The sequence below is a fragment of the Nesterenkonia suensis genome (assembly GCF_054782935.1).
This window is the reverse complement of record NZ_BAAGRN010000008.1, coordinates 1-40,848: the sequence shown is the minus strand read 5'-3', so window position 1 is coordinate 40,848 and position 40,848 is coordinate 1. Positions and strand designations below refer to the sequence as shown.

The window sequence follows — 40,848 nt, the reverse complement described above, 5'->3', positions numbered from 1 at the left end:
CTGACCCCCCCCACCCTGAATCCCTCACACTGCACCCCCAACACTGAATCTTCAGCACTGAATCTTCAGCACTGTCACGAAGCGAGGCGTTCCACTCCATGGCACTGTCCGGTCTGCGCACGGCACTGGCGGCACACTCCTCCTACGGGAGGGTCGCCGCGGCGGCCTCGCATCCGGCCGGGGAACGCACCGCGGAGCTGCAGATCGCCGCGACCTCGGGGCTGCGCCCGGCCTTGGTGGCCGAGATCGCCGAGACGCTGCGCGGCCCCGAGGCGGCAGGGGTGCTGCTGGCCGTCACCGCCACCGACCGGGAGGCCGACGATCTGGCCACCTCGTTGCGCAGCTATGCGCCCGGCATCGCGGTGGACCACTTCCCGTCCTGGGAGACCCTGCCGCATGAGCGGCTCTCCCCTCGCTCGGACACTGTGGGCCGTCGGTTGGGCGTGCTGCGCCGGCTCGCCCATCCGGAGGAGGCCGGCAGGCTCGACGTCGTCGTCGCGCCGGTCCGTGCGGTGGTCCAGCCGCTGGTGCCCGGGCTGGGCGACCTCGCCCCAGTCCGCCTGGAGACCGGCCATGAACGGGACTTCGACGAGGTCGTCTCCGCCCTGGCCGCCGCCGCCTACTCCCGGGTCGACATGGTCACCCGGCGCGGAGAGTTCGCCGTGCGTGGGGGGATCCTGGACGTCTTCCCGCCCACCGAGCCCCATCCGGTCCGGGTGGAGTTCTTCGGCGACGAGGTCGAGCAGATGCGGCACTTCTCGGTGGCCGACCAGCGCTCCCTCGACGAGGAGGAGCACCCCACGGTGCTCGACGCCGCCCCCTGCCGTGAGCTGCTCATCACCGAGGCGGTGCAGGCCCGGGCCAAGGAGCTGCTGCCGCAGATGCCGCACGCTCAGGATCTGCTGACCAAGATCGCCGACGGCATCGCCGCCGAGGGCATGGAGTCCCTGGCCCCGGTGCTGGTGGAGAAGATGGTCCCGTTGGTCAGCCAGCTGCCCTCCGGCTCCCTGACCATGGTGATCGAGCCGGAGCGCACCCGGGGCCGGGCCCAGGACCTCGCGGCCACCAACGAGGAGTTCCTCGCTGCGGCCTGGGCCGCCGCCCCCGACGGCGCGGCCGCACCGTTGGACATCACCGCCGCCGAGCAGGAGGGGCTGGCCGCCGGGTCCTTCGCCACTCTCGCCGAGACGCGTGAGGCCTCCCTGGAGCAGGGGGCCGGGTGGTGGTCCATCACCTCGCTGGGGCTGGATGAGGAGCTCGAGCAGGACGCCGACATCGTCTCCTTGGACTCCCGGGAACCCATCGGCTACCGGGGCAGCGTGGACGAGGTCATGCAGTTCCTCGCCGAACGCGCCCGGGACCGCTGGTCGGTGGTGGTCACCACCGCCGGGCACGGATCCGCCCAGCGTGTGACCGAGCTGCTCGCCGAGCACCAGGTGCCCGCCGAGCTCGTGGAGACCCTCGACGGTGCCCCTGCGGCGGGGCGGATCACGGTCACCACTGCGGAGGTCTCGCAGGGCTTCGCGGTCGATGCGCTGCAGCTGGCCCTGCTGACCGAATCGGAGATGCTGGGCCGTTCGATGCGCTCCGGCACCTCCGGGGGACGCCGCATGCCGGCGCGACGGCGCCGCAACGCGGTCGACCCTTTGGCGCTGAAGAAGGGTGACTTCGTCGTCCACGAGCAGCACGGCATCGGCCGGTTCGTGGAGCTGGTGCAGCGCCCTGTCGGCTCGCCGCAGGCGGTGAGGGCCGGCACTGCGGGCGTGCGTGAGTACCTGGTCCTGGAGTACGCCCCCTCCAAGCGCGGAGGCCCGAAGGATCGCCTCATGGTCCCCACGGACCAGCTGGACCAGGTGTCCCAGTATGTGGGAGGGGACGCCCCGAGCCTGTCGAAGATGGGCGGGAGCGACTGGGCGCAGACCAAGAAGAAGGCCAAGCGCGCGGTGAAGGAGATCGCCGGCGAGCTGATCCGCCTCTATGCGGCCCGGATGGCCTCCCGCGGCCATGCCTTCGCTCCGGACACTCCGTGGCAGGCCGAACTCGAAGATGCCTTCCCCCATCCCGAAACCCCTGACCAGCTGACCACTATGGAGGAGGTCAAGCGGGACATGGAGCGGGAAGTGCCCATGGACCGGCTGATCTCCGGCGACGTCGGCTACGGCAAGACGGAGATCGCGATCCGTGCCGCCTTCAAAGCGGTCCAGGACGGCAAGCAGGTCAGTGTGCTGGTGCCCACCACGCTGCTGGCCTCCCAGCACCTGGAGACCTTCACCGAACGATTCGCCGGCTTCCCGGTCACTGTGCGGGCGCTGTCGCGCTTCCAGACGGCCAAGGAGTCTCGAGAGGTGATCTCCGGGCTGGCCGAGGGCAGCATCGACGTCGTCATCGGCACCCACCGGCTGCTCTCCAAGGAGGTCCAGTTCAACGACCTCGGCCTGGTGATCATCGACGAGGAACAGCGTTTCGGCGTCGAGCACAAGGAGGCACTGAAGAAGCTGCGCACCAATGTGGACGTGCTGGCCATGTCTGCGACCCCGATCCCGCGCACCCTGGAGATGTCCATGGCCGGCATCCGCGAGACCTCCACCCTGGCCACCCCGCCGGAGGAGCGGCACCCGGTGCTCACCTATGTGGGACCTTTCACGGATAAGCAGGTCTCGGCGGCCGTCCGCCGTGAGCTCATGCGGGAGGGGCAGGTGTTCGTCGTGCACAACCGGGTCTCCTCGATCGAGGCGACCGCGGCGAAGATCCGCGAGCTGGTCCCTGAAGCACGGGTCGAGGTCGCCCACGGGCAGATGAGCGAGTCCCGGCTGGAGCAGATCATCCAGGACTTCTGGGAGAAGCGCTTCGACGTGCTGGTCTCCACCACGATCATCGAGACCGGCCTGGACATCTCCAACGCCAACACGCTGATCGTGGACCGCGCCTCCACCTACGGGCTCTCGCAGCTGCACCAGCTGCGCGGCCGGGTGGGCCGTTCCCGGGAGCGCGCCTACGCCTACTTCCTCTACCCGGCGGAGAAGCCGCTGGGAGAGGTGGCCCTGGAACGCCTGAAGGCGGTGGCGGCGAACAATGAGCTCGGCGCCGGCCTGCAGCTGGCCATGAAGGATCTGGAGATCCGCGGGGCGGGCAACCTGCTCGGCGGTGAGCAGTCCGGGCACATCGCCGGTGTCGGCTTCGACCTCTACCTGCGCCTGGTGGGGGAGGCCGTGGCGGACTACCGCGGCGACACCGAGGAGAAGATCACCGAGGTGAAGATCGAGCTGCCCATCAATGCGCACCTTCCCGCCGAGTACGTGCCGGGGGAGAGGCTGCGCCTGGAGGGCTACCGGAAGATGGCGGCCGCCGACACCGAGGAGAGGATCGACGAGGTCGTCACCGAGTGGCAGGACCGCTACGGGGAGCTGCCCGAGGCGGTGCAGAACCTGGTGGAGGTGGCCCGGCTGCGCAACCGGGCGCGTGCTGTGGGGATCTCGGACATCGGGGTGCAGGGGAAGTTCATCCGCTTCGCCCCGGTCGAAGAGCTGCCGGAGTCTCGGCAGATGCGCCTGGAGCGGATGTACCCGGGCTCGCAGATCAAGTCCTCGATGAGCGCGGTGCTGATCCCCCGGCCGGCGACCTCCCGGATCGGCGGGCAGGACCTCACCGACGGGCCGCTGCTGGAGTGGCTGGGGCAGGTGTTCGAGGCGATCTTCGCGCCGGCAGCCCTGTCAGGTACGGGGACAGCGGCGTCCGGTTGACCAGCACGCCCAGCGCCCAGCACAGCAGCAGCGCCAGCAACGTGCGGGTGATGGGCTCTTCGATGCCCAGCCAGCGCAGCGCCAGGTAGAGCACCAGGGCGTGGGCGAATACCACCAGAGTTCCGGTGCGCACCAGCTCGGAGAGCACGGTCACCGCAATGGCGGAACGGCGCAGCACCGCATCGATGCGGGTGGCGAAGAGCAGCACCATCCCGCAGCAGAGGAGGATCGCCACCGCCGGGGAGAGCAGGTAGGTGCCGAAGCCCGACCACTTCATGTTCATCGTCTCGGCACCGAGGGCGACGCTGCCGAAGCCGATCACCAGACAGGCCAGTCCGACCGGCACGGGCCGGGGGATCCTCCAGAAGTGGCGGCGGAACCAGTACCCGGCGAGCATGTAGGTCACGCAGGCCGGCACCAGGCCGATGCCGAGCAGAGTGTAGGCCATGCGGGACTCGGGGATCTCGGCCAGGGTCAGCCCCACCAGTGCGACGACGACGCCCACCCACCAGGGCAGCGACACCAGTAGGCGCAGCAGCAGGGCGGCGAAGAACATCACGGAGATGAACCAGAACGCCAGAAACGGCATGTCGGTGGAGGCGCCGCCGGCCAGGGCACCGGAGATCACATAGTCGCCGAAGGGCCATGGGCTGTGCTCCATGGCCCAGACGGCGCCCAGCAGGATCAGGAACCAGCTGACGTAGGGGGTGGCTAGGGTCTTCCAGCGCACCGCGAACTCTCCGCCGAAGGTCCGGGAGGTGGAGAAGAAGAATCCGGCGAGGAAGAAGAACAGCGGCATCCGCCAGATCTGCAGATACTCCTCGCCGGGCATGCCCGGGTAGGCGTGTCCGATGACCACCGCGGCCACCGAGATCACCCGCAGCAGGTCCACCCCGATGTTGCGCCCGGGGGCGAGGTCGGGGCCTGCGGGGCGCGTGCGCGGCGTGTGCGGTGTCGTCAGGGTCTCAGCGGGCTTCCCGTGCGGGGAGGTGCTCAGTGGGCCTTCGGCTCGTGGGCCGGCGCCTGGGACTCGGCTGCGCGGGAGGCCATGGCGTCCAGCGGCTCGCCGTGCTCACCGTGGAGATCCTGGTGCTCCAACGAGTCCGAGCGTCCTACGACTTCCTTGGCCACGAAGAAGGCCAGGGTCCACAGCGCCATGAAGGCCATGCCCGGGAGCCACACGTTCTCCAGGGACCAGAACGCGATGGCCGCGACGGATCCGAGGAGCAGGACGAACACGAAGATGAACGCGATGAGGTTGCCGACGAGGTTGCCCTGGCCGGAGAAGGCCTTGACCTGGCCGTTGCTGATCATGTGGTGGTTCCCCCTGAGGAAGTGTGCTCGGGCGCGGTGCTCAGCAGCTGAGTCAGTAGCTGTCTGCGGCGCCTGCCGCGGATGTCGTCTCGTCTGCTTCCACGATACCAAGAGAGGAGCTCGCACCGACGCGTGTTGCCCCTGCTGACACCATCGCGACGGCGTCGGCATAGCTGCGGACCCCGCCGGAGGCCTTGATGCCCAGTCGGCCTCCCACGAGCCGGTGCATCAGGGCGATGTCCTCCACTGTGGCGCCCCCGCCGGCGAAACCGGTGGAGGTCTTCACGAAGTCGGCCCCGGCCGCCTCGGCGGCCCGGCAGACCAGCTCCTTGGCGTCCTGGCTGAGCAGCGCGGTCTCCAGGATGACCTTCAGGATCGCGCCGCCGGCATGGGCGGCCTCGGCGAGGGCGAAGATCTGGGCCTGGACGGACTCCGCCTCACCGGCGTTGGCGGCGGCGATGTCGACGACCATGTCGATCTCCTCGGCGCCGGCGGCGACCGCCTCCCGGGTCTCGGCCACCTTGGAGGCGGTGGTGGTCGCACCCAGCGGGAAGCCGACCACCGTGCAGGTCCTCACCGGGGTGCCCGCCAGTTCGGCGGCCACGAGCGGGACCCATCGAGGGTTCACGCAGACGGCGGCGAACCCCTGCTCGCGGGCTTCGGCGACCACACGGCGCACTGCGGCCTCGTCCGTGTCCGGCTTCAGGACGGTGTGGTCGATCAGGCCGGCCATGTCACGGGGGGAGGGGACGGGGGCGCCCTCGGGCGTGGTGCTCATGGATCTCTCCTGCGCAGGTGTTGCTGAGGTGGTGAGGCGCTCATCGGCCACGGGTCAGCCGAGGAGCCGCTCCATGCTCTCATGGAGCTCGGTCAGGCGCGCGGCGGCACGCTGTCGGGCCTGACCGAGGGCCTCGGCGGAGGCGTCGACTCCCGGAGTGTCGGCCACGGCCTCCAGATAGCACTTGACCTTGGGCTCGGTGCCGGAGGGTCGGACGATGACCCGGTCACCCTGCTCGGTGAGGTAGATCAGCGCATCAGTGGTGGTGGCCTCGTTCAGCTCGGCACCCGGCAGCGCGTCCTGGGTCAGGTCCAGAGCCTCGACGACGGCGGAGCCGGCGATCTCGGCCGGGGGCTGGGCGCGCAGACCCGAGGTGACCTGCCCGAGCTGGCTGAGGTCGTCGACCCGGATGGTCACCTGGCCGGTGACGAAGATCCCGGCCTCCGCGGCGATCTCGTCGAGCGCGTCGATCGCGCTCTTCCCGGCGGCCTTCAGGTCGGCGACGAGCTCGGCGAAGATCAGCGCGGCCGAGACTCCGTCCTTGTCCTTGACGTGGGTCGGATCGACGTTGAAGCCGATGGCCTCCTCATACCCGAAGCTCATCCCTTCCACCCGGGCGAGCCACTTGAAGCCGGTCAGCGTGGCCGCGTGGCCGACTCCGCGGACCTCGCAGAGCCGCTCCAGCAGCCGGGAGGAGACGATCGAGTTCGCCATCACCGGCGGCACGCCTTCCGTGGTCCCGCGCAGCGGACCACGGCGTAGCACGTGCGCGCCGAGCAGGGCGCCCATCTCATCGCCGGAGAGCTGCCGCCACTGGCCGGTGGCGGGGTCGACGACGGCGGCGGAGAGCCGATCGGCATCCGGGTCGTTGGCGAGCACCAGGTCGGCGTCGTGGTCTGCGGCGGCCTGCAGCGCCAGGTCCAGGGCTCCGGGCTCCTCCGGGTTCGGGAAGTCTGCGGTCGGGAAGTCCGGATCCGGAGCGAACTGCTCGGCCACCGGCACCACGCGGGCGAAGCCGCCCTTGCCGAGCAGCTCGGTGGCCATCTCACCGCCCACGCCGTGCATGGCCGTGTAGACCACGGTGAGGTCCCGGTGGGGGAACTCTGCCGGATCCAGCAGCTCCAGAGCCTCCTCCCGGTAGGCGGCCCGGGCGTCGTCGCCGATGGGCTGAGTTTCAGCGGGCATCTGCGGCGCGGCCGAGGGGCGGACCTCCTCAGCCGAGGCGAAGTCCTCGGTGGCGGCCTCCTGGATGGTCGCGGCGATCTGTTGGTCCACCGGCGCGGTGATCTGGGCGCCGGCGCCGAGGCCGTTCGGCTCCAGCAGCCGGGAGAGGGCTCCGCCGAGATAGACCTTGTAGCCGTTGTCCCGCGGCGGGTTGTGGCTGGCGGTGACCATCACGCCCACCGAGGCGTCGCGTACCAGCACCTGCCGTGCCAGCAGGGGAGTGGGACCCGGGCGGTCGAAGGCGTGGACCTCCCATCCGGCGGAGGAGAAGATCTGCGCAGTCTCGGCGGCGAACTCGTCGGACTGGTGCCGGGCGTCATAGCCGATGACGATGCGTCGGGCGTCGCCGGCGTCGCCGTCGAGCGCGGCCAGCTTCTCCTCGGCGTAGCGCAGCAGTCCGGCGGCGGTCTGCCGGACCACCAGTCGATTCATCCGCAGCGGGCCAGGGCCCAGCTCGGCACGCAGACCTGCGGTGCCGAACGCCAGCCGGCCCGTGAAGAGCCGCCCGAGCAGCCCAGCGGCCTCGGGGTCCTCTGCGGTACGGGAGAGGAGGGACTCCAGCTCCCCGCGGGTGGCGGGATCCGGGTCCCGCTGGATCCATCGACGGACAGTGCTCAGCAGCTCGTCCTGGACGGTGACGTCTGTGTTCTCCGACACGCGTCTCAACTCCTCGGTCGCGGGCTCGTACGGTCTGGCTGACTGTGGGTCAGGCAGTGGGTCAAGCCTAGCCCGGTGCGGGCCCGGGCGGGAGGGGCACCGTCGGCTCAGCCCTCCAGGGAGCCGGCGATGATCCGCGCCAGCAGCGAGGCGATGCGTGGGGCGGCCTCGCGTCCGGCGTCGAGGACCTCCTGGTGGCTCAGCGGCTCGGCGGAGATCCCGGCCGCCAGGTTGGTGACCAGGGAGATCCCGAAGACCTCCATGCCGGCGGCTCGCGCGGCGATCGACTCCAGCGCGGTGGACATGCCGACCAGGTCGGCACCGATGATGCCGACGTGACGGACCTCCGCAGGGGTCTCATAGTGCGGGCCGGGAAGCTGAGCATAGACGCCCTCCGGCAGCTGGGGGTCGATCTCCTGGGCGATGCGGCGGATGCGCGGGGAGTACAGGTCGGTCATGTCCACGAAGTGCGCACCGCGCAGCGGGGAGGTGCCGGTGAGGTTGATGTGGTCCTTGATCAGCACCGGGGTGCCCGGTGCCCAGCCCGGGTCGAGCCCGCCGCAGCCGTTGGTCAGCACCATGGTCTTCGCCCCGGCCGCGGCGGCCGTGCGCACCCCATGGGCGACGGCGTCGACGCCGCGGCCTTCGTAGTAGTGGGTCCGGGCTCCCACCACCAGGATGGTGCGGCCGTTCTCGGTGCGGATCGCGCGCAGGGTGCCGGTGTGCCCGGAGACGCCGGAGACGTGGAAGCCGGGGACCTCGTCGGCGCTGATCTCGGCGATCAGTTCGCCGAGCTGCCCGGCGGCCTCGCCCCAGCCGGAGCCGAGGGTGCAGGCCAGGTCGAAGGCGTCGACGCCGGCGCGCTCGAGGAGCACCGCCGCGGCCTGCTCGGCGAGCTTGTTCGCCGGGGCGGTGGGGTCGTTCGTGGGTGTCAGGGCGGGCTCATGGGCCACGTGCTGCGTGTTCTCACTCATCGGCACCAATCTACCTCCAAGGCCCGCCGGCCAGCTATGAAAACCCCTGTCGAGTGGGCACAATGGTCACCGTGACTTCACCTGACTTCCGCAAGCAGTTCGCCCCTGACCGTGTTGCGATCCTGGGCGGCGGGCCCGGCGGCTACGAGGCCGCGCTCGTCGCCGCCGATGCGGGGGCCGATGTCACCATCGTGGAAGAGAAGGGTCTGGGCGGCTCGGCGGTGCTGACCGATGTGGTGCCGTCGAAGACGCTGATCGCCACGGCGGACGCGATGCGTCGGGTCAACGCCTCGACCAGCTTCGGCGTCCGCTTCGGAGACCACAGCAGCGACGCCTATGAGGCCGAGGCCTGGGCGGACATCTCCAAGGTCAACGAGCGGCTGCTGAGGCTGGCGCATGACCAGTCGCGGGACATCCGGGCGTCCCTGGAAGCGATCGGAGTCACCATCGTCACCGGCCGCGGGCGCCTCGTGCCCCCGCACCACATCGACGTCACCACCGCCGACGGGGAGACCCAGCTGATCGAGGCCGACGCCGTCATCGTCGCCACCGGTGCCCATCCGCGGGAGCTGCCCAGCGCGGTCCCCGACGGCGAGCGGATCCTGAACTGGACGCAGGCCTACAACCTCACCGAGGTGCCCGAACACATGATCGTGGTCGGCTCCGGGGTCACCGGTGCGGAGTTCGCCTCCGCCTACCGGCGCCTGGGCGCCGGGGTCACCCTGGTCTCGTCCCGAGACCACGTGCTGCCCGGTGAGGACGCCGACGCCGCCCGCGTGCTGGAGAACGCCTTCGCCCGCGTGGGGGTGAAGGTCGCCTCCCAGACCCGCGCCGAGGCCGTGGAACGCACCGAAGACGGCGTCCGGGTCACCCTGAGCGGCGGATCCGTGCTGGAAGGCTCCCACTGCCTGATGGCGGTCGGCGGCATCCCCAACACCGAGGGGATCGGACTGGCGGAGTGCGGCGTCGAGACCGCCGACTCGGGACACATCCTGGTGGATCACGTCTCCCGCACCACGGCGAACAACATCTACGCCGCCGGCGACTGCACCGGCATGATGCCGCTGGCTTCGGTGGCCGCGATGCAGGGGCGGGTGGCCGTCTCCCACATGCAGGGAGATGCGGTCAAGCCGCTGAAGCTGCACCACGTGGCCTCCAACGTGTTCACCTCCCCGGAGATCGCCACCGTCGGCGTCACCCAGGAGCAGGTCGACTCCGGCAAGTACCAGGCCGACGTCATCAAGCTCGACCTGGCCACGAATCCGCGCGCGAAGATGACCAACGTCAAGGACGGCTTCGTCAAGATCTTCTCCCGCAAGGGTTCCGGCACCGTCATCGGCGCCGTGGTCGTCGCGCCGCGGGCCTCCGAGCTGATCTTCCCGCTCGCCCTGGCGGTGACCCAGAAGATCCACGTCGACGACGTCGCCGCCACCTTCACCGTGTATCCCTCGCTGTCCGGGTCGCTGGCCGAGGCGGCCCGCCGCCTGCACGTGCACCTGTAGGTCGTCCCCTCACCGGGGGCCCGCCGCGCTCAGCGCCGCCTGATCAGCGCGCGATAGCATGCGGAGATGACCTCCCGCGAACCCACTGCCGTCGACGCCCACGCCGAGGACCACTTCGAGAGACTCGTGGCGCTCAGCCCGGAGGAGGCCACCCTCCTCGGTCGCCCGGGAGCGGAGACCGAGTACTCGGACCTCTCCCCGGCCGGCCGCGAGGAGGTCGCCGCCGAGCACCGGCGCGCGCTCGCCGGACTTGACGGCCTCACCGCTGCAGACCACACCGACGAGGTGACCCTGCACGCGATGCGGGAGCGGCTCGGTCTGCAGATCGCCGTGCACGAGTCCGGACGCACCGAGCTGAACAACCTGGCCTCGCCCGCCCAGGAGGTCCGGATGGTCCTGGAGCTGATGCCCCAGGGCACGGCGGAGGACTTCGCTCACATCGCCGGTCGGCTGCACAATCTCCCCGGGGCGTTGGAGGGGCATTGGGAGTCGCTGCGGCACTCCCGGCGCCTCGGCCATGTCCCGGCTCGCCGTCAGGTGCTCGCCGTGGCTGAGCAGTGCCGTGACTATGCCCGCGCCGACGGGGCGCTGGGCTCTCTGGTCGAGGCCGCCCGGCAGGCCGGGCTCGACAGTGGCGACGTCGGCCGGGTCACCGCGGGCGTCACCGTCGCGGCTGAGGGGTACCAGCGGCTGGCCGAGCGCCTCACCGAGGAGCTGCTGCCGGCGGCCCCGGCGGAGGACGCCGTGGGAACCGACCACTACCGGCTGGCCTCCCAGGTGTTCACCGGCACGGTGCTGGACCTCGACGAGACCTACCAGTGGGGGCTCGAGGAGCTCGCCCGGCTCGTCGCCGCCCAGCAGCAGGTCGCTGAGCGGATCCGCCCGGGCGCGAGCATCGCCGAGGCGAAGCAGATCCTCGACGCCGCCCCCGCCCGTCAGCTGCACGGCACCGAGGCGCTGCAGGGGTGGATGCAGCGGCTCTCCGATGAGGCTGTCGCCGCGCTGAAGGACACCCACTTCGACATCCCCGCCCCGATGGACGTCCTGGAATGTCGCATCGCCCCGACCCAGGACGGCGGGGTCTACTACACCGGCCCCAGCGACGACTTCTCCCGCCCGGGCCGGATGTGGTGGTCCGTGCCGCCGTCGGACACCAGCTTCACCACCTGGGCGGAGACCACCACCGTCTATCACGAAGGCGTGCCGGGACATCACCTGCAGATCGCCACGGCCACGCTGGTGAAGGATCGGCTGAACTCCTGGCGCCGCCACGGATGCTTCGTCTCCGGATATGCCGAGGGGTGGGCGCTCTACGCCGAAGAGCTCATGGGAGAGCTCGGTTTCCTCGCGGATCCGGGCGACCTGATGGGCATGCTGGACATGCAGCGCATGCGGGCCGCCCGGGTGGTGTTCGACATCGGCGTCCACTGCCGCATGCCAGCTCCCGAGTCCTTCGGCGGCGGGACCTGGACCCCGGAGGCCGGACGGATCTTCCTGCGGGAGCATCTGCCGATCTCTGAGGCGCAGCTGGACTTCGAGTTCGTCCGCTACCTGGGCTGGCCGGGGCAGGCTCCCTCCTACAAGATCGGTCAGCGGGTCTTCGAGCAGGTGCACGCCGCACGTGAGGCCGCCGACGGGGCGGCCTTCGATCTGCGGGCCTTCCACACCGAGGTCCTGCAGCTGGGCATGCTCGGGCTGGACACTCTGCGCTTCGCGCTGGCGCGGGACTGACCCTGATGCCGAGACTCCTCCGGGGATCCGGCCGACCGGTGACGCTGACGGCGGCGACCCCGGCCGGCGAGATCCAGCTGCGGGCCTGCACGCTGAAGGACGAGCACCGGTACCTGTCGCTGCGCCTGGCCAACCAGGACTGGCTGGCGCCCTGGGAGCCGACCACGCCGGAGAATCCTGTGGTCACGCGGGCGACTCCGCAGGGGTTCCGGACGATGGTCCGCACCATGGCGCGCCAGACCCGGGCCGGCACGCATCTGCCCTGGCTGCTCTGGTTCCGGCAGGCCGACGACCCCGGCGCTGACCGGATGGTCGGGCAGGTGACGGCCGGTCCGATCATCGGCGGCTCCGCCCGCACCGCCTCGCTCGGGTACTGGATGGATCAGGGCCATGCGGGGCGGGGACTGATGCCCGCGGCCGTCGCGCTGGCCTGTGACCACCTCTTCTTCGTGCGCGGTCTGCACCGGGTCGAGATCTCCATCCGCCCGGAGAACTCCGCGAGCCTGCGGGTGGTGGAGAAGCTCGGCTTCCGGGAGGAGGGGCTGCGCGAACGGTTCCTGCACATCTCCGGCTCCTGGGCAGACCATCGCAGTTTCGCCCTCACCTCCGAGGAGATCGGTGACGGACTGCTGGCGCGGCTGATGTGACACGCCCCGGGGCGGCCCGTCCAGATCGCCGGGACACAGCGGCGGATCCGCTACGCTGGGCATGAGTACCTCATGATCGGCGAAACCCCCGGTGTGCAGGACGACAGGTGCTGAAGAAGGGCAGGTGGAGTCACGGTGACGCTGGGCATCGATCGCCTCGAGACGGCGATCATCAACGTGATCCCCAGCCTGCCCATCCACTCTTCGGTGCTGTTCGCCCTGATCGCCGGGCTCTTCCTGGCGGCGCTGATCATCCGGGCCCAGCGACTGCCGAGCCGACCCTCGGAGACCTCCCGACGAAGGGTAAGCATGTCTGCGACCACTCCCCGCGGCGGAGCCAGCGCCGCATCGACGACAGGAGCGCCTGCGGCCGAGTCAGCGGGCCGTTTCACCGTCCACTGGGGCAGGGCCCTGGTGGCGCTCGTCGGCCTGCTCGCACTGCTGACCGCGCTGGTCACCGGTGTGCTGGCCGCCGCCACTGCGCTCACTGTCGTCACCCCGCTGATCTGTGGCGGCATCTTCCTCGCGAGCCTGGTCACGTTGCGCACGATGGCCGGCATCCGGCGGCGGCGCCGTCGTCGGCGGCGGCTGGACGCCGCGCTGCGCGAGGCGATGAACCCCGACGTCGACGCGCACGGGCTGCGTCGCCCCACGGTGCCGAGCACCGCGGCGGCGGTCGAGGACCGGCAGGTCCGCACGACCCCGTTCGACGCACTGAGCTCTGATGACCGCGGTGCCGGCGGGCCCCGCTCGTTGCAGGAGATCGACGCCGACGGGCTGCCGGTGGACCTGGAGGAGACCTTCCCCGCCGGTCAGGAGCCCGTCGCTGAGGCGGTGACGGCCGCCTCCCCGGCAGAGCCCTGGGAGCCCCGCGAGCTGCCGAAGCCGAAGTACCTCGAGGTGGAGAAGGCCGAACGTCCGGTGCCCGAGCCGCTCACCCCCGAGGCGCCCAAGCCCTCCGGGGATGTGAAGATCGGCGGTTCGGCGACCAGCCCGGCGGCGGCACCTCCGGGCCCGGCGCGTCCGCAGACCGCCGTCCAGGAGTCCCTCGACCTCGATGCCGTGCTGAAGCGCCGGCGAGCCTGAGCCCACCCACCTCTATGGCAGTCGACCTCCCACCCCAGGCCCCGCGGGCCGCCCCCTCGCCGAGCACTGCCCAGCTGGAGGCCAAGCAGCTGGCGTTCATGGAGTCCTATGACGCCCATTCGCCGATCTCGGTGGCCGTCCAGCACACCGGGGTCTACCCGACCTCCATCCACCTGGAGTCTCTGCAGCACCGGCCCGGCGCGGGAGTGACAGGCATCTACCGGGTGGCCACGGCGCGTCCGGTGGTGCCGCGTCATTGGCCCGCCGGGGTGTACACCGAGACCTCCGATCATGTGGACGAGCTCTATGTCGGGATGACCACCGAGACGGTGCCCGCCGACGCGGAGGGGATCATCTACTCCCACAGCCCCCATGGGCGGCTGGCGATCTGGCAGCACCCCCTGGACCCGTCGCTGCCGGGTCTGCGGCTGGCCACCGACCCGACCTCTGTGGCCCAGCAGTGGGGCGCGGGCCGACGCCTGATCGCCCTGGAGACCATCAGCTACCGTCCGCTGCGCCGGGCGGTGATCGCCGCGGAGTTCGACGACGGCACGCGCCTGTACCTGAAGGTGCTGCGTGCCGGCCGGGCCGCCGACCTCGACGCCCGACACCGGATGCTGCTCGACGCCGGGATCCCTGCCCCCCGGCCGGTCCGTGAGCCGGTCGCCGACGTGGTCGCCCTGCAGGAGGGCAGCGGCGAGTCCCTGGCCGAGCAGCTGCTCGCCGACGGCGGGGCCGCCGTGGACCCGGCACAGTTCCTCCTCCTGCTGGACACCATGCCGGTCTCGGTGATGACCTTGCCAGCGCGGGACGCCTGGACCGACCGCCTGCCCGCCTATGCCTCAGCCGCCGTCTCCGCCCTGCCGCAGTGCGCCGAGCGGATCCGTCGCCTGGAGCGTGCGGTGCTGACCGGTCTGCCGCGCACCGACCGCGGACCGGTGGTGCCCACCCATGGGGATTTCTACGAGGCCAATGTGCTCATGGCCGAGGACACGGTCTCCTGTCTGCTCGACGTCGACTCGCTGGGGCCGGGGCATCGGGTCGACGATCTGGCCTGCTTCCTGGGGCACATCGCCGTGCTGCCGGCGGTCGACTCCCGCTATGTGCATGCCCCGGCGGCGCTGGACCGCTTCGCCCGGGCCTTCGCCCAGGGGGTGGACCCCGAGGCGCTGCGGCTGCGGGCGGCCTCTGTGGCGCTGTCCCTGGTGGCCGGGGCCCGTGATTCGCGCCGGGATGGCTGGGAGGCTCAGGCGGAGCACCGACTGACCTGTGCGGAGTCGCTGATGGGTTTCGTCCGCGCCGGTCCTGCCCTGCCGCAGTGGCCCGAGGACCTCACCGGCTACCGCTAGGGTTCGCGGCGCGCTAGGGCTCACGGGGCGCTAGGGCTTCATGCGCCGCTTGAGCCGGGTGAGCTCGCGGCGCAGCTCGGCGGCCTCGTCAGCCTTGCCCTGACGCATCAGTGCGTCGATGCGTCCCTCCAACGCCTCGGCGACCAGATCCTGTTCGGACTGACGGTCACCGACGGCCATGCGCAGGATCGCCTCGGCCTCGTCGGCGCGGCCCATCTCCAGCAGCACCTTCCCGGCGAAGATCTCCGCCCCGCCGGCGGAGCGATCGTCATCGGCGGCGAGGAACAGGTCGGCGGCGTCCAGAGCTCGGGCGACGGCGGCAGATCCGTCGCCCAGGGCGACGTAGCCGCGGGCCAGGGAGTCGGTGATGTCGGCGACCTGCCAGTCGGAGCCGTGCTCCTGGGCGACGTCGAGGGCCTCCTGCAGGAGGGCGACGCCGTCGGCGTTCTCACGACGGGTGAGCAGGTGGCCCAGCGCGTGCAGCGCCTGCACCAGGATCGCCGGGTCGTCCTCCTGGATCGCACGGGCCAGTTGGAGAGCCTGACGGTGGTGGGTCTCCGCGCTTTCGAACCGTTCCAGCGAGGCGGCCAGGGCACCTGCGGCCAGATGCGCGCGAGCCGACTCCTCCTGCTCTTCGGCGGTGAGGAAGAGCTCGGCGGCCTCCTCCCAGTGCGCCATGGCCTCCAGGGGCCGTTTCTGCTGGGTGACGGAATGACCGAGCCCCATCAGGGAGCGGGCGCGCACCGAGACGTCGTCCTCGGAGCTGGCCAATCGGACGGAGAGCGCGTCGAGGACCTTCTCCGCCTCGTCGAAGCGTTCCAGCTCGAGCAGCTGCTGGCCGAGGGCGAGGGTCAGCATCCTCGACTCCGGGAACTCACCCAGCTCGGCCTGCTGCACGGCGACCCGCCAGGCCAGCACCGAGACCTCGCCCTGCTCGACGGCGGCGGTCATCCCGGCCAGCAGCGCCGCGGCGGAGGCCGCACCCTTCCGGACGCCGCAGGCGGCGTAGAGCTCCACGGAGCTGATCGCATCGGCGATCGCCTCCTGGGGCTTGTCGTCGTGGTGGTGGATGGTGGCCCGCAGCATCGCCATGGCCCCGCGCACCGCCCGGTTCGCCGGGGCGGCCATGACCTCATCGGTCACGTGCAGCGCCCGGGAGGACTCCCCGCTGAGGAGTAGTGTGTGGGCGAGGAACATGCGGGCTCCGGCCAGCGCCTCCGGGCGGTCCAGCCGGTTGAGGATGTCGACGGCCTCCTCGACGACCGGCAGGGCGGCCTCCGGGCCTTCGTCATGCAGGACCCGCACCGCCTGGGAGGAGAGCACGTCGGCCAGCTCCAGGCTGGGCCGTCCGGCCGCGGCATCCTCCTCCCGCAGCTGCTCGGCGACCCGGGCGAGGATCTCCCCTTCGACGTGGTCGGGTTCGCGCAGCAGCATCGGCCCCAGGTCCTCCTCGATCTGCGCCTGACGGGTGCGACCCAGGCGGCGCAGGAGGGCCACCCGCTGGGCGACATAGGGGGAGGAGGCTTCCGTGTCACCGCGCATCTCATGGACCCCGGAGAGGATCCGCAGCAGCATCAGCCGGTTCTCCGGGTCGTCGGCGCCGGGGGCGTCCAGCCCGGCGCGGGCGGCCTCCGCCGCGGCCCGGTAGCGTTCCCCGTAGGCCGCCTCGTAGGCGAGGTCCAGCCAGCCCCGGGCGGTCTCGGCGCGCGGTTCGGTCGTCTGCGGTCCGTGCAGCAGGGACTGCAGACGGGTGATCAGCGGAGCGGCGCCCGGCAGCTCCACGTCGACATCGGCAGGATCACTGGTCATCACCTCCAGCCTAAGCGCTCGGGGACGGTGACGTGCACTGTCGACGTCATCGGGCCGCCTCCTGCCTAGAATGGCAGCCATGACTTCTCCGGCCGTCCGCTGCACCCTGACGCCCGCGGCGCCTCTGCTGGGGGTGATCGCCCTGGTGTCGGCCTGCGCCGGTCCACCGCCTGCCGAGGAGCCCACCGGGGACGCCGCCGAGCGGGCCTGGACCATCGTGGTGCCGGATGAGCCGCTGGATCGCTCCGTCGCGCACATCTATTCCCTGGCGTTGAACTCCCGCGAGACGCCGGCGCTGGTGGACACCCGTGAGGGGGGCGTCGGGTCGCTGGCGGCGGCCCTGACTGAGGACGAGGATCCCGGCTATGACATGGTGCTGGCCCGGACGCTGCCGCTGGTCGAGGAGCTGGACGCGCTCGAGGAGGCAGCGGACCAGGCAGCGGACGAGGCGGATGACGAGGCGGATGACGAGGCGGATGACGCCGACGTCGGCGTGGCACCCAGCCCGTCCGCACAGGAGCTGATCGAGGCGGCCTCCTCCGAGCTGGAGGGGGCCGAGCTGCTGGAGCCTTCGGCGGCGGTGCTGTCCAACGCGCTGGTCATCACCACGGTCACGGCCGAGCAGCACGAGATCGAGCTCAGCGCCGAGGCGGACGACCCGGCCTTCGCCGCGGCCTGCGACGAACTGCGCATCGGAGTGCGCCAGGACCTCCCGGACCCGGAGCCGCTGCTGGACGATCTCTATGACTGCGAGCCGGAGGAGGTCCTCACCGGCACGGAGACGGAGCTGCTGCACCAGGTGATCACCGCCGACGTCGATGCGGCGATCATCACCGATTCGCACCCGGGGATCCGTGAGCATGCCCTGGTGGCGCTCACTGACACGGAGCAGGCCTTCGGTGAGGACCAGTACGTGCCGGTGGTGCCGACCGGGCTCTCCGAGGAGATGCCGGAGATCGTCGAGGAGGTTGCCCGACGGCTGGACGACGAGGCCATGGTCACCCTGCGGCAGCTCATCGACGGCGAGGACGGGCTGAGTCCGCAGGAGGCGGCCGAGTACTGGCTGGTGGAGGAGAACCTCATCGCGCAGCCGGATCACTGGGGCTGACCAGGGCCTTGAGGATCGTGAAGGTCTTGACGCATGAGGCAGTATTGCTTCATGGAGGAGTTCGAGGAGTTCACCCAGTCGCACAAGCTGCGCGGCGTCCGCTATGACGTGCGTGGTCCCATCGCGGTGGAGGCGGCCCGCCTCGAAGCCGCTGGGCACCGGATCACCAAGCTGAACATCGGCAATCTCGCACCGTTCGGCTTCGAAGCCCCTGATTCCATCCTGGTCGACATGATCAAGAACCTGCCGACCGCGCAGGGCTACTCCGAGTCGCAGGGCATCTACTCGGCCCGCACGGCCGTGGCGCAGTACTACCAGACCCGGGGGATGAGGGACGCCGAGGTCGAGGACGTCATCCTGGGCAACGGGGTCTCCGAGCTGATCACCATGGTGCTGCAGGCGATGCTCGACCCCGGCGACGAGGTGCTCATCCCGGCGCCGGACTACCCGCTGTGGACGGCCGTGACCACCTTGTGCGCGGGGCGGCCGGTCCACTACATCTGTGATGAGCAGAACCACTGGTGGCCGGATCCCGAGGAGATCGAGTCGAAGGTCACCGACCGCACCAAGGCGCTGGTGATCATCAATCCGAACAATCCCACCGGGGCGGTGTACCCGAAGGAGACCCTGGAGGCGATGGTCGACATCGCCCGGCGGCACAATCTGATCCTGCTGGCGGATGAGATCTACGAGAAGATCACCTATGACGATGTCGAGATGGTCAACGCCTGCACGCTCTCCGACGATGTCTTCACGATCACCTTCTCCGGGCTGTCGAAGACCTGGCGGGTGGCGGGCTTCCGCTCCGGCTGGATCTACATCTCCGGGCCGAAGCACCGGGCGAAGAACTACCTCGAGGGCCTGACCCTGATGTCCAATCTGCGGATGTGCCCCAATGTGCCGGCCCAGCACGCCATCCAGACCGCATTGGGCGGGTACCAGTCCATCAACGAGTTCATCGAGCCGGGAGGCCGGCTCTACGAGCAGCGCCAGGTGGCCTACGAGCTGATGCGCCAGATCGAAGGGGTCACCGTGGAGCAGGCCGACGGGGCGCTGTACCTGTTTCCCCGGCTGGATCCGGAGATCTACCCGATCGAGAGCGACGAGGCGTTCGTCATCGAGCTGCTGCGGCAGCAGAAGATCCTGGTCTCCCACGGTCGGGCCTTCAACTGGATCGATGACAACCACTTCCGCCTGGTCACCCTGCCTGCCGTGGAGGAGCTCGAGGAAGCCATCGGCGGCATCGCCGACTTCCTGGCGGGGTATCGCGATGCCGTGGCCGCCAGCAGGGTGCTCTGAGGGTGCGGTGTCATCTGCACCGCCGGGGCCTCCGGTGAGGCAAGATAGGGGGATGCAGGAGTTCGAGGAGTTCACCCAGTCGCCCAAGCTCCGCGACGTCCGCTACGACGTCCGGGGCCCCATCGCCCAGGAGGCGGCGCGGCTGGAACGTGAAGGCCATAAGATCACCCGGCTGAACATCGGCAACCCGGCACCGTTCGGCTTCGAGGCACCGGACTCGATCCGGATGACGATGATCAACAACCTCGCCGACGCACAGGGGTACTCCGACTCGCAGGGGATCTACTCAGCCCGCATCGCCGTGGCGCAGTACTACCAGTCCCGCGGCATGACCGACACCGACCCGGGCGACATCTACCTGGGCAACGGGGTCTCCGAGCTGATCACCATGGTGCTGCAGGCGATGCTGGGCCCGGGCGACGAGGTGCTCATCCCGGCGCCGGACTATCCGCTGTGGACCGGCGCCACCACGCTGGCCGGCGGTCGGGCGGTCCACTACATCTGTGATGAGCAGAACCACTGGTGGCCGGATCCCGAGGAGATCGAGTCGAAGGTCACCGACCGCACCAAGGCGCTGGTGATCATCAATCCGAACAATCCCACCGGGGCGGTGTACCCGAAGAAGGTCCTCGAGGCGATGGTCGACATCGCCCGGCGGCACAATCTGATCCTGCTGGCGGACGAGATCTACGAGAACATCACCTTCGACGACGCTGAGATGGTCAACGTCTGCACGCTCTCCGACGATGTCTTCACGATCACGTTCTCGGGGCTGTCGAAGACCTGGCGGGTGGCGGGCTTCCGTTCCGGCTGGATCTATGTCTCGGGGCCGAAGCATCGGGCGAAGAACTACCTCGAGGGTCTGACCCTGCTGATGAACATGCGCATGTGCGCCAATGTGCCGGCCCAGCACGCCATCCAGGCGGCCTTGGGCGGGCACCAGTCCATCGAGGATCTGATTGCCCCCGGGGGACGGCTGCATGAGCAGCGCACCACCGCGCACCGTCTGCTCTCTCAGATCGAAGGGGTCACTGTGGAGCAGGCTGACGGGGCGCTGTATCTGTTCCCGCGGCTGGATCCGGAGATCTACCCGATCGAGGATGACGAGGCCTTCGTCATCGAGCTGTTGCGCCAGCAGAAGATCCTGGTCTCCCACGGCCGGGCCTTCAACTGGATCGACGACAACCACTTCCGCCTGGTCACCCTGCCCGGGGTGGAGGAGCTGGAGGCCGCCATCGGCGGCATCGCCGATTTCCTGGAGACCTACCGCGCCGTGGCCGCGCGCGGCTGAGAGGTCTCGGTGACTGCTCAGCCCTTCGACGCTGATCCCCGCGGCATCTGGCGCGTCCCGGGCGGGGACGGCCCGCTGAGGCTGGAGCAGCTCCCGACGCGGCGTCGCCTAGAGTTCTCCGGAAAAAAGAAGCGCGGGCGGCGTGAGCTGTCCGCACGGGCCGCGGCCCTGGCCGAGGCTCAGGAGCGGTTCTGGGCCCATCAGGCGGCCGCCGCCGAGCAGACCCGCCAGGACCTCATGGCTCGACTGGCGCGCCGCACGCCCGAGACCTCCCCGAGCCAGCGGCGTCGCCGCGAGAAGATGCTCACCGAGGAGGTCCTGGAGGCGCTGGAGGAGCTGCCTCACGGCCCGCGGGTATTGCTGGTGCTCCAAGGCATGGATGCCTCAGGCAAGGGCGGCATGGTCAAGCACGTGGCCGGCTCGATGGATCCGCTGGGGCTTGCGGTGACCGGCTTCGGCCGCCCCACGGAGGCCGAACGTCGGGAGCACTATCTGCGGCGGATCATCCGCCGGCTCCCCGCCCCCGGCCGCGTCGGGGTTTTCGACCGTTCGCATTATGAGGACGTGCTGGTCCCCGCGGTCACCGGGGCGTTGGATCCCGAAGAGCTGGCCGCGCGCACGGAGACGCTGCGGCTCTTCGAGGAGGAGCTGGTGGACCGGGGCTTCGTGCTGGTGAAGGTGTTCCTCCACGTGTCCGCCGAGGAGCAGCTCGAGCGTCTGCTCTCCCGGCTGGACCGACGAGACAAGCACTGGAAGTACGACCCCTCCGATGCCGACGCGCGCACCGACTTCGAGGTGTTCCGCACCGTCTATGCGGGGCTGCTGCAGGCGACCGACGCGGACTGGGCCCCGTGGCACATCGTCGGAGCGGACCGGAAGTGGTACTCCCGGCTGGCGGTCCAGGAGCTGCTCATCGCGGCGTTGGAGGACCTGGACCTGGAATGGCCCCAGGCCGACTACGACATCGAGGCGGAGCGGGCTCGCCTACTGGCGAGCTGACCGCTCTCAGGCCTCCTGGGCACCCTCCAGGCTGCGGCGAACCTCCTCCAGCCGGGCGGAGGCGCCGTCGAGCCACCGCTCACAGCGGTCGGCCAGCGCTTCGCCGCGCTGCCACAGCGCCAAAGACTCCTCCAGCGGGGCCCCGCCGGTCTCCAGCTTGGTGACCACGGCGATCAGCTCCTCCCGGGCCTGCTCGTAGGTCATCGCCTCGATGTCCTCCAGCTGGGCGCCGGAGAAGCCCTCCTCAGGGTTCTGTGCCATGTGCGCTCCTCTTCCTCTCAGTCCTGATCCTCGTCGGTGGTGTCTGCGGAGCCTGCGGTGTCAGTGGCCTCAGCGCCGGCCATCACGTGCACGGTCCGCGCGGTCAGCTCACCACGGGCCACCATGACGCGCAGCGGCGAGCCGGGTCCGACCTCGGTGGCCTCGCGCACGATCTGCCACCCGCTGCGGGTGGTGGGGAGGCCGGCGTCGTCCAGGGCCTGCGCCTGCGAATGTGCCTGCACGACGGCGTAGCCACGATCCAGCGTCGACTGCGGAGACAGCCCCGTGACACGGGCTCGGGCCTGACCGACCCAGTCCCGGGCACGGGCCACCGAGGCCTCTACCGAGACCAGGGCGCGACGGCGCAGGCCGTCCAGCTCCTCGGCGCGGACTGTGACCATGGTCTGCGGCTGGGCCAGCACGGGCCGAGAACGCATCGCCTGCAGCCATTCGGCCTCCCGCGCCACCAGACGCTGGACACCGGTGGACATCCGGGCACGAGCCTGGGCGATGTTCTCCCGCTCCAGGGCCGCGTCGACCACCAGTAGCTTCGCCGAGCCGGTGGGGGTCGAGGCTCGGACATCGGCGACCTCGTCGAGCAGCGGACGGTCCGCCTCGTGGCCGATGGCCGAGACCACCGGTGTCTGGGCGGCCGCCACGGCCCGGATGAGGCGTTCGTCGGAGAACGGCAGCACGACCTCCTCCAGGGCGCCGCCGCCGCGGGCGATGACGATGACGTCCACCTCCGCGAGAGCATCGAGCTCGGTCAGGGCGGCGGTCACCTCGACCGGGGCGGCCGTGCCCTGGGTGGCGACCTCGCGGATCTCGAACTGGGCCGCGGCCCACCGGGCATGGGTGTTGCGCAGGATGTCCTTCTTCGCATCGGAGTCCCGGCCGGTGATCAGGCCGATGCGGCGGGGGAGCAGCGGCAGCGGCTTCTTCCGCTCGGCGGCGAACAGTCCCTCGGCGGCCAGCTGCTTCTTCAGCTGCTCCACCCGGGCCAGCAGGTCGCCCAGTCCGACGGGCCGCATCTGGTGGGTCACCAGGGAGAGCCGACCGGTCTTCGCATAGAGGTTCGGACGCACCTGGGCGACCACGCGGGAGCCGGGTTGGACGACGCCGTCCAGGCCGGAGGCCACCTGACGCCACGCCACCGCGTTGAAGGAGACCTCCTGCTCGAGATCTCGCAGCGTCATCCAGGCGTTGCCGTTGCGCAGGGTGAACTCGACCAGCTGCCCCTCCACCCAGGTGGGCGCGACCTTGTCGATGTGGGCCTTCAGCTTGCCGGAGAAGTGGCTCAGCGGCCACGGCGTCTCCGGGGAGGTCTCGCGGCTCGTCGCCGGCATCACGGACCGCTCCAGGTGGTCATCGGAATGTGCCTGGCTCACAGTTCCTCCTTGGACGCCGGTACGATCGATGCTGCCAGACACTCTACTCATCTGCGCCGACACGTTCCTCCCCGCAGGTCAGGGTGTGGAGAACCCTCCGCTGACCCGGACACTGTGGAGGAACAGCACCCGGTGGAGGACAGGAGCCGACGTGCGTCACCTGCTCAGCACACTGTGCACCCTGCTGGCGGCCCTGCTCGCCGCCGCCGCACTGGCCGGAGCGCAGATCGACCAGCTGCTCCGCGATCAGGAGCCGGTGCAGCAGATCGCGGGGGACCTGCCCGCCCAGGAACGCTTCAGCGAGGCCATGGTCGCGCTGATGGTCGACGAGCTCACCGACCAGGACCCCGACGCCCTCCCCTCGGGGGTCCAGGCGACGATCTCCGACATAGCCTCCTCGATGCTCGAGGACGAGCGGATCCTGGAGGCCTGGGACGACTCCCTGCAGGCCACCCGGCAGGACCTCGAGGCCGAGCTCGAGCGGCTCTTCCACGACGGCGGGACCGGCTCGCCCGAGGACCTCACCGTGGCGCTGGACCTCAGCCCAGTGGCCGCGGCGATGACCGAGCCGCTGCGTGAGAGCCTCGACGGCCTGCTGGGCTGGCTGCCGTTCCTCGACGACTCCAGCTTCGACGCGCTCGCCCCGGAGGTCATCGTGGACCTCGACGCCGTCGCCGAAGACGGTGTGGACCCCTACCAGTGGGCGGCAGCGGCCGAGGCCTCGCGGCACTGGCCGGTGCTGGCCGGCGCCGCCGGCGTGCTGGCCCTGGCCGGAGTGCTGATCGGGCTCGGCCGCGGCCGATGGGCCGCGCTGTCGCTGGGCGGACTCCTCGGCGTCGTCCTGGGCGCAGGGGTCGCGCTGACCGCCGCGTCGCCGGATCTGACCCCGCATCAGCCGGTGCCTCAGGCCGTGGGTGCACTGCTGGAGCACGTCCAGGTCGGCTTCACCGACTGGGCCCAGCCTGCCTGGTGGATCTTCACCGGAGCCTGCGGCGCCGTCGTCGTGCTGGGGCTGCTGGGTGCGACCCTCACCCGGCACCGGACGGCGGACCGCGGCAGAGGTCAGGCCGGTCACGATGAGCTGCTCCGAGTCTGAGGAGAGCCGGCCTGGCCGGTAGACTGACCGGCATGACTACGCGTGCGACTCCGGAAGCTCCCTCGCGCACCCAGCACATCTCCGTGCCGACGCCGATGGTGCCGCGCCAGCGCAGAAGCCCTGAGGAGGTGGCGGCCGCCTCGTCGTTCTCCGGGGACCGGAAGGTGCTGCTCGCTGCGCCGCGCGGCTACTGCGCCGGAGTCGACCGGGCCGTGATCGCTGTGGAGAAGGCTCTCGAGCGGTACGGTCCTCCGGTGTATGTGCGCAAGGAGATCGTGCACAACCGCCACGTGGTCGACACGCTCACCGAGAAGGGCGTGATCTTCGTCGAAGAGGCCGACGAGGTCCCCGAAGGCGAGCTGCTGATCTTCTCCGCCCACGGGGTCTCCCCGGCGGTGAAGCAGACCGCGGCCGAGCGCAACCTGCAGACCATCGACGCGACCTGCCCGCTGGTGACGAAGGTCCACCGTGAGGCGGTCCGCTTCACCTCCAAGGACGACTTCCACATCCTGCTCATCGGCCATGACGGCCACGAGGAGGTCGAAGGGACTTTCGGGCACGCCCCGGAGAACACCACGATCGTCAACGGCCCCTGGGAGGTCGACCAGATCGAGGTCCCGGATCCGGACAAGCTCATCTGGCTCTCGCAGACGACGCTCTCGGTGGATGAGGCCATGGAGACCGTCCAGAAACTCAAGGAGCGGTTCCCCCACCTGCAGGACCCGCCCAGCGATGACATCTGCTACGCGACCTCCAACCGGCAGGCCGCGATCAAGAAGGTCGCTCCGCAGGTGGATCTGGTCATCGTGGTCGGGTCGGCGAACTCCTCGAACTCCGTGCGGCTCAAGGAGGTGGCCCAGGAGTACGGGGCCAGGCGCGCCGAACGGGTGGACTTCGCCAACCAGGTCGACGAGGCCTGGTTCGAGGACGCCCAGACCATCGGCGTCACCTCAGGCGCCTCGGTCCCGGAGGTCCTGGTCCAGGACGTGCTGCGGCTGCTGGCCGATTACGGCTACGACGACGTCGAGGAAGTCGTCACTGCCGAGGAGGACATCATGTTCAGCCTGCCCAAGGAGATCCGCAAGGCTCTCCAGGAGGTCGGGGACGACTCCAACACGCGCGGCGGTCGCAAGCGCGACTGAGTGAGCCGCGTCACGGGTAGCATCTGTGCTGCTCGTCACGTCCTGTGGGTCGTGACGCCCTGACCACTGCAGACCAGGAGCACAGATCGATGATGACCCCGGGTTCCCGCGTCGCCGGTGAGCACCTCACAAACTACGATCCCCGGAAGTCAGCCGGAGAGCAGCACCAGCTGCACTCTGTCGGAGCCAGGGCCGAGGCTCTGCCCCGGCCGACGTTCCTGCGGCGGCTCATCGGACTCTTCGCGGGTCTGGCCGGCGCCGGGCTGATCTACCTGATCATGCCCGGGGACATGGACGTCTGGCCCCGGCTGACCGCCGCCACCGCGGTGCTGATGGCGGTGTGGTGGATGACGGAGGCCATCCCGATCCCGGCCACCGCCCTGCTGCCGCTGGTGGTGTTCCCCGTGCTGGTGCCCGCTGCGGAGGCCGGAGACGAGCCGGTGACCGTCGATGTGATCGGTGCGAACTACGGCCACAACATCATCTTCCTGTTCATGGGCGGCTTCATGCTGGCCCTGGCGATGCAGCGATGGAACCTGCATCGGCGCATCGCGCTGCTGACCCTGCGTGCCATGGGCTCGAAGCCGGTGAATCTGATCGGTGGCTTCATGATCGCCACCGCGTTCCTGTCGATGTGGGTCTCCAACACCGCCACGGCGGTGATGATGCTGCCCATCGGCATCTCGGTGCTGATGCTGGTCCAGCGCATCGCCACGGGGCAGGACCCCGGCGCGGTCCCGGAGGAGGGCGCCGACCCGGCCGAACAGGCCCAGGCGGTGAAGTCCAACTTCGGCACGGCGCTGATGCTGGGCATCGCCTACGCCGCCTCTGTGGGGTCGGTCTCCACGATCATCGGGACCCCGCCGAACGCCCTGCTGGTGGGACATATGAGCACCAACCACGACGTCACCATCGGCTTCGGCCAGTGGATGCTGGTGGGAGTGCCCATCGCGATCGTGATGCTCGTGCTCGTCTGGGTGGTGCTCACCCGGTTGCTGTTCCGTCCGGAGCTCTCGACGATCCCCGGCGGCTCGGATCTGATCCGCAGTGAGCTGGCGAAGCTGGGGCCGATGAGCGCCGGTGAGCTGCGGGTGCTGCTGATCTTCATCGCCGCGGCGGTCAGCTGGGTATCGATCCCGCTGGTCTCTGACCAGCTGCTCGGCATGGATGACCCGTTCATCTCTGACGCCGGCATCGCTATGGTGGTCGGGCTGCTGCTGTTCCTGCTGCCCGGTGGGGCGAACCGTGGGGTCCGCCTGCTGGACTGGGAGTACGCGGCGAAGCTGCCCTGGGGCGTGCTGCTGCTCTTCGGAGGCGGGCTCGCGCTCTCCTCCCAGTTCTCGGCCTCAGGGCTGAGCTCCTGGATGGGTGAACAGATGGAGGGCCTGACCACGGTGCCGGTGTGGGTGCTGGTGCTGCTCGCCGCGGCCGGGGTGCTGATCCTGACCGAGATGACGTCCAACACCGCGACGGCGGCCACGTTCCTGCCGGTGGCCTCTGGTGTGGCCATGGGCACCGGAGTGGATCCGCTGGTGCTGGCCGCTCCGGTGGCGCTGGCCGCGACCTGCGCCTTCATGCTGCCGGTGGCGACCCCGCCGAACGCGATCGCCTACGGCTCCGGCTATGTGACCATCGGCCAGATGGTCAAGGGTGGCGTCTGGCTCAACGTGGCCGCCGTCGTGGTGATCACCCTGGTGTCGATGACACTGCTGCTGTGGGTCTTCGGCCTGAGCGTCTGACCCGCAGCGGTGACCCGAGGGCGGGTCACGTCCAGCGGATCGCTTTGAGCCCCTGGGTGCCCTTGGTGATGACCAGGATCAGGTCGATGAGCTGCCAGATGCCGAAGGTGAGCCAGCTGAGCAGCAGCTTGGCGATGCCCAGGCCGATGTGGCCGAGGTAGAAACGGTCGATGCCAAGGGTCCCGAGGAACAGGGAGAGGATGATCGCCGCGGCGTGGCTCTTCACCGGGGCGGCGACCGGCGGGACCTGTCCCGGCTGCGGCGCGTAGGGCTGCTGCTGGAACTGATGAGGGTCAGAGGGCTGGTACTGGTTGCTCATGTCGTCCTTCACAGGTGGTGGTGATCGTGGTCCGAGCCTACTACGGAGGATGGCGCGTCATGCGGTGCCGCGGGACAGGCGCGGGCCGAGATCGTTGACCTCCGCGTCCACTGGCTGCAGAGACAGCGTCTCCCCGAGATCCTCCAGGGCGGTGTGCTCGTCGGACTCGTCTCCCTCGGCCTGCGGGGCCAGCTGCAGGCGGCTGATGGTCTCCACCTTCGGCAGTACCTGCCTCTCGATGTTGCCGATGAGCTGGTTGTAGGCCTGCACGGCTTGCCGCAGCTTCTCGCCCGTCTTGCCGAGGTGGTCGCTCATCTTCGCCAGACGTCGATACAGCTCACGGGAATGGTCGACGATCTCCCGGATGTTCTGGGCGAGGCGCTCCTGCCGCCAAGAGGTCTCCACGGCCTTCAGCGCGGCCAGCAGCGAGGTGGGGGAGACCAGGGAGACTCCGCGGTCCAGGGCGTGGTCCAGCAGCCCGGGGTCCGCCTCCAGCGCGGAGGACAGCAGCGATTCCGCCGGCACGAAGCAGAAGATCACCTCCGGGGAGTTCTCCACGGTGGCCGCGTAGTCCTTCGAGGCGAGCACCCCGATGTGGTGCTTCAGCGCCTTCGCCTGCGCGGCGCCGTCCTGCGGGCTCAACGGAGCCTTCGCATCGATGACCAGCTGCCGGGCCCCGGGCAGTTGGACGACTATGTCCGGACGCAACGCGGCACCGTCCCCTCCGGTGCCGGAGTGCTGCTCGACGAAGTCCACGTGCGGGATCATCCCCGCGGCCTCCACGATGCGGCGCAGCTGCACCTCACCCCAGTAGCCGCGAGCCGAGGTCGAATGCAGGCTGCCCATCAGCGCCTGGGTGGAGTCATAGAGCCGCTGGTCGTTCTGTGCGGCCTCGGTGAGCTGCCGGCTCAGCGCGGCATGCTGGGCGGCCCGCTCCTTCTCCAGTTCCTGGACCCGCTGCTGCATCTCCGTCACCCCGCGCCGGACCGGGTGGAGCATCTCCACCAGCGTCTCCCGCTCCCGGGCCGCTTCGGCGTCGTCCTGGTGCCGCTGTTCCAGGGCCTGCAACCGAGCCGACGCGGCGCTGGCCTCCAGCTGGGCGGCGTGAAGCTGCTCGCGCAAGGAGGCGCCGTCGTCCTGTTCAGCATCGCGCAGGCGACGCAGCAGCACCATGGCACCGGCGGCGCCGAGGATCAGACCGAGCAGCAGACCAAGGGGAAACAACGTCCATTCCATGCTTCCCAGCATCCCATCCACCACTGACACGGCGTCGCCGCCGCGCGAGGTCATCAGGTGCGGTGACCACGCGATGGCATAAGGTGTCCTCGTCAGGAATCCCTACCGGTAGGAGACCCTTCATGATCCGCGTGCTGCTCTGCCGCCACGGTGAGACCGACTGGAACCGTGCGCATCGGCTGCAGGGCCGCTCGGACATCTCGCTGGCCGTCACCGGGGAACGGCAGGCGGCCATCACCGGTGGGTTCGTCCGGGCACAGAATCCTCAGCAGGGGCATGTCTCCTCCCTGGTGCGCACCCAGCAGACCTTCGCGCAGTTCGGCCTGGACCTGACCCCGCGCGTGTGGGACGAGCTCATGGAGCAGAATCTCGGCGAGTGGGAGGGCGCCTACGCCGCGGACATCCGCGATCGTGAACCTGAGGAGTTCTCCGCCTGGCGGGCAGGGACGTATACCCCTGCCGGCGGGGAGACCCACCAGCAGCTGGCGGAGAGGATGCTCACGGTCTTCTGCGGGGTCGTGCGGGGCACCGCGCAGATCGAGCCCACCGCGTCTCCGGATCTGAGCTTCGCGGTGCGCACTGCGGTCGCCGTCAGCCACGGGGCTGCCCTGCGCGTGCTGCTGGAACACCTGGAGCTGATCGACCGCGCCCAGTCCATCCCGTTGACCCCGGCCTCGGTGACGGTGGTGGACGTGCCGCTGACCCTCGGCCCGGTGAGCAGCTCACTGCCGCGCGGCGGGCTTGACGACGCGCTCACCCCGGAGGATGAGGCTGCGCACATCGCAGGCCTCACCGATGAGCAGATCATCGCCCAGTCCCGACTGCGCGTGCTGAACCTCTCTCCGGAGCTGCTGAACCCGGCGGCGAGGTCGCTTGCCGTATGAGATGGTGAACTATGATTGAGAGTCTCCTCAAGGACACAGTTGCATCACTCTCTACATCGGTCCTGGATATCTATCGGCGTTCTGAGTGGTCTTGGCCGAGGATTATCGGGGGAGTATTTGTTGCTCTTTTGGGAATCGCTGGGATTGCCGTTTATTTGAAGTCCGAACCGCCGACTGATCCTCTGGTGCTGAGTGATGCTATGCCATTCGTGCTCTACATCGCCGGTATTGGGGCTATTCCAGGCGGAATTAAACTACTTCTCTCTGGGCTTAATCATAAATCGATGGAGAATGTTGCTCGGTGTATCGACGCAATCCAGCGGTGGTTCCCTTGGGTGCTTACATCGTTCAGCATCGCTGTGTCGATTCTCCTATTAGTGTGCTTGAGTCTCACGGTCGTCTCTCAAGCGAATGACGTTGTATACGTCCTTGGTGGGCTGTTTGCGGCGGTCAGTCTCCTCGTGGGCATGCTCGCCGGAGCAAGTAGCGGCCCGATTCTCCACTCCCGTCGCGTGGAGAAAGGATCCGCAATACACAATGTGTCGAGAATTGCGTGGGCTGTCGTATGCGTGGGCTGTCGTAGCTGTAGCCCTCGCTGCGGTAGTCCTCATGTGGTACATCTGGGCGACTGCACTGCGGCTCACTGAGGGCGATGCGCTGTCCCTCGCCACTGTGATCTCCCTCAGCCTCGGTCTGGTGGGGTGGGTCTACAGTCGTTGGCGGGTTTTGGAACGAGCTCGCCGGGAGATTCTGGCGCAAGCCGCGCACCTTCGCCGTGCCTTGCTGGCTTCTCCAGAATTACAGGCTGCGGAGGTTGCTGTGGATGAGTTCGACGACGTGTTGGTCGGAGAAGCCGTGGCCCGACCGACGGTAGTTAGCTGGCGACGGGCTGGCATGGAGATTCGACTGATAGTCTTGTATGTGCGTTGGAGAATATCTCAGGGAACTGTATCTGGCCGTTGGGAGAATGCGCCGCCGGATCTCCTCGGATACGAATCTGAGCTCCAGAAGCTCGACGCATTGCCCACCGCGACATTGGTGGCTCAGTTCGATGTTCTGGTCCAGGACTGGGCCGATGCCCTTCGGCCCGCCGTCCTCGACCGGAGTGCCCGGAAGAAGATCTCGCGAAGGCGCACCGAGGAGGTTCACCCGATAGTACCTTCATGAGTGGGCCCATCTGCGCAGGCTGTACGGCCAGGCGGCTGAGGACCGGAACCTGATCATCGGCAAGCAGGGTTCGCCTGGCCTCCGCCTCCAGGCAGTCGCGGGCGCCCTCAGCGCCGGGAGGTCCGGCGGCGCTGCAGCGCCAGGCAGGCGGTCCCGAAGATGACCGTCCAAGCGATGATGTTCAGCAGCACGGCCCACAGCGGGTCGGTCTCACCCGTCGCCCCCATGGAGATCAGATCTCCGTCGGTGAGCGGATAGCGTGCCAGGGCGACCACCCCGTACATCGGGGTGAATCGGCCGATGTCCAGCAGGATGCCGTCCAGGGGCATGAACGCGTTGCCCATGAAGCTGAAGATCACCAGCAGTCCGGTGGCGGCGCCGACGGCGGCGTCGGAGCGGAAGCTCAGGCCGATCGCCAGTCCGTAGAGCGCGAAAGGCAGAGACCCCAGCACGGTGAGCGTCGCGGTGGCCAGCCAGACACCCGCCGGCATGTCTGCCACAGTGAGGATGCCGACCACGTTGAGCACGACGACGGGGAGCACGGCGATCCCGACGGCGACCACCGACTTCGCCAGCACGAAGGCGTGATGCGGCATGGCGGTCAGTGCCAGCTGGCGCCCCCACCCCTGCTGAATCTCCAGTGCGGCCGCTCCTGCCATGGACGTGGTGGCCATCGCCGCGCCGTAGCTGGCGATCGCGATCATCGTCCAGGCGCTGACATTGCCTTCACCCACGGGGTTGTCGGACCAGTCCATCGTGGTGCCGAAGAACAGAAATAGCGCGGTGGGCAGCACGATCACGAAGAAGCTGTTGCCGACGTTGCGCAGATTCCGCCAGAAGTCCAGGGCGATGTACCGGCCCAGCTGATAGCCGCGGCTCACGGGCGCACCTCCGTGGTCTCCTCGGTGGGGGTCTCGGTCAGCAGTCGGAAGGCCTCCTCGAGACTGGCCGGCCGGACGGTGAGCCCGTGCGCGTCGGTGCAGGTGAGCAGATGCTGAGCCAGGGTGTCGGCGTCGTCGGTGCGGAATATGGTGCGTGGGCCCTCGGAGGCCACCGAGAGTACAGGGGGGAGCGCCAGCAGCTGCTCTTCGGTGGGTGTCCAGGTCACCGACACATGGGCGGCCCCGGCCCGGGAGCGGACCTCCTCGGTGGGGCCCTCGGCGAGAACCCGGCCGCGGTCCATCAGCACGGTGCGGCGGGCGAACTGCTCGGCCTCCTCCAGATAGTGGGTGGCGAAAAGGACGGTGGTTCCGGCGTCGGCCTGGGCACGCATCCGGTCCCAGAACTCGTGCCGGGCGGTGACGTCCATGCCGGCGGTGGGTTCGTCCAGGATGAGGATCTCCGGGCGGGGGAGCAGCGCCAGGGCGAAGCGCAGCCGCTGCTGCTGGCCGCCGGAGCATTTGCCCACCGGACGTGAGGCGAAGCTGCGCACCCCCGCGATGTCGATGACCTCGTCGACGTCCGCCGGGTCGCGGTGCAGGGCGGCGATCATCCGCACGGTCTCGACCGCCGTGAGGTCGGGCAGCAGGCCACCGGACTGCAGCAGCGCGGAGAGCCGGCCGGCCTGCACCGCAGCCTGCGGGGTGCCGCCGTCGATGAGCACTTCGCCCGCTTCAGGGGTGGTGAGCCCCAGGAGGATGTCCAGCAGGGTGGTCTTGCCCGCCCCGTTGGGGCCCAGCAGGGCGAGGACCTCGCCGCGGCTCACGGTCAGGTCGACGCCGTCGAGCGCCTGAGTGCGGCCCCCGGCGCCGTCGGGGAATGACATGGAGACGCCCCGGGCGGAGATGATGGCGGTGTTCATGCCATCAGTCTCGCCCGGGGCGTCCACAATGTCACCTGAGCAGGGTCAGCGGGCCGCCTTGACCAGGTCGGCGCAGCGCTCACCGATCATCATTGTGGTGATGTTCGGATTGACGGTGGTCAGCTCCGGCATCGCCGAGGCGTCGGCCACGCGCAGCCCGGAGATGCCCTTGACCCGCAGCTCGGGGTCCAGCGGGGACATCTCGTCCTGCTCCGCGCCCATCCGGACGGTGCCGGCGGGGTGGTAGACCGTGTTGTGGGTGCGAGAGACGTAGTCGGCGATCTCTTCGTCGGTCTGCACGTCTTTGCCGGGGTAGAGCTCCTCACCGGCCCACTCGGCCATCGCCGGCTGCGAGACGATCTGCCGGGCCAGCTTGATGCCCTCCACGGCCACGCGCATGTCGTGGCCCTCCGGGTCGGTGAAGTACCGCGGGTCCACCTTCGGCTTGTCCCGGAAGTCGCGGGAGCGCAGCCGCACCGTGCCTCGGGACTTCGCGTGGGTGATGTTCGGGGTCAGGCAGAAGGTGTTCTCGCTGGTGGGGTAGCCCTGACGCAGCGTGTGCATGTCGAAGGGCACCGCCCCGTAGTGCATCATCAGGTCCGGGCGGCCGGGCTTGTCGGACGGCGTCTCGGTACCCTCACGGGTGTCGGCGAAGATGCCGATCTCCCACCACTGGTAGCCCTCGGTGATCATCGGCTTCTTCGCATCCCAACCGATGACGGCCTCCGGGTGGTCCTGCAGGTTCTCACCCACGCCCGGAGCGTCGACCACAGCTTCGATGCCGTGCTCGGCCAGATGGGAGGCCGGGCCGATGCCGGAGAGCATCAGCAGCTTCGGGGAGTCGATCGCCCCGGCGGAGATGATGACCTCACGGGTGGCGGTGACGGTCTCACCGTGGCCGAAGGCGTTCTTGACGACCTCCACGCCGGTGGCCCGGCGGTCCTCATCGATGAGGATCTTGCGCACCCAGCTGTCGGTGAGGATCGTCAGGTTCTCGCGGTCCAGGATCGGGTGGAGGTAGGACACCGACGACGACGACCGGGTCCCGTCCTGCTGACGGTTGACCTGGAAGAAGTTCGCTCCCCTGACCACCGTCTCGCCGGAGTTGAACTCGACGCGGGGGATGCCGGCCTGCTCACAGGCGTCGAGCAGGGAGACGCCGCAGGGGTCGTGCGGGGGGATGGTCATCAGGTGCACCGGGCCGGAGCGGCCGTGGTGCTCCCCGGCGGCGTCGTTGGTCTCCAACCGCTGGAACAGCGGGTAGGTGGACTCGGCGTTCCACCCGGCGGCGCCCAGCTGCTCCCATTCGTCCATGTCCTCCTTCGGCGCCCAGAAGGCGATGCAGGAGTTATGGGAGGAGCAGCCGCCGAGGACCTTGGCGCGGGCGTGCCGCATGAAGGAGTTGCCCTTGGCCTGCTCTTCGATGGGGTAGTCCCAGTCGTAGCCGGATTCCAGCAGCTCCATCCAGCGGTTCAGCTGCAGCACCACATCCTTGTCGGCGTCGGTGGGGCCGGCCTCCAGCAGGGCCACGGTCACCTCGGCGTCCTCGCTGAGGCGGGCGGCGACGGCGGCGCCGGCGGACCCGCCGCCGACGACGACGTAGTCGAAGGTCTTCTCAGTCACGTTGTGCTCCTCACTCACTTCTCGGGCATCGAGAACCAGCCAGAGACAGCCGGTTCAGTGTTCTGGTAGATGTGCTTGGCCTCGCGGTACTCCTCCAGGCCGGCGTGGCCGAGCTCACGGCCCACCCCGGACTGCTTGAAGCCGCCCCACTCGGCCTGCGGCAGGTAGGGGTGGTAGTCGTTGATCCAGATGGTGCCGTGGCGCAGCCGGGAGGAGACCCGGTGCGCCCGGCCGGCGTCGGAGGTCCACACCGCACCGGCGAGGCCGTAGTTGGTGTCGTTCGCGGTGGTGATGGCCTCCTCCTCGCTGGTGAAGGTCTCCACGGTGATGACCGGACCGAAGGCCTCTTCCCGGACCACGCTCATGCCGCGCTGGACGCCGGTGAGCACTGTGGGGGCGTAGAAGTACCCGTCCTTGTGCTCCTCGCCGCCCCAGTGCCCGCCGGTGCGCAGGGTCGCACCCTCCTCCACGCCGCGGGTGACGTAGTCGGTGACCTTGTCCCGGTGCTCGGCGGAGATCAGCGGACCGGTCTCGGCCTGCTCGTCGAACGGGCCTCCCATGCGGATGTTCTCCGCCCGGCGGACCAGTTCGTCCACGAACTTCTCGGCGATGGACTCCTCGACGATGAGGCGGCTGCCGGCGGAGCAGACCAGCCCGGAGTCCAGGAAACCGGCGTTGAGAGCGTTGTCGACGGCGGCGTCGAAGTCGGCGTCGGCGAAGACCACGTTCGGGTTCTTCCCACCCAGCTCCAGGGCCACCTTCTTGACGGTCTCCGCGGCGGCGGCCGCGATCTTCCGGCCGGTGACCAGACCACCGGTGAAGGAGATGAGGTCCACGTCCGGGTGCGAGGCCAACGGGGCGCCGGCGGAGGCGCCGGCGCCGGTGACCAGGTTGGCCACACCGGCCGGCAGGCCGAGCTTGTCGAGGACGTCCATGATGAGGATCCCGGTGTGCGGGGTCAGCTCGGCGGGCTTGAGCACGAAGCTGTTGCCGGCGGCCAGGGCGGGGGCGATCTTCCAGGCGGCCTGCAGCAGCGGGAAGTTCCACGGAGTGATCATCCCGCAGACGCCGACCGGCTCGTAGACGACCTTGGAGATCACCGTCGGGTCCCCGGCGTCGACCAGACGGCCCGGATCGGCGTCGGCCAGCTTCCCGAAGTGCTTGAAGCAACCGATGATGTCGTCCATGTCGATCTGGGCCTCGACGAACCGCTTACCGGTGTCCAGAGCCTCGGCCCGGGCGAACTCGTCCTTGCGCTGGGTGATCGCCTCGGCGACGTCGAAGAGCAGCTCCCCGCGCGTCGCGGCGGCGGTGTCGGCCCACTCACGGGAGTCGAAGGCCCGCCGGGCCGCCGCGATGGCGGCGAGGGTGTCGGTCTCGCCCGCTTCAGAGACGACAGCCACCTCGGAGCCGTCCGCGGGACAGTGGATCGTGCGGGTCTCACCGGAGGCCGCCGGGACCCACGCTCCGTCGATGAACAGTGTGGCAGTGGTCATGGTGCTCCTTCTCAGGTTCTCAGGTCGTGCGGTCGTGGTCCCACTCGTCCGGGATGTGGCCCCCGGTGCCGAGTGCCTGCGTGTTGACGTCCTCGCTCATGGTGAGGAAGGTCAGGTGCCTCTCGTAGGCGTCCAGGATGTCGGTGATGACCTGATCCTTGGTGTAGCCCATGATGTCGTGGCCCTGTGACCCGGTGGCGGAGAAGATCTCCACCCGGTAGTAGACGTCCTCCACGGCCTTCATGTTCTGGGCGAAGTTCGGCGCGGAGTAGGCGATCGGATAGACCTGGTACTTGAACTCGTTCTGGTCGCCGAACATGACGTGCAGGTCGACCTGCGGCAGGTCGGTGTGAGGCAGGGTCCCGCGGGTGCAGGTCACCTCGGCGCCCTGGGACTTCAGCTCGGCGGCCACCTCTTCCACCGCAGGGATGGCGGTCTCTTCGAGATACCGGGTGACCTGCTTGGCGGTCGGGAAGGTCATGTGGCGGGCCAGTCGGCGTCGCCACCCCCCGCCGCGGTCGGAGGCGTCCCGGATGCGTCCGGAGAGCATCCACGGCAGGGAAGCCTCCTGGGAGGCCTGGTTGTAGTGCTCCACGCGCAGGGCGCGCCAGATGCCCAGCATGAGGATGTACATCACCACGGAGAACGGCAGGCCGATGATGACCGTGGCCATCTGCAGCGTGTAGACGCCGTCGAGCATCAGGATCGCCAGGGTGAGGGCACCGGTGGCGACCGCCCAGAAGATCCGCAGCCACGGGGCGCCGTCGTCGGTGCTGTTGATCGCCTTCGAGGTGAAGTTGGACATCACCAGCGCGCCGGAGTCTGCCGAGGTGATGTAGAACAGCAGACCGGTCAGCACCGAGAGCCCGATGGTGAAGGTGGCTCCGGGGTACTGCTCGAGCAGCATGTAGTAGCCCGACTCGGGGGTCTCCACCGCTGCGGTGAGGAATTCAGTGTTGCCGGAGAGGAACTCCCAAATGGCGCCGTTGCCGAAGATGGAGATCCACAGCAGGATGAAGCCGAACGGGATGATCAGGGTGCCGACGACGAACTGCCGCAGGGTGCGGCCGCGCGAGATGCGTGCCAGGAAGAGCCCCACGAACGGTGCCCAGGCGATCCACCAGGCCCAGAAGAACAGCGTCCACCACTCGAGCCACTGGCCCTCGGGCGGGTCATAGGCGAAGGTGTTCAGCAGCATGGAGGGGAAGTAGGCGGTGAAGTCACCGATGTTCTTCACCAGCGCGTTGAGCAGGTGCGTGGTCTGGCCGGCGATGAGCACGTAGAGCAGCAGGATCACGGCGAAGATGACGTTCAGCTCGGCCAGGCGACGGATGCCCTTGTCCACACCGGAGACGGTGGAGAAGGTGACCACCACGGCGGCCAGGACGATCAGCCCGACCTGCGCGGCGGTGCCCTGCGGGATGCCGAAGAGCAGCTCGAGGCCGTAGTTCAGGAAGACCACGCCGATGCCGAGGCTGGTGGCGATGCCGAAGATGGTGCCGATCACGGCGGCGATCTCGATGCCGTGGCCGGTCGCGCCCTGGGCTCGCTTACCGATGATCGGGTACAGCGCGCTGCGGATGCTCAGCGGCAGGTGGTACCGGTAGGCGAAGAGCCCGAAAGCCATACCCATCAGTGCGTACATGGCCCACCCGGGGATCCCGTAATGGAACAGGGTCCAGAGCACGGCCATCTCAGTGGCCTGGACGGACCCCTCCTCCGCACCGGGAGCGGTGGTGAGGTTCGTGGCCGGCCCGGAGATGGCGAAGAACATGAGGTCCACACCGATGCCCGCGGCGAACAGCATCGCCGTCCAGGTGAACAGGTTGTACTTCGGTGTGGAGTGGTCCGGACCCATCTTGGTGCGCCCCACTCGGGAGAAGGCGACGATGAGCACGAACAGGACGACGATTCCTGCAGTGAGGATGTAGTACCAGCCGAGGTTCTCCCCGATCCAGAGGAAGATGGCCTCGAGTGTGACGTAGGCGGTCTCTGGTGCCAGCCAGGCCCAGAGGGTGAATGCGATGATGATCGCCGCTGCGCCGAAGAAGACAGGAGGGTTGAGCTTGGAGTTCTTCGGGCGCCCCCCAGCGCCTGTCTCCCCCTCCTTCTCCGCATCGGCAGGCGAGTGATCCGTGGCGGATGCCATGACGTGTCCTTCCCTCGTTGGCAGGAGCTTCAGTGCGTGTCGGCGTCTCATCCGGTGTCCGACGTGGTGTGATCCTATCGAGGCTACGCGAGCTTGTCGCTGACTTTCCCTTAAGTCCTGAGACAGGACCAGAAGGAGGCATTCCGAGTCGCATCCGCGTGACTGCCCGCGATAGGTTAGGTGACCGTGGCACTGACTATCGGAATCGTGGGACTCCCCAACGTGGGCAAGTCGACACTCTTCAACGCGCTCACCCGTCAGACGATCCTCGCGGCGAACTATCCGTTCGCGACGATCGAACCGAACGTCGGGGTGGTGAACCTGCCTGACGAGCGGCTGAACACTCTTGCGGAGATCTTCGGCTCCGAGCGGATCCTCCCGGCGACCGTCTCCTTCGTCGACATCGCCGGCATCGTCAAGGGCGCCTCGGAGGGGGAGGGGCTGGGCAACCAGTTCCTGGCCAACATCCGCGAGGCCCATGCGATCGCCCAGGTGGTGCGGGTCTTCGAGGATGACAACGTCATCCATGTGGACGGCAAGGTGGACCCCACCTCTGACATGGAGATCATCAATACTGAGCTGGTGCTGGCGGATCTGCAGACCTTGGAGAACGCGGTCCCGAAGCTGGAGAAACAGGTCAAGCAGAAGAAGGCCGAGCAGGCACAGCTCGATGCCTACCTGGCGGCCCAGAAGGTGCTGGAGCGCGGCGACACGATCTTCTCCGCCATCGAGTCGGAGAAGCTGGACATGGAGAACCTGGCTCAGCTGTCCCTGCTGACCGCCAAGCCGTTCATCTATGTGTTCAATGCGGACGAGGCGGTGCTGAGCTCCGCTGAGCGTCAGCAGGAGCTCACCGATCTGGTGGCACCGGCCCAGGCGGTGTTCCTGGACGCCAAGCTGGAAGCGGATCTGGTGGAACTCTCCGAGGACGAGGCCCGCGAGATGCTGGAACTCAACGGTCAGGAGGAGTCCGGCCTGGATCAGCTGGCCCGCGTCGGATTCGACACCCTCGGCCTGCAGACCTACCTCACCGCCGGGCCCAAGGAGGCCCGGGCCTGGACGATCACCAAGGGCGACACCGCCCCGGAAGCGGCAGGTGTGATCCACACCGACTTCCAGAAGGGCTTCATCAAGGCCGAGATCGTCTCCTTCGACGACCTGGTGGCCGCCGGCTCCATGAACGACGCCAAGTCCGCCGGCAAGGTGCGCATGGAGGGCAAGGACTACGTGATGAAGGACGGCGACGTGGTGGAGTTCCGTAGCGGACTAACCTCTGGTGGGAAGAAGTAGCCCGATGTTGCCCGACGTTTCGAGACTCCGCCTGAGGGAACTGCTCCAAGTGGAAGCCGCCGTCGTCGCCGAGCTTCGCCAGCGGGGCTTGGTTCGCACTAACAACAAGCCACTAGGGGACATCGCTGAGCAGGTGGTTCTTGCTGCTCGTGGCGGCGTGCTCGAGCCGAACTCGACGAAGTCGCATGATGTCACCGATCCCGAAGGGCACAGGATCCAGGTCAAGGCAATGAGCGGGAGGCTGGCTGGCAAGTCTGGCAAGTTCAGTCCGTTCCGCAGCTTCGACTTTGACACTGCAGTGTTCCTCGTTTTTGAGGCCCAGACCTTCGAGTTGGGCATCGCACGTGAGGTTAGCGCGAAAGACGTTGAAGCAGTCGCCCGATACAGTGCCCACACGAACGGGCGACAGCCAACGCTGAGACAGATCGAGAGTGCGGGGGTCGACGTGACAGGCGAGATGCGGGCTGCATATGCGACGCTTGACGGCGACATGGTGGAGTTCCGGTTCAACGTGTAACTAGGCGCACCTTTTTGGTTCATGAGGATCTTCATGAGGGGGCGGGGTCGATCGGTGGTTGCACCGGCTAGTTCATCAGGAGCTGCAGTAAAGCCCACTGGAACTAGTCCTCGAGTGAATCGCCTGTAAGTCTCTTGGTGGCTGGCCTGGGGCTGGCTAGGGTGGCGTTGGTCCTTCTGCTCGGGCGTGACTCCTGAATCGTCTGGCCCTCGTTCACGGGGTGCTCTGCCCGGGATCTGCCCGTTCGGGCGGGAGGCCGGCGACGCCCCGGCCCACCACGATGGCTTGATCAGAAGCCTGCCCGACCTGCGGGTCGTGGCCTCCTACGGGCATGCCTCGTAGTGATCTCTACCCGGGTCGACGCCGACTATCAGCGACGTCGCCCCCTCCTGGAGAGGAGATCAGTCACCATGGCCATCGTGGCAAGCGCCTATGCCTTCGTCATCGGTGTCGACACCCATGCTCGCGCCAATAGCTTCGCCGTCTTGGAGTCCAGGACCGGCGCTGTGTTGGGAGCCTCGTCGTTCCCGACTAGGGATGCCGGCCTGCGCTGTGCGCTGACCTTGGATCGGCAGGCGCCCGAGTGGAGATGTGGACACCGTGGTCGTCATCCAGGGGATCGGATCTTACGGCGCACAAGTCGCCCGAGCGGTGACGCAGACCGGATACTCCATCGCGGAACCGGCAGCTGTAGTGANGCTGTGCAGCCTCTGGTGGTTCCACCAGTCGACCCATCCGGCGGTGGCGAACTCCACGTCTGCCAGCTTCCGGAAGGGACCTTCGTGGAAGACGTCAGTGCGGATCGCTTCAGTCTTGAACAGCCCGATCACTGACTCCATCAGCGCGTTGACGCTCCTATAACTGTCAAGTAGTTGGCACCACCGCGTCTGCGCCTGCTGGTGATGCTTTGATGAGGTGGTAGACCTCGCGGATCACGTAGCGTTTCAGGCAACGGATGATGTCGCGCTTGCTCTTTCCTTCCGCGGTTCGTCGAGCGACATAGGCCTTGGTCGGTTCGTGGAACTGCATCCTCACGATCACAGTCCTGTAGATCGCCGCGTTGAGCTGCCGGTGCCCGCCATGGTTGATCCGGTGTTTGCCGCTGGTCATGCCAGAGCCCGTAGGTACAGGACTGATCCCGGCGAGCTTAGCGAATGCGGCCTCGGAGCGGATCCGCTCGGGGTTGTCTCCCGCCACAATGAGAATCTCCGCGGCGGTATCCGTCCCAACTC

Annotated in this window: 33 protein-coding genes and 1 pseudogene; 17 read left to right on the top strand and 17 right to left on the bottom strand. The window is 68.7% G+C overall.

The features are described from left to right. The first annotated feature begins 98 nt into the window (after window positions 1-98). Complete coding sequence (mfd, locus tag ACYVKI_RS08600; RefSeq protein ID WP_460689937.1) at window positions 99-3,740, top strand: transcription-repair coupling factor; 3,642 nt, start codon at window positions 99-101, stop codon at window positions 3,738-3,740. On the opposite strand, the gene ACYVKI_RS08595 is transcribed toward mfd, so the two are convergent. From ACYVKI_RS08595 to ACYVKI_RS08575, 5 genes are all read right to left on the bottom strand, one after another. Further along, window positions 3,643-4,632, bottom strand: coding sequence for an acyltransferase family protein (locus ACYVKI_RS08595; protein ID WP_460689936.1), 990 nt, complete (start codon window positions 4,630-4,632; stop codon window positions 3,643-3,645). The two genes, mfd and ACYVKI_RS08595, sit on opposite strands and share 98 nt — an antisense overlap. Before the next feature lie 101 nt (window positions 4,633-4,733). Beyond that, window positions 4,734-5,054, bottom strand: coding sequence for a hypothetical protein (locus ACYVKI_RS08590; RefSeq protein WP_460689935.1), 321 nt, complete (start codon window positions 5,052-5,054; stop codon window positions 4,734-4,736). Window positions 5,055-5,106: 52 nt separating this feature from the next. After that, window positions 5,107-5,832, bottom strand: a complete 726-nt coding sequence (gene deoC / locus ACYVKI_RS08585; RefSeq protein ID WP_460689934.1) for a deoxyribose-phosphate aldolase — start codon at window positions 5,830-5,832, stop codon at window positions 5,107-5,109. A gap of 54 nt (window positions 5,833-5,886) precedes the next feature. Beyond that, a complete protein-coding gene (locus ACYVKI_RS08580) occupies window positions 5,887-7,713 on the bottom strand; it encodes a phospho-sugar mutase (protein WP_460689933.1) in 1,827 nt (608 codons plus the stop codon). 107 nt (window positions 7,714-7,820) lie between these two features. Then, window positions 7,821-8,687, bottom strand: coding sequence for a purine-nucleoside phosphorylase (locus ACYVKI_RS08575; RefSeq protein WP_460689932.1), 867 nt, complete (start codon window positions 8,685-8,687; stop codon window positions 7,821-7,823). A gap of 62 nt (window positions 8,688-8,749) precedes the next feature. Here ACYVKI_RS08575 and ACYVKI_RS08570 point away from each other — a divergent pair, with 62 nt between their 5' ends. From ACYVKI_RS08570 to ACYVKI_RS08550, 5 genes are all read left to right on the top strand, one after another. Further along, complete coding sequence (locus ACYVKI_RS08570; protein WP_460689931.1) at window positions 8,750-10,189, top strand: NAD(P)H-quinone dehydrogenase; 1,440 nt, start codon at window positions 8,750-8,752, stop codon at window positions 10,187-10,189. A gap of 66 nt (window positions 10,190-10,255) precedes the next feature. Continuing rightward, window positions 10,256-11,920: a DUF885 domain-containing protein gene (locus ACYVKI_RS08565; RefSeq protein ID WP_460689930.1), complete on the top strand. Its 1,665-nt coding sequence runs from the start codon at window positions 10,256-10,258 to the stop codon at window positions 11,918-11,920. A 5-nt stretch (window positions 11,921-11,925) separates the two neighbouring features. Further along, the gene (locus tag ACYVKI_RS08560; RefSeq protein ID WP_460689929.1) at window positions 11,926-12,567 is read left to right on the top strand and encodes a GNAT family N-acetyltransferase; all 642 of its coding nucleotides are present in this window, start codon (window positions 11,926-11,928) and stop codon (window positions 12,565-12,567) included. Between the two features lie 135 nt (window positions 12,568-12,702). Further along, complete coding sequence (locus tag ACYVKI_RS08555) at window positions 12,703-13,653, top strand: hypothetical protein (protein ID WP_460689928.1); 951 nt, start codon at window positions 12,703-12,705, stop codon at window positions 13,651-13,653. Window positions 13,654-13,667: 14 nt separating this feature from the next. Next, window positions 13,668-15,002 (top strand): aminoglycoside phosphotransferase family protein, encoded by a 1,335-nt coding sequence (locus tag ACYVKI_RS08550; RefSeq protein ID WP_460689927.1) that lies wholly within the window; start codon window positions 13,668-13,670, stop codon window positions 15,000-15,002. A gap of 30 nt (window positions 15,003-15,032) precedes the next feature. Here the strand turns inward: ACYVKI_RS08550 and ACYVKI_RS08545 are convergent, their stop codons facing one another. Continuing rightward, window positions 15,033-16,811: a tetratricopeptide repeat protein gene (locus ACYVKI_RS08545; protein ID WP_460689926.1), complete on the bottom strand. Its 1,779-nt coding sequence runs from the start codon at window positions 16,809-16,811 to the stop codon at window positions 15,033-15,035. 79 nt (window positions 16,812-16,890) lie between these two features. Here ACYVKI_RS08545 and ACYVKI_RS08540 point away from each other — a divergent pair, with 79 nt between their 5' ends. From ACYVKI_RS08540 to ACYVKI_RS08525, 4 genes are read left to right on the top strand one after another with little or no spacing between them, the layout of a single operon-like run. Continuing rightward, window positions 16,891-17,919 (top strand): glycine betaine ABC transporter substrate-binding protein, encoded by a 1,029-nt coding sequence (locus ACYVKI_RS08540; protein WP_460689925.1) that lies wholly within the window; start codon window positions 16,891-16,893, stop codon window positions 17,917-17,919. A gap of 51 nt (window positions 17,920-17,970) precedes the next feature. Next, complete coding sequence (locus ACYVKI_RS08535; protein ID WP_460689940.1) at window positions 17,971-19,218, top strand: pyridoxal phosphate-dependent aminotransferase; 1,248 nt, start codon at window positions 17,971-17,973, stop codon at window positions 19,216-19,218. 52 nt (window positions 19,219-19,270) lie between these two features. After that, window positions 19,271-20,509 (top strand): pyridoxal phosphate-dependent aminotransferase, encoded by a 1,239-nt coding sequence (locus ACYVKI_RS08530; protein ID WP_460689924.1) that lies wholly within the window; start codon window positions 19,271-19,273, stop codon window positions 20,507-20,509. A 9-nt stretch (window positions 20,510-20,518) separates the two neighbouring features. After that, entirely contained in the window at window positions 20,519-21,508 is a 990-nt protein-coding gene (locus ACYVKI_RS08525) for a PPK2 family polyphosphate kinase (protein WP_460689923.1), read from the top strand. Window positions 21,509-21,514: 6 nt separating this feature from the next. Here the strand turns inward: ACYVKI_RS08525 and ACYVKI_RS08520 are convergent, their stop codons facing one another. Together ACYVKI_RS08520 and xseA are read right to left on the bottom strand one after the other, a co-directional pair. Next, window positions 21,515-21,769 (bottom strand): exodeoxyribonuclease VII small subunit, encoded by a 255-nt coding sequence (locus ACYVKI_RS08520; RefSeq protein WP_460689922.1) that lies wholly within the window; start codon window positions 21,767-21,769, stop codon window positions 21,515-21,517. A 17-nt stretch (window positions 21,770-21,786) separates the two neighbouring features. Further along, window positions 21,787-23,115 (bottom strand): exodeoxyribonuclease VII large subunit, encoded by a 1,329-nt coding sequence (xseA, locus tag ACYVKI_RS08515; protein WP_460689939.1) that lies wholly within the window; start codon window positions 23,113-23,115, stop codon window positions 21,787-21,789. A gap of 193 nt (window positions 23,116-23,308) precedes the next feature. Here xseA and ACYVKI_RS08510 point away from each other — a divergent pair, with 193 nt between their 5' ends. The 3 genes from ACYVKI_RS08510 (at window position 23,309) to ACYVKI_RS08500 (ending at window position 27,134) form a co-directional block, all read left to right on the top strand. Beyond that, window positions 23,309-24,253 (top strand): hypothetical protein, encoded by a 945-nt coding sequence (locus ACYVKI_RS08510; protein WP_460689921.1) that lies wholly within the window; start codon window positions 23,309-23,311, stop codon window positions 24,251-24,253. Window positions 24,254-24,285: 32 nt separating this feature from the next. Further along, a complete protein-coding gene (locus tag ACYVKI_RS08505) occupies window positions 24,286-25,395 on the top strand; it encodes a 4-hydroxy-3-methylbut-2-enyl diphosphate reductase (protein ID WP_460689920.1) in 1,110 nt (369 codons plus the stop codon). 92 nt (window positions 25,396-25,487) lie between these two features. Then, complete coding sequence (locus ACYVKI_RS08500) at window positions 25,488-27,134, top strand: SLC13 family permease (protein WP_460689938.1); 1,647 nt, start codon at window positions 25,488-25,490, stop codon at window positions 27,132-27,134. Window positions 27,135-27,159: 25 nt separating this feature from the next. Here ACYVKI_RS08500 and ACYVKI_RS08495 read toward each other — a convergent pair whose 3' ends face one another. Then, window positions 27,160-27,453 carry a TM2 domain-containing protein gene (locus ACYVKI_RS08495; RefSeq protein WP_460689919.1) on the bottom strand — a complete coding sequence of 98 codons (294 nt, stop codon included), beginning with the start codon at window positions 27,451-27,453 and terminating at the stop codon, window positions 27,160-27,162. A gap of 57 nt (window positions 27,454-27,510) precedes the next feature. Continuing rightward, window positions 27,511-28,689 (bottom strand): DNA recombination protein RmuC, encoded by a 1,179-nt coding sequence (locus tag ACYVKI_RS08490; RefSeq protein ID WP_460689918.1) that lies wholly within the window; start codon window positions 28,687-28,689, stop codon window positions 27,511-27,513. Window positions 28,690-28,811: 122 nt separating this feature from the next. On the opposite strand from ACYVKI_RS08490, the gene ACYVKI_RS08485 reads away from it, so the two are divergent. Together ACYVKI_RS08485 and ACYVKI_RS08480 are read left to right on the top strand one after the other, a co-directional pair. Next, window positions 28,812-29,573: a histidine phosphatase family protein gene (locus ACYVKI_RS08485; protein ID WP_460689917.1), complete on the top strand. Its 762-nt coding sequence runs from the start codon at window positions 28,812-28,814 to the stop codon at window positions 29,571-29,573. A gap of 819 nt (window positions 29,574-30,392) precedes the next feature. Then, complete coding sequence (locus ACYVKI_RS08480) at window positions 30,393-30,740, top strand: hypothetical protein (RefSeq protein ID WP_460689916.1); 348 nt, start codon at window positions 30,393-30,395, stop codon at window positions 30,738-30,740. A gap of 107 nt (window positions 30,741-30,847) precedes the next feature. On the opposite strand, the gene ACYVKI_RS08475 is transcribed toward ACYVKI_RS08480, so the two are convergent. Genes ACYVKI_RS08475 through betT form a run of 5 tightly spaced genes read right to left on the bottom strand, consistent with a single transcriptional unit; the run spans window position 30,848 to window position 37,809 of the window. Then, window positions 30,848-31,621 (bottom strand): ABC transporter permease, encoded by a 774-nt coding sequence (locus tag ACYVKI_RS08475; RefSeq protein WP_460689915.1) that lies wholly within the window; start codon window positions 31,619-31,621, stop codon window positions 30,848-30,850. Beyond that, a complete protein-coding gene (locus ACYVKI_RS08470) occupies window positions 31,618-32,541 on the bottom strand; it encodes an ABC transporter ATP-binding protein (protein WP_460689914.1) in 924 nt (307 codons plus the stop codon). The genes ACYVKI_RS08475 and ACYVKI_RS08470 overlap by 4 nt, the downstream gene beginning before the upstream one ends. A gap of 45 nt (window positions 32,542-32,586) precedes the next feature. After that, window positions 32,587-34,164, bottom strand: a complete 1,578-nt coding sequence (locus ACYVKI_RS08465; RefSeq protein WP_460689913.1) for a GMC family oxidoreductase — start codon at window positions 34,162-34,164, stop codon at window positions 32,587-32,589. Window positions 34,165-34,178: 14 nt separating this feature from the next. Continuing rightward, complete coding sequence (locus ACYVKI_RS08460; RefSeq protein WP_460689912.1) at window positions 34,179-35,660, bottom strand: aldehyde dehydrogenase family protein; 1,482 nt, start codon at window positions 35,658-35,660, stop codon at window positions 34,179-34,181. Window positions 35,661-35,679: 19 nt separating this feature from the next. After that, entirely contained in the window at window positions 35,680-37,809 is a 2,130-nt protein-coding gene (gene betT / locus ACYVKI_RS08455) for a choline BCCT transporter BetT (RefSeq protein ID WP_460689911.1), read from the bottom strand. Window positions 37,810-37,995: 186 nt separating this feature from the next. Between betT and ychF the strand changes: the two genes are divergently transcribed. Further along, window positions 37,996-39,099 (top strand): redox-regulated ATPase YchF, encoded by a 1,104-nt coding sequence (ychF, locus tag ACYVKI_RS08450; RefSeq protein WP_460689910.1) that lies wholly within the window; start codon window positions 37,996-37,998, stop codon window positions 39,097-39,099. 4 nt (window positions 39,100-39,103) lie between these two features. Next, entirely contained in the window at window positions 39,104-39,616 is a 513-nt protein-coding gene (locus tag ACYVKI_RS08445) for a hypothetical protein (protein WP_460689909.1), read from the top strand. A 701-nt stretch (window positions 39,617-40,317) separates the two neighbouring features. On the opposite strand, the pseudogene ACYVKI_RS08440 reads toward ACYVKI_RS08445, so the two are convergent. Continuing rightward, window positions 40,318-40,464, bottom strand: a pseudogene (locus ACYVKI_RS08440) (integrase core domain-containing protein); the annotation flags it as partial. A 16-nt stretch (window positions 40,465-40,480) separates the two neighbouring features. Next, window positions 40,481-40,848, bottom strand: a 368-nt coding sequence (locus tag ACYVKI_RS08435) for an IS110 family transposase (RefSeq protein ID WP_460689908.1), incomplete at its 5' end; no start/stop codon positions are given.

Excerpts from the sequence above, each read along its gene's own strand:
- mfd (WP_460689937.1), top strand. The coding sequence starts at position 99 with ATGGCACTGTCCGGTCTGCGCACGGCACTGGCGGCACACTCCTCCTAC.
- ACYVKI_RS08590 (WP_460689935.1), bottom strand. The coding sequence starts at position 5,054 with ATGATCAGCAACGGCCAGGTCAAGGCCTTCTCCGGCCAGGGCAACCTC.
- deoC (WP_460689934.1), bottom strand. The coding sequence starts at position 5,832 with ATGAGCACCACGCCCGAGGGCGCCCCCGTCCCCTCCCCCCGTGACATG.
- ACYVKI_RS08575 (WP_460689932.1), bottom strand. The coding sequence starts at position 8,687 with ATGAGTGAGAACACGCAGCACGTGGCCCATGAGCCCGCCCTGACACCC.
- ACYVKI_RS08570 (WP_460689931.1), top strand. The coding sequence starts at position 8,750 with ATGGTCACCGTGACTTCACCTGACTTCCGCAAGCAGTTCGCCCCTGAC.
- ACYVKI_RS08565 (WP_460689930.1), top strand. The coding sequence starts at position 10,256 with ATGACCTCCCGCGAACCCACTGCCGTCGACGCCCACGCCGAGGACCAC.
- ACYVKI_RS08560 (WP_460689929.1), top strand. The coding sequence starts at position 11,926 with ATGCCGAGACTCCTCCGGGGATCCGGCCGACCGGTGACGCTGACGGCG.
- ACYVKI_RS08550 (WP_460689927.1), top strand. The coding sequence starts at position 13,668 with ATGGCAGTCGACCTCCCACCCCAGGCCCCGCGGGCCGCCCCCTCGCCG.
- ACYVKI_RS08545 (WP_460689926.1), bottom strand. The coding sequence starts at position 16,811 with ATGACCAGTGATCCTGCCGATGTCGACGTGGAGCTGCCGGGCGCCGCT.
- ACYVKI_RS08540 (WP_460689925.1), top strand. The coding sequence starts at position 16,891 with ATGACTTCTCCGGCCGTCCGCTGCACCCTGACGCCCGCGGCGCCTCTG.
- ACYVKI_RS08535 (WP_460689940.1), top strand. The coding sequence starts at position 17,971 with ATGGAGGAGTTCGAGGAGTTCACCCAGTCGCACAAGCTGCGCGGCGTC.
- ACYVKI_RS08530 (WP_460689924.1), top strand. The coding sequence starts at position 19,271 with ATGCAGGAGTTCGAGGAGTTCACCCAGTCGCCCAAGCTCCGCGACGTC.
- ACYVKI_RS08520 (WP_460689922.1), bottom strand. The coding sequence starts at position 21,769 with ATGGCACAGAACCCTGAGGAGGGCTTCTCCGGCGCCCAGCTGGAGGAC.
- xseA (WP_460689939.1), bottom strand. The coding sequence starts at position 23,115 with ATGCCGGCGACGAGCCGCGAGACCTCCCCGGAGACGCCGTGGCCGCTG.
- ACYVKI_RS08505 (WP_460689920.1), top strand. The coding sequence starts at position 24,286 with ATGACTACGCGTGCGACTCCGGAAGCTCCCTCGCGCACCCAGCACATC.
- ACYVKI_RS08500 (WP_460689938.1), top strand. The coding sequence starts at position 25,488 with ATGACCCCGGGTTCCCGCGTCGCCGGTGAGCACCTCACAAACTACGAT.
- ACYVKI_RS08495 (WP_460689919.1), bottom strand. The coding sequence starts at position 27,453 with ATGAGCAACCAGTACCAGCCCTCTGACCCTCATCAGTTCCAGCAGCAG.
- ACYVKI_RS08490 (WP_460689918.1), bottom strand. The coding sequence starts at position 28,689 with ATGGAATGGACGTTGTTTCCCCTTGGTCTGCTGCTCGGTCTGATCCTC.
- ACYVKI_RS08485 (WP_460689917.1), top strand. The coding sequence starts at position 28,812 with ATGATCCGCGTGCTGCTCTGCCGCCACGGTGAGACCGACTGGAACCGT.
- ACYVKI_RS08470 (WP_460689914.1), bottom strand. The coding sequence starts at position 32,541 with ATGAACACCGCCATCATCTCCGCCCGGGGCGTCTCCATGTCATTCCCC.
- ACYVKI_RS08460 (WP_460689912.1), bottom strand. The coding sequence starts at position 35,660 with ATGACCACTGCCACACTGTTCATCGACGGAGCGTGGGTCCCGGCGGCC.
- betT (WP_460689911.1), bottom strand. The coding sequence starts at position 37,809 with ATGGCATCCGCCACGGATCACTCGCCTGCCGATGCGGAGAAGGAGGGG.
- ACYVKI_RS08445 (WP_460689909.1), top strand. The coding sequence starts at position 39,104 with ATGTTGCCCGACGTTTCGAGACTCCGCCTGAGGGAACTGCTCCAAGTG.